Here is a 57,671-nt window from a genome sequence, read left to right as displayed (position 1 = left end):
GTCCAGAGGAATAGAGATGAGTACACAGGTAGATACAGTTCTGAACAGCGCGCCGGTGATGCCCGTGTTGGTGATCGAGCGGGTTGAGGATGCGGTCCCACTGGCCAAGGCGCTCAAGGCAGGCGGTCTCAATGTGCTGGAGGTGACCCTGCGCACCAGTGCCGCGCTGGAGGCTATCCACGCCATCGTCGCCGAAGTGCAGGGTGTCATTGTCGGTGCCGGTACCGTGACCAGGGCGTCCGAACTGGCCGAGGTCGCTGCGGCAGGCGCGACCTTTGCCATAAGCCCAGGTGCCACCGCGGAGCTGCTCAAAGCCGGGCTGGAGTCCAATATCACCTATATCCCGGCGATCAGCACCGTTTCCGAGCTGATGAATGGACTGGATGCCGGATACCGGGCATTCAAGTTCTTCCCGGCCGAGGCCAGCGGCGGCACCGCGATGCTGAAATCGATCGCCGGTCCTTTCCCCGATGTGCGCTTCTGTCCGACCGGGGGTATAGGGCCCGATAACTTCATGGATTACCTGAATCTGCCCAACGTGAGCTGTGTAGGCGGCTCATGGGTAGTACCTGCGGGCCTGATCCGCCAGCAGGACTGGGAGGGTATCACCGCCCTGGCGGCCGCCGCCGTTGAGCGGGCCGGTCAGCGTGGCTGATCTCTCCAATCGCCTGGTCCGGGTTTTTGGTTGCTACCCGGATCGGCACACCCTTGGAAAAGGACGGGTACATAAGGCGGTTTGCTTCGTAGTGTCAGCAGCTGCAATGGTCCGGTTTTATGTACTGCATGTCTCTTTCATGCCGCCTGCCTGAGGCGGCTTTTTTATTTCATAGCTACGGTTAGGTTAAGAACACCTATATCAACCTAAGGAGTCTGACAAGATGAGTGCCCAGCTGATCAATCACGCCTGCGATTTTGTGCTGTTTGGCGCACGGGGTGATCTGGCGATGCGCAAACTGTTCCCGGCACTGTATCAGCTGCATCGTGCGGACCTTTTGCATCCGAATACGCGGCTGGTCGGTGTGGCACGCAACGAGTCCACGCAGGAGGAGTTCGTCGATGCGGTGCTGGCAACACTCAAGCGCTATCTGAAGCCGAGCGAGTTCGAGGCCGAGGCCTGGGAGGGGTTCAGCAAGCGCCTGCACTACCTCAAGATCGAGATGACCAAGGCGGCCGACTACAAGCAGATCACCCGCTTAGTGGAAGGCTCGGCCAACACGCTGGTCAACTATCTCTCCACGCCGCCGGCTTTGTTCGCCGACATCTGCAAGAACCTGCATCTGTCCGGTGCCGTCACGCCGAGCACCCGGATCATCATCGAGAAGCCGATCGGTCATGACCTGGAGAGCTCCCGGCAGATCAACGACACCGTCGCCCAGTATTTCAACGAGAATCAGGTCTACCGCATCGACCACTACCTGGGCAAGGAGACGGTGCAGAACCTGATCGCGCTGCGCTTCGCCAATAACCTGTTCGGCTCGCAGTGGAACCAGAACCATATCGACCACGTGCAGATCACCGTCTCTGAAACGGTTGGTATCGAGGGGCGCTGGGGCTACTACGACAAGGTCGGTCAGATGCGTGACATGGTACAGAACCATGTGCTGCAACTGCTCTGCATGGTGGCGATGGATCCGCCGAGCCAGCTTACCGCCGACGGTATCCGTGACGAAAAGTTGAAAGTGCTGCGCGCCCTGCGCCCGATCACGGCCGAGAACGTGGCCCGGCGCGCGGTGCGGGGGCAATACACGGCCGGTGCCATCAACGGCGCCGCCTGTCCCGGTTATAAAGAGGAGGAGGGCAGCAGCGGACAGAGCAATACCGAAACCTTCGTTGCCCTGCGCGCCAACATCGACAACTGGCGCTGGGCCGGCGTGCCTTTCTATATCCGTACCGGCAAGCGGATGGCGACACGGATGGCGGAGATCGTCATCGTCTACAAGAACCAGCCGCACTACATCTTCGATCCGAAGCAGAAGAGCATGGTCACCAACAAGCTGATCATTCGCCTGCAACCGGACGAAGGGATACGCCTGCAGGTGGTGACCAAGGAGCAGAGCCTGGATAAGGGGATGGCGTTGCAGAGCCGCGGCCTGAATCTGAACTTCTCCGAGGGACAGGAGGGGGTGCGTACCCCGGAAGCTTACGAGCGCCTCATTCTGGAAGCGATGCGCGGCAACCAGTCGTTGTTTGTGCGCCGCGACGAGATTGAGGCGTCCTGGACCTGGTGTGATGAGCTGATCAAGGCCTGGGATGAGAGTGGCGACCAGGTCAAACCCTACCCGGCAGGTAGCTGGGGGCCGATCGGTTCCATCGCCTTGATCGAACGTGACGGGAGGTCCTGGCATGAATGAGCTTGAACTCTATCCGGGGTTGAATCAGGCGTTGGAACTGAAGCAGTTCGCCGCGCGTGAACAGCTCGAACAGGATCTCTGTGCGCGCATCTGCAACCTCCTGCAGGCGGGTATCGAGAGTCGCGGCGAAGCGGCGCTGGTGGTCTCCGGCGGACGCACGCCGGCGGGGCTGTTCCAGCGCCTGTCCGAGCAGCCGCTGGAGTGGTCCAAGGTGCTGGTGACGCTGGCGGACGAGCGCTGGGTCGACAATCAACACGAGGACTCCAACGAGCGTTCGGTGCGCACTCACCTGCTACAGAATCATGCGGTGGCCGCACGGTTTCTGCCGCTGGTGAACGCTGAGGCGACGCCGCATGAGGGGCGGTCCGAGGCTGAGTTGCTGCTGAGTATGCTGCCGGAGAGGGTGGATGTGGTGATTCTTGGCATGGGCGAGGATGGTCATACCGCCTCGTTCTTTCCCGATGCTCCGGAGTTGGCGCAGGCGCTGGATCCGCAGCCCGCTTGCGACTGCGCGGCGGTTACGCCGCCGGTAGCACCGTGGAAGCGGATCACCCTGACCCTGCCGCGATTGCTCGCCAGCCACCAGATCATCGTCCACCTCTGTGGCCAGTCAAAGCTGCCGGTGCTGCAGCAGGCGCTGGCGGAGGGAGCTGTGGAGCTGATGCCGATCCGCTCGGTACTGCGGCAGAAGGGCACACCGGTCGCAATCTACTGGGCGCCCTGAGATGATCGATCTACAAAAATATGCCGGTATCGTCTTCGACATGGATGGCACGTTGGTGGACACCATGGAGGGGCATCTGGAGTCCTGGCGGCTGACCTGCGAAGCCTACGGCTTTCCGTTCGACAAGGCGTACCTGCACGGCCTGGGCGGCGTGCCGTCGGTCCGCACCGTGGAGATGCTGAACGAGCTGCATGGCCTCAGTCACGATGCCGAAGAGGTCGCCGAACACAAGTACCGTACCTGGCGCAGCATGAAACCGGATCCGCAACTGATTCCCGAGACGCTGGGTGTTTTTCGGCACTATCGGGCGTCGAAAAAGATAGGTGTTGGTACCGGCGCCAAGCGGGAAAGCGCGGAGATCATCTTGAACGCCGTCGGCTTGATCGACCAGCTCGACGCCCTGGTGACCTCAAGCGATGTCGAGCAGGGCAAGCCTCACCCCGATACCTTTCTCAAGGTGGCGGAGTTGATGGGCGTGAATCCGAGCGACTGCGTGGTGTTCGAAGATACCGAGATCGGCCGCCAGGCCGCTGCTGCTGCGGGCATGGATTGCTTTCTGTTCAGTGACGGCGAGTTTCGGTTTTATCCGTCCGAGTGATTTCTGCTCACACTAAGTGCTGTCCGGACCTGAGGTACTGCGGTCCGTGCGGCACCCTCGCGTTATTTTACCATCCCTTACTCATCGAACAGTCCCCCCTATCTGGGTTGTGCTCAATGCCTGTGTTTGCCTGAGGCGTGCTCCCGTGTGAAGGGAGGCGGCTTTCTGGCGGCGTTTTAAATACACGGCGAGATAAGTGAAGTTGTTGTTGAATAGTTTAAATGTTACCGGTAAAGTTATCGTTGTTACCGGTAACATTTGATTGTTGCGGTTCATAATTAACACATTGACCTACTCTTGGTTCGACAATAAAAACAGGAACAGACAGATGAAACTCTCAACCAAGCTCCTGACTGCAGCCCTGTCCGGGCTGATCTCCGTTTCCACCTTTGCCGCCGACTTTACTTTCAAGGTGCAGTCCTCCGACCCCTCCGGCGACAAGAACTTTCAGATCCAGCAGCAGTGGGCCGAGCGTGTCGGGAAGATGTCCGGCGGTCGGCTGGAGATCAAGCTGCTGCCGGTGGGTAGTGTGGTCAAGCACACCGAAACGCTGGATGCGATCAAGATGGGCATCCTAGATGGTCATGTCACCGCCACCGGCTACTTCTCCGGCAAGGATCCCGCATTCGGCCTGATCGGCAATACGGTTGGCGCCTGGTCCGATACCTCGCAACTGCTGCAGTACATCAACTACGGTGGCGGTTATGAACTGATGACCGAGCTCTACGCCCCTTATGGCGTGAAGTTTGTCGGCGCTTCCACTACCGGTGTTGAGTCGTTCGTATCCAACGTGCCGATCGACGGCGTTGATGACCTCAAGGGGGTGAAGCTGCGCGCGCCGGAGGGGCTGGTGCAGAAGGTGTTTGCTGCCGCGGGGGCTGCGCCGGTTAACCTGCCGGGATCCGAGGTATTCACTGCGTTGAGCAAGGGTGTAATCGACGCCGCCGACTACACCGTGTTCTCGACCAACCAGAAGGCGGGCATGAACGATATCGCCCAGCATCCGGTGCAGCCCGGCTTCCACTCCCTGCCGCTGATCGATGTGTCGGTGAGCCAGAAAAAGTGGGACAAGCTGCCGGCCGATCTACAAGAGATTCTTACCGTGTCGGTGCGTGACTTCGCCCAGGATATCACCACCCAGCTGCGTATCGCCGACCAGCAGGCGGTGAAGGATGCGCGCAACAACCCGGAGATCACCATCCACGACTGGTCCGCGGAGGAGCGCAAGAAGTTCCGTGCCATCGCCCGCTCCCAGTGGGCGGAGTTTGCCCAGGAGTCGGACAATGCGATGAAGGTGTATAAGTCGATCACGGCTTATCTGGAAGCCAACGGTCTGCTCTAAGATACCCCTTACTTCTCTGATGCCTGAAGGTGGGGTGCACAACCCCACCTGACTCTCTGGACTCTGTCATGAAAGCTCAACAACGCATTCGCGAAGAGGAAGCGCATGAGGTGGAGCAGCACGGTCGCACCCGGCTGGATCGCTGCATACTGCAGGTCGGTAATCTGCTCAGCCTGCTGTTCGTATTCACCGTCGCGATCTCCTTCTTCGAAATCCTGATGCGCTACCTGTTCAACGCCCCGACCATCTGGGTGCATGAATCGGCGGCGTTTATCGGCGGCTCGCTGTTCGTGATCGGTGGCGCCTATGCACTGGCCAACGACAAGCATGTCCGCGTGGTGCTGATCTACGACCAGGTCTCGCCACGCGTGCGCTGTTACCTGGATATCTTCCACGCCCTGGCCGGACTGCTGTTTACCGGGATGCTGGCCTACGGTGCGTGGATGATGATGACCAGCGCCTGGCTCTCGCCTCTGGGCGAGCTGCACCTGGAAAGCTCCGGTTCCGCCTGGAATCCTCCGTTTCCGGCGCTGCTGAAGGCGCTGATCCTGCTGGTAGTGTGTGTCATGTTCGTTCAGTTTCTGCTTCACCTGATTGACGACTTTCGTCGTCTCGGGCGGTTGAAGCGCGGAGGTAAGTTGGATGTTTGATCTCTCCGCAATCGGAATCGCCTACGGCAGCCTGCTGATGCTGGGGCTGATGATTATGCTGCTGCTGACCGGCATGCAGCTGGCATTTGTCACCGGTCTGGTGGCACTGGTGTTTACAATCGGCTGGTTCGGCGTCGACGCGATGCCGCTGATTACCAGCCGCATGTACAGTTTCGTCAACGGCTACGTCTTTCTGGCGGTGCCGATGTTCGTATTGATGGCGGCGTTGCTGGACCGCTCCGGTATCGCGGTCGATCTGTTCGACGCGATGAAGCGGGTGGCGCGCAGACTGCGCGGCGGGGTGGCAGTGCAGACGCTGATCGTGGCCGTCATTCTGGCGTCCATGTCCGGCGTGATCGGCGGCGAAACGGTGCTGCTCGGGATTCTGGCACTGCCGCAGATGCTGCGCCTGGGCTACAACCGCAAGCTGGCGATCGGTACCACCTGTGCCGGCGGTGCGCTGGGTACCATGATGCCGCCGAGCATCGTGCTGATCATCTACGGCATGACCGCCAGCGTGTCGATCGGGGACCTGTTCAAGGCCGCCTTTCTGCCCGCCGCGATTCTGGCCGGCTTCTATGTCGTGTATGTGCTGGTGCGCTGCTACCTGAACCCGTCACTGGCGCCGCTGCCGACGGCGGAAGAGCTGGCCGCGGATGATGAGCGCGAGATCAACTACCTGAAGGCACTGTTCTTCCCGGGGCTGACCGTCGCCATCGTACTCGGCAGCATCTACACCGGCGTGGCTTCGGTGACAGAGGCCTCGGCTTTGGGTGTGGTCGGTATCATGCTGAGCGCGTTGATCCGCGGTGAGCTGAACCTCGGCATGATCCGCGACAGCGCCAAGGCGACGATGCAGACCTGCGGCATGATCATCTGGATCGGTATCGGTGCCAGTGCGCTGGTCGGGGTATACAACCTGATGGGAGGTATCGACTTTGTTGAATCGGTAATCCTGTCGCTCAGCGACGGTCATGCAATGACCACGGTGCTGATCATGATGCTGATCCTGCTGGTGTTGGGGATGTTCCTGGATTGGGTCGGCGTTGCGCTGCTGACCATGCCGATTTTCGTGCCGATCATCACCAGCCTTGGCCTGGATCCGATCTGGTTCGGTGTGGTGTTCTGCCTGAATATGCAGGTCTCCTTCCTGTCGCCGCCGTTCGGTCCCGCCGCCTTCTACCTGAAGTCGGTAGCACCCAAGGATATCAGCCTCGGCGAGATCTTCTCCGCCCTGGTGCCGTTCATCATGCTGCAGATCCTGGCATTGACGCTGGTGGTGCTGTTCCCGCAGCTGTCGCTCTGGTGGCAGTAGGAGGCCGACACATGCAGAAGAAGTTTATCGTGATGGGGGTCTCCGGCTGTGGCAAGTCGCTGATCGGATCCATGCTGGCGGAGCGTCTCGGATTGGCGTTCTTCGACGGTGACGACTTTCATCCACGGGCGAACGTGGAGAAGATGCGCCAGGGTACGCCGCTCAACGATGAGGATCGCTATGGCTGGCTGGAGTCCCTGAACGCGCTGCTCAACCGTGAGGAGAGTGCGGTGGTCGCCTGCTCCAGCCTCAAGCCTCGGTACCGCGAACAGCTGCGCCGGGGCAACGCTGCGCAACTGATCTATCTGAAGGGGAATATCGAGACGATCTGGGCTCGCCATAGCTGTCGCGAGGGGCATTACTTCAATGGCCGTAAGATGCTGGAGAGCCAGTTCAGAGAACTGATCGAACCGAAACCGGGGGAGGCGATAGAGGTCTCCATCGATCAGCCTGCCGAGCGGGTGCTTCAGACTATTCTGGATGCCTTGGTTGAAAAATAAAGGTCGCCTTCGCCTGCGCAGGTGTTCGGCTCCGTTGTCGGGCAGGGCGCTGGGTGCTTTGCCCGACACGCTTCCGGCGGTAAGATGTTACGCGTAACAGGACGTTTGGATGCCAGAATGACCGCAAAAAGAAGAAGACCCACCCTCCAGGATGTTGCAGATCGCGTCGGTGTCACCAAGATGACGGTGAGCCGGTATCTGAAACATCCAGAACAGGTATCGAGCGCGTTGCGGGAGACTATCCAGCAGGCGCTCGATGAGCTGGGTTACATCCCCAACAAGGTGCCTGACATCCTCTCCAGTGCCAAGAGTCATGCCATCGGCCTGCTGGTGCCCTCGCTGACCAACCAGGTGTTCGCCGAGATGATCCGCGGCTTCGAGTCGGTGGTGGAGCCGGCGGGTTACCAGACCATGCTGGCCCACTACGGTTATAGCCAGAGTGCCGAAGAGGCGCGCATCGCCACTCTGCTGGGTTACAGCGTGGATGGTTTGATCCTGTCGGAGAGTTTCCATACCGAGCGCGTACGGCGGATGATCAAGATCGCCGGCGTGCCGGTGATCGAACTGATGGATTCGGTATCACCGGCCATCGAACAGGCGATCGGGTTTGATAATACCGCCGCCGCCTATGCCATGACCGAGCTGATGATCGAACGCGGGCACCGTAATACCGTCTATTTCGCCGCCCGTATGGATGTACGTACCCGGCTCAAGATTCTGGGCTACGAGCGGGCGATGCGCAGGCATGGTCTGGAGCCGTTCAGTCTGCAGACGGAGGAGGCCTCCTCGTTTACCCGTGGCGCGCTGTTGCTGCGTCAGGCGCTGGTGCGGCGGCCGAACCTGGACGGCATCTTCTGTACCAACGACGACCTTGCCATCGGTGCCTTCTACGAGTGCCAGCGTCTGGGTATCCCGGTACCGCAGCAGATCGGCATAGCCGGCTTTCACGGTCACGACATTGCGGCTGCGATGGTGCCGAGACTGGCGACGGTGGTTACGCCACGCGAGGAGGTGGGGCGTCTGGCGGCAGAGAATCTGTTGGCGCGGTTGCGGGGCGAGCCGGTCGGTCGGCCGGTGATCGATCTGCCTTTCCGGCTGGAAGCGGGGGAGAGCCTGCGACCAGCGAGCTGACCGCAGGCTCAAGGGGGGCGTTTATAGGCTCAGATCTGTCTGCGCAGGCAGCGCATCGAACGCACCCTTGCGGGTGACGGCGAAGGCGCCGCACTGCATGCCGGTGTTCAGTACCGCTTCAAGCAACTCGCGGTCGCTCAGCGACTGCAACCGATCACGGCTGATATCCCTTTTGGACAGCGCATAGAGCACACCGCCGGTGAAGGCGTCGCCTGCTGCAGTGCTGTCGATCACCTTGGTCTTGGGCGGTTGCAGCTCGCCGTTCAGCTCGCGGCCGCTCTTCCCCCCACAATAGTAGCGCAGAGGGTTGCCGCCGTCGGTGACCAGGATCAGACTGACACCGGCGTCGCGAATGCGCTGGATCACCTCATCTTCGCTCTGGTTGCGGCACAGGAACGCCAGCTCCTCGGTGCAGAGCTTGAGCAGATCGGTCTGCTCGATCGCCTGCCAGATGAACGGAGTTGGGTCCAGGTCGGACGGCCAGAGGTTGTGGCGCAGGTTGATATCGAAGCTGACCAGATAACCCTTCTCATGGGCCTTGGCGACTCCGGCCATAGTGGTGTCGCGAATACCGGCCTCGGTCAGGGTGTTGGAGCAGAAGTGGAAGATGCCCGGTTCGTCGAACCAGTCGCTGCCGAACTCCTCCGGACGGAACAGCAGGTCCGCCGAGGGTGAGCGGTAGAACTCGAACGAGCGCTCGCCATGTTCGTCCAGCGAGACGAATGCCAGCGCCGTTTTTGCTTCCGTCGTCTGCAGCAGATAGTCGGTGTTGACGCCTGCGTTTGCCATGGCGTCGCGCAGGCAGTCGCCGAACATATCCTGTCCCACCTTGCCGGCGAAATGGGAACGGCCGCCGAGCTTGGCCACCGCCACTGCCACGTTGGCGGGCGCGCCGCCGGGGTAGCGGGTAAAGGTTTCCGGGCCGTCCAGATCGGCGCCGCCGACCCGGTTGGAGAGCATATCGATCAATGCCTCTCCGAAACTGATCACTTTGTTCATGGTTTTACGCTCTCGGCCGGTTTCGCGGCCTCGCTCTTGGCGGTTTTCTTTACCGATGCCCGGGCTGCGGCTTCGGTACTGCTTTTCTTGCCCTGCATATGCTGACGCACGATCTCCATCAGCCCCTGCGTCGACTGGTCATACTCCGAGCTCTTCAGTTCGATGTTGCGGCTGATCTCTGTGGCCAGGCGTTTGCCCAGCTGTACGCCCCACTGGTCGAAGGAGTTGATGTTCCAGATCGCGCCCTGCACGAACACCTTGTGCTCGTAGAGTGCGATCAATGCGCCCAAGTTGCGCGGGCTCAGGCTTTCCAGCAGCAGGATGTTGCTGGGGCGGTTACCCGGGCAGGTGGCGTAGTCCAGCATACCGTTTTTCTGGTCGCCGTTCATGAACGCGTTGGCCTGGGCCAGCATATTGGTGAGCAGGGCGAAGTGGTGCTCCTCGGTCTGTTCATCCGGCTGCAGTGAGGCGATAAAGTCGATCGGCACGAAGCGGGTGCCCTGGTGCAGCAGCTGGAAGAAGGCGTGCTGGCCGTTGGAGCCGGTCTGCCCCCAGACGATCGGCCCGGTGGCGTAATCGACCGGATGACCATCCATATCCACGGACTTGCCGTTGCTCTCCATATCCAGTTGCTGCAGGAATGAGGGCAGCTGATGCAGTGCCTGATCGTAGGGGATGATCGCCTGGGTTTCGGCACCGAGGAAGTTGATGTACCAGATGCCGATCAGTGCCAGCAGTACCGGCATGTTCTGCTCGAGCGGTGCTTCGAGGAAGTGGCGGTCCATCTCGTAGGCGCCTTCGAGCAGCTCGATAAAGCGGTCGTATCCGATGCTCAACGCGATCGGTAGGCCGATGCTGGACCAGAGCGAATAGCGCCCGCCGACCCAGGCCCAGAATTCGAAGATGTTCTCGCGCTTGATGCCGAACTCCATCGCCGCCGCCTGGTTGGTCGACACGGCGACAAAGTGCTGGCTCATATCGGTCTGCGCACCGGTATTGTCCAGGAACCAGCGTCGTGCCGTCTTGGCGTTGAGCAGCGTCTCCTGGGTGGAAAAGGTTTTGGTGGAAACGATGAACAGGGTGGTTTCCGGGTCGAGACCGCTCAGCACCTTCTTGATGTGCTGGCCATCCACGTTGGAGATGAAGTGGAAGTTCATCTCCGGGTGCTTGTAGTTGAGCAGGGCGCGGCAGACCATGTTCGGCCCCAGGTCGGAGCCGCCGATGCCGATATTGACCACGTTGCGGATCCGTTTGCCGCTGAACCCTTTCCACTCGCCGCTACGCACCTTCTGGCTGAACGCTTCCAGTTTCTTCAGGCCCGAGCGGATATCCGGCATCACGTCCTTGCCGTTGACCACTACCGGCTCGTCGCCGCAGTTGCGCAGTGCGGTGTGCAGTACCGGCCGGTTTTCGGTGGTATTGATGATGTCGCCGGAGAACATCTGCGCCCGACGTTGACGTAGCGGAGAGTGTTCCGCCAGCGCGAACAGGGCCTTCAGCACCTCGTCGTTGACCTTGTTCTTGGAGTAGTCGAGAAACAGCTCGCCCAGACGCAGGCTCATCTTGTCGAAGCGGCCCGGGTCGGTGCTGAAGTAGTCGGCGATACGGTCGTCTTGGGTCTTTTCCGCCAGGGCCTGGAGCTTCTTCCAGGTGACAGAGGAGCTTAGCTGATACATGGCGCGATCTCTTGTTCTGTTTTGGAGGCGAGTGCTCCGGTTCTCAGGGTTATAGCGTCAACAAGTAAACGGAGAATGTCGTGCCGACCCTTCCGTTGTAACAGTTGTAATAGATGGCGGCTGGGGCTTGGGGTTGGCTTGGGTTGCCCGGCGCCATCAATTACTGGGACCTGAGAATTAGGCTATCACGAATGTAGTAAAAGTACATATATGGCATGCCATTTTGGTGAGTTTTTTTACGATTAATATGTAATAAAAGCAAATTCGTATCGGTTTTAATCGGCTTTTGTACAGGTGGTGTTGCGTGGGGATGCTCTCTCTTTTGGGGCGGATTTCTATCAAGGGCCTTGCGGCGGCGCTGTTCGCTGTCGATTCCTGTGATTGAGCCGCATGCGCTTGAAATTGCTATAAATGTAAAAATACCTAAAATATCTTGCTATTAAGTCTGTTTAAGATTGTTTAAGTAAATTAAGTATGTAAGTTTAGCAACTTTTTGTTGAGTCTCACATCCAACGGCTTTTAACATCGATTCTCGACGCTGGCCGGTTTGGCATCATCCGATCCTGATCGGTATCTGCCTGCCGTAGGAGGTGTTCTCCTGCCGGCACGAATCCCGTAGTTATGGAGCGAGAGAGTCGTGAATAAAAATAAGAGCCGTTATGTAAAGCAGATTTTGGGCGCCGCTGTTCTGGCTGCAATGGCCAGTCAGGCGATGGCAGAAGTGAGCTTCGATGCCAACATCGAATTGAACACCGATGCGGTCGATGCTGAAAATGCGGATACCACCTATGACCAGAACGGTCGTGTTGAGGTCAACGCCTTCGGTCGCCACGAGAAGGGCGGCTACTTCGTTCAGGGGCGCGGTACTGTCCTGCTGAACACCGATGGCGAAACCGATGTTGATGATGCCTGGATTCAGTTCGGCAACTCGACTTGGGATCTGCAGGGCGGGCGCTTTGAAGCGGTCAACCTGTTCCCGCTGGGTAAGGACACCCTGATCGTTCATGCCGGCGGCGACGAAGTTTCCGTTTATGAAGCCAACAAGGCGCGCGGTCGTATCGGCGATGGCGGTGGCCAGCTGGCGCTGCATTTCAATGCCAGTGAGAGCATTAAGTTCGAACTGGGCACCGTGTTCGGTGACCCCGAAGTGGGCGGCGACGACACCACGGCGTTTGGCGGTGTGCGTCCGGCCGTGACCTTCATGGGCGACGGCTTTAGTGTGACCGCCGGTTACGAGCGTGTCAGCTATGATCTGGCTGCCGGAGGTGATGTCGATCAGGAGGGTTTTGCGCTGACCACCAGCTTTAATGTGGGTGCTGCCGCGATCAACCTGTCCGCCACGCATGGCGAGGACAACAATACCGACGAAGAGACCGATTCCTACGCCGCCAACATGACGTACGGCAACTTCGGTGCGGGCCTGATCTACTCTCAGCTCGATATGGCCGATACTGACGTGACCACCGCTTATGTGGCTTACACCGTGCCGCTGTTCGATATCGACAACGCGTCGGTAACCTTTGCCGGCTCCACCTCCACTGCGGACGGCGTAAGCGATGCGGTAAGCGATCAAACCAACGCCGTACGCGTACGCTTCAACTACACCTTCTAATCGCGTACCCAGGCGCAATAGAATCGGATCAGACCCCCTTCCTGCTCCGGTTCTATCGTTTGCCTCAAGTCGTATTTTCGACCCTTTCCTGTGCGGAGAGCCTGTCCAACAGCTCTCCGTTTTTTATGTACAGGATGTACGGTATGCCGCGGGCGCATGGATGCGCGGGAGCGGCGATGTACAGGATGTACGGTCAGGTAGACGGTCGTGGGCAACTGCCGCCGATCAGCAGTTCCGTCGGCAGCACGATATGCTTGTTCTCCTGAGCATCTAGAAACAGCCTGCCCGCCTGTCGGCCCTTCTCGATACTGTTCTGCTGCACGGTGGTCAGGGAGGGGTAGCAGTTCAGCGCTTCCGGAATACCGTCGAAACCGACGATCTTCAGCTCTTCGGGAACCCGGATGCCGAGCTTCTGCGCCTCCTGCAGCGCAGCGATCGCAATGGTATCGCTCATGCACAGCAGCAGTTCGGGCCTGGGGTTGCACAGCAGGGCTTCGCGTGCCGCTTGCTGGGCGCAGGCATGGTTGTTGACGGGGATATTCCAGATGCAGTCGTGCAGGAGTTGCCGGTTCCGCTCGGCAAAGGCCGCGCGATAGCCGCTCAGACGCTGGACCGAGATCGACTCGCTTTCGTCGAACAGCTCGCCCGGATCATAGACGCGACAGACATGCCGGGAGTCGATCAGCCTGAGCCCGAGCACGCCCACCCGCTGTGGCCGGTGCATCAGGGCATGGCGGGCGCCGACAAGGGCGCCGCCGAAATCGTCGCTCTGGATGCTGCTGTTCTCTTCAATGGTGCAGTCGACGCTGATCAGGGTCTTGCGTTGCCGGATCAGTTGATCATACGCCTGGCGGTTATTCATCTGGCCGTAGATGATGAAGCCGTCCACCATCGCTTCGTGCTGCCGGAACTGGCAGCCGCTGTCTATCTCCTTGGCGGAGAGCATCAGCAGGTTGAGCTGGGCCCTGTCGAGCTCTTCCGTCAGTCCGGTCAGGAACTGGTTGGCAACGGTGTCTTTCAGGTTGTAGGAGAGGCAGTCGGACAACACCACGCCGACGATCCCGACCCGCCCGGGGCGGGGGGAACGAGGGGGCAGGCCGGGACTGCGATAGCCGAGGATCTTGCACTCATGCAGTATTCTCTCCCGCAACTGAACCGACAGTTGATCCGGTCGGTTGAAGGCGTTGGAGATGGTGGCGGCTGAAACACCGAGATGGCGGGCGACATCTTTGATCGTCAGACGACGAAGTTCGGTTTCCTTCTCCGTCATGACAATCTCCTCCCGTCTGGCGCGACCCGGTCTGGCGTGACGCGAACTAAACTGATGTCAACGACGAACGGTTCTTGGAGGCATTGCTGGATCTGGAAAGGAGTATCACTGGACATGACAAACTCTACTTATTGTTATGTTGTGTAATGTTACTACATCGATATCCTGAACAACCAAGTAGTGATCCCGTCTTCCTGGCTGTCCGGTTACGATGGGTCGCGGATTCTTCGCCTGGCGAGGTTGATTGTCTCGCACCGATTGGGCCGCTTTTGGAAGCATACTACAGTAACGTGAAAATGAAGTCGTAAAAAATGACGTTATAAAATTACAGGTTTTGTAACAATTGAAATTTTGTCGACGCTGAGCTGTGCTATGTAAGGACGCCTGTACATGCGTACATCCTGTACATGGCCGCTCCTGCGCATCCATGCGCCCGCGGCATACCGTACATCCTGTACATAACTATAAAAGAGGAGTGGTAATGTCCAATCCCGCCCCGATGGACTCTGTTTCGCCGGATCGTACCGTTTCCGACCGGACAGCTACAGACCGTATCCGTTTTCGAATTCTGGTGGTCGACGATGAAGCCGATATGCGGGAACTGCTGCAGGACCTGCTGGAGGATAGCGGCTACGAGGTGCATACCGCCTCCGGCGGAAACGAGATGAGAGCTGCGCTGAGTGAGTCGGTATTTTCGCTGGTGATTCTGGATCTGCGCCTGAAAGGGGAGGATGGCATGCAACTGGCGAAGGAGCTGCGTCAACGTTCCAGCATTCCGATCATGATGCTGACCGGCAAGGGCGATGAAACCGACCGCATCCTCGGACTCGAGATCGCTGCTGACGATTTCCTGATGAAGCCGTTCAACAACCGTGAACTGGTGGCGCGGGTGCGTGCCATGCTGCGTCGTACCACGGAGTTGAGTGGCCCCGCCTCTCGCGACGATCAATACCGTCACGAGCGCCTGAGCTTCGATGGCTGGATTCTGGATCTCTCCGCCCGTGTGCTGACGCGTCCTGATGGCAAGCCGGAACCGCTGACCAGTGCCGAGTTCACCCTGCTGGAAGCGCTGGTCAAGGCCCATGGTCGTGTGCTTAGCCGGGAGCAACTGCTGGAAGCGACACGGGGAATGGATACCGAAGTGTTCGATCGCACCATCGATGTACTGATACTGCGCCTGCGCCGCAAGATCGAGCCCAACCCCCGCCAGCCGCGCTATATCCGTACCGAGCGTGGTATCGGATATCAGTTCAGTGAAGCGGTGATGCAGTGCTGAGGGCGCAGCGTTGAACGACGCCTCATCCTCTGCCAGGCAAAAAGCCGCGAGCCGGTTGTGGCGCGGCCTCCGGGTACGTACGCGGCTGCTGATCGCATTCAGCGTTCTGCTTGGCGCGACGCTGGCCATTGCCCTGGTCGGCTGGGCCGGACTCAGTAACACCGGCACTGCGCTCAGTCAGTTCGAAGAGCAGGCGCTGCCCGATATTTCGCGCTCCCTGGAGCTGGCCGAACGCACCGCCAACCTGGCGGCGGTTGCGCCCTATGTGGCCAATGCCAGCAGCCCCTTCCTGTTGCAGGGCGAAAGCCAGAACCTGCGTGATCGCATTGCAAAAGTATTGGCCTTGGCCGGTGCGATTCCGCAACTGGATGCGGCCGCGCCCAGGCTGCAGACCCTGCTCCTGCAACTGGAGCGCACGGTGAACGATCTGGTTGAGCTGACGCGGCAGCGACTGTTTCTGCGCGAGGATCTGAGACAGTCCGAATACCAGCTCGGTACCCTGGCGTCCCGCTATGGGGAGGATCCCCAGCACGCCCCGGTTGTGCAGCTGGCGGAGCGGCTGATGCTGGCGGCGCAGGTCAACAACCCGGCGGAACTTGATCTGCTGCAACAGCGTTACGGCAGTGCCTTGGCGCTACTCAAAACGGGCGCTTATGACCAGGTCGCGGTCGATCAGCTGGAGCGGATCGGATCCGGCGAGGGCAACCTGTTTCAGTTGCGTATGAATCAACTGGAGCTGGAACAGCGCAGTGCCTTTCTGCTGGCCTCAACGCGGGCGATCAGTGAACAGCTGAGTACCGAAGTCGGTCGTTTTGTCGACCATGTGGAGAGCCGGATCGAGCAGCAGAGCCGGCGTGTCGGCATCGCCGTGGCCTCCGGTAAGAGTGGCATCCTGATCATCACCCTGCTGGGGATCACGGTTGCATTGGGCGGTATCTGGGTGGTGCGCTTGCTGGCACGGGATCTCGGTGCCGTCACCGGCTTGATGACGCGGCTCGCGGCGGGAGACACCGATCAGCAGACCCCGGCGGTGGAGCGTATCGACGAGATCGGCGACCTGGCGCGTGCGTTTCAGGTGTTCCGCGAGAACGCGGTGGAGATTGCGCGTATCAGCCAATCGCTGCGTGAACAGAGCCGGCTGCTGGAGACAGTGTTCAACAATATCAATGACGGTTTGAGCGTGTTCGACGGCGAGGGGCGGCTGCTGGCCTGGAATCCGCGCTATGCGGAGATCCTGAGCCTGCCGGCCGACAAGCTGGAGCCCGGCGCCACCTTGGAGCAGGTACAGGAGCTGCTGGCGGAAGAGGCGCGGGACAGCTGGGCGCTCGACGGCGTTGCGCTCGATCGCGATGAGCTTAATTCGCTGCGTCGCGAACGGGTGCAGCGGTTCGAACGGCACTTCGCTGACGGCCGGATCGTCGAGTTTCGCAGTTCACCCCTTCCCGGCGGTGGCTTCGTGACCCTGTACAGCGACCTGACCGAGCGCAAGGCGATCGAGGAGCAGCTGCGGCAATCGCAGAAGATGGAGGTGCTGGGGCAACTGACCGGCGGTGTTGCGCATGACTTCAACAACCTGCTGGCGGCGATTATCGGCAACCTGCAACTGCTGGAAACCCGGTTGGAGCCGGACAGCAAGGCGGTCAACAACGCGCGGCGGGCGCTGGCGGCGGCCGAGCGCGGTGGCGGCCTGACCCAGCGTCTGCTGGCGTTTGCGCGCAAGCAGCGCCTGCAGCCGGAGACCATCGATGTGGACCGGCTGATTGGCGAGATGCTCGATCTGATCGAGTACAGTGTCGGGCCGGCCATTGAGATCGATCTGACCCTGAATGCTACCCCCTGGCTGGTCAATGTGGATCCGGGGCAACTGGAGAACGCGCTGCTCAATCTCGCGATCAACAGTGCGGCGGCGATGCCTGAGGGTGGAAAGCTGCGTTTCGAGACCTGTCATGTCGATAATGCCGGCCTGGAGTCGGGCGATGAGGCGGTGTTGGTGCGGGTGCAGGATACCGGTGCCGGGATCAGCGAAACTCACCTGGCGCGAGTGTTCGAGCCCTTCTTCACCACCAAGGAGGTGGGCGAGGGCAGCGGCCTCGGCCTTAGTATGGTGTATGGCTTCGTCAAGCAGTCCCAAGGCGATATTCGGATCCATAGCCAGTTGGGCGAAGGCACCCGGATCGACATCTTACTGCCGCGGGTGACCGATTTGAGGCCGCAGGAGCATGACCAAGATGACCAGGGAGCGCTGCCGAGCGGCCGGGGAGAGTGGGTGCTGCTGGTTGAGGATGACCAGCCGGTGCGTGACATGGCGGAGGATATGCTGGACTCGCTGGGCTATCGGGTCGAGTCGGTGGTGAGCATCGAGGCCGCCTACACCGCCCTGACCGAACGGACCGACTTCGCGCTGGTGTTTACCGATATCAATCTGGGCACGGCGGAGAATGGCCTGCACCTGGCCCGGGATGTGGCCGAGATGCTGCCGGGGTTACCGGTTTTGCTGACATCGGGCCTGCCTGCCGATCAGCTCAGCAGCCGTTACGGACTGCCGGTCGGGCAGTTCGTGCTGGCCAAACCCTACCATCGTGAGGCCCTGGCCAGGGCGGTTTCCGACGCCTTGGCTAACACTGAAAACAAGGAGTCTTGATGAGCGCGCGTGCAGTCCTGATCTGTCTCTGTTCATTGCTGGTACTGCCCCGGCTGGGTTGGGCTGAGCCACTATCGATCGGCGTCAGTGTATCGGATCTGGGCAACCCCTATTTCCAGCGTATCGCCCGGGCGGCGGAGCAGGAGGCAAGGCGGCAGATCGGCGATGAGGTCCGGGTACAGGTGATGTCCAGTGCCTATGACCTGGAGCGTCAGGCGGCGCAGATCGACCGCTTCATCGCCGCCGGCGTGGATCTTATCCTGCTCTCGGCGGCCAGCTACGATGGCCTGAACGACGCCATTGCAAGGGCACATGAAGCGGGTATCTATGTTATCGCCGTCGATGTGCAGGCTGCCGGTGCCGATGCCACGGTCACCACCGATAACGCGGCTGCCGGGCGCCTCGCCTGCGACTATCTGGTACGGCAGCTGAACGGCAGCGGCAGGGTGGTGATCATCAACGGTCCTCCGGTCTCCTCGGTGCTGGAGCGTGTCGAGGGATGCCGCAACCGGCTGGCGCAGGAGACCGGCATCGAGCTGATGTCGATGGATCAGAACGGCGGTGGCAGCTTCGAGGGCGGCTTTGAAAAGATGACACATCTGCTGACCGCCTTCCCGCAGATAGACGCCGTGTTCACCATCAACGATCCCACGGCGCTGGGCGCCGAGCAGGCGGCGAACGAGGCGCAGCGCCACGAGTTCATCATCGCCAGTGTCGACGGTGCTCCGCGTGCGCTGCAGCGCCTGCCGGACGCCGACACCTTGCTGCGTGCCACAGCCGCACAGTTCCCCAGCGAGATCGCGAAGAGAGCGATCGAGTTGGGTGTACGGCTGATTAGAGGCGATACCCTGGAGCGGGAGCTATGGTTGATACCGCCCGAACTGATCACGGCGGACAATGTGGACCAGTTTGGGCAGTGGTAGTGGCAAGTACCGCGAGCCTGGGCCTGTTCTTTTGTTCTGTTTAGCTATCAGCGGGTATGATAGCCGCATTGTTCCAGGATGATGCCAAGCGTTAAGGATTGAAAGTCATGCCGTCTTCCCGTCAACCGAGTGCTAAAGCGATGTCGTCTCAATCGACCGGCGCTGGTTCAGAGAAAAGTGCAACCATCCATGAGATTGCAGAGGCTGCCGGTGTGTCCATCGCCTCGGTCAGTCGTGCTTTGAATGGCAAGCCCGGCATCAGCGAAAAGCTCAGGCAGCACATCCTGAAGATCAGCGAAGAGATCAATTACCGGCCGAGCACGGCGGCGCGGCAACTGATCGGCGGCAAAAATGCCGTTGTCGCCATCTCGATGCGCGAGCATGGATTTGAACTGCGGCCCTATTTCACCCTGCTCTATATGAGCCTGGTGGTGGAGTTGAGCAAGCAGGGCAAAACGCCGGTCTATTTCAGCTACTCAGACAGTGAGCGTATCCATCAGCAGGCCGGCTCGGCGATTCTGCTCGGTGAAGAGGAGAACGAATATCGGCCGGAGATGCTGACCCGGCAGGGGATCCCCTATATCCGCATCGATCAGTGGGATCCGGGCTTTTCGATCTCGACCGACGGCGAGGACGGCATCTATCAGGCGACCCGTTACCTGATCGAAAAGGGGCGTAAGCGTATCGCGTTCATTGGCGAGGAGATCGAGAAAAACGCCGCGTTGCCGATCCATCCGCTGCCCGTGCCTGAACACCGTATATATGGGTTTCGCCGGGCGCTGGACGAGGAGGGAATGAAGCCCGCACACGTCATCAGTATCCCCTTTGCCTATAATGCGACCTTGACCGCCTATCGAACTATGCGCGAAATCCTAAAAACTCGGCCCCTCGAATTCGATGCACTGGTCTGTGAAGCGGACGAGCAGGCGATCGGTTGTATCACCGCGTTCGAAGATGAGGGGATCAAGGTTCCCGAACAGGTGGCGATTACCGGTTTCGACGATCTGCCGCTGCTGTCCAAGAACTTGACCACCGTGCATCAGGATATTCCGATGGTGGCCGCCGAGGCCGTTAATCTGCTTAACGACGCGATCGCCGGAGCCGCGCCGCGTCGAGTGGTACTTCCCGTCAAGCTGATCGTGCGCGATAGCGCCTGATATCAAATCGCACATTTCTGTTCCCAATAATCTAATGAGCTTAAAAAGTAGGTTTTAATACGTAAATTTCATAACGTAAACGTTTACTATCTTTACGTAAACGTTTACCTTTTGTCTTGTGCAGCAGCCGAATTCTGCTTGATAACAATAAAAGCCTTGATAGGAGAGAGTCATGACAGTGCGTGCCACGGTCTGGGGTGAGAACGTTCATGAACAGACCAATGAAATCGTTGCCCGTATCTATCCGGACGGGATGCATAACTGCATTGCCCAGGCGTTGAATGAAGATCCGGATATCGAGGCGATCTCGGTCACCCTGCAGGATCCGGATCACGGTCTGACCGAGGAGGTGCTGGAGAATACCGATGTCCTGCTCTGGTGGGGCCATGCCGCCCACGGTGCCGTATCCGATGAGATTGTCGACCGGGTACAGAAGCGGGTGCTCGAGGGGATGGGGCTGCTGGTGCTGCACTCCGGTCACTACGCCAAGATCTTCAAGCGCCTGCTCGGTACCACCTGTTCATTGAAATGGCGTGAGGCAGGTGAGCGCGAGCGGCTCTGGGTGGTCAATCCCGGTCACCCTATCGTGCAGGGTGTCGGCGACTATATCGAGCTGCCGCACACCGAGATGTACGGCGAGCCGTTTGCAGTGCCCAACCCCGACGAGGTGATCTTTATCAGCGCGTTCGAGGGTGGCGAGGTGTTCCGTTCCGGCCTCGTGTACCGCCGTGGCAACGGCAAGATCTTCTATTTCCGCCCCGGTCATGAGACCTACCCGATCTACTATGATGAGAAAGTGCGCCGGGTGCTGAAAAACGGCGTGAAGTGGGCACGTCCGGAGGGTTCGCGCTGGATCGATAGCTGTCCCAACGTGCCTGCCGATCAGGCTCCTAACCCGGTGGAGATCAAGGGCGAGAGCCTGCACAAACCCGGCGAAGAGGGGTTCAAGTGATGGTCAGGCTCGGTATTGTTGGCGCGGGTGCCATGGGCGGTCATCAGGCCGGCAAGTTTGCAGCCGTCCCCGGCTGTAAGCTGGTGGCGGTCTGTGATGTCGATCTCGCGCGTGCTCATGCATTTGCGCTGAAGCACGGTGTCGATCAGGTCTATGCCAGCGTTGATGAGATGTTGGCCAGCGCGAATCTGGACGCGGTTTCAGTTGTAACGCCGGATAAGTTCCACAAAGACGCTGTCATGAGGGTGATCGCCGCCGGCAAGCATGTTCTGTGCGAGAAGCCGCTGGCCACCAATGAGGCCGACGCTATCGAGATGGCGAAGGCGGCTTGTCAGGCTGGCGTCATCAATATGATCAACCTCAGCTATCGCGATTCCGCGGCCCTGCAGCGGGCGCGGGAGCTGATTGCCGACGGCATGCTCGGCCGCGTCATGCATGTGGAAGCCAGTTATCTGCAAAGCTGGCTCAGCAGCAGGGTATGGGGTGACTGGCGCCGCGATCCGCAGTGGCTGTGGCGACTTTCCAGTGAGCACGGCAGCAAGGGCGTGCTCGGCGATGTCGGTATCCATATCCTCGATTTTGCCAGCTTTCCGGTGGGTGACATCCTCAGTGTGAACTGCAAGCTCCAGTGCTATGACAAGGCGGAGGGTAACCGCATTGGTGAGTACCCGCTGGACGTCAACGACAGTGCGCTGATCCGGGTCGAGTTCGCCAACGGCGCGCTGGGCACGGTGCACACCACGCGCTGGGCCACTGGGCATCGGAACTCGCTGCGTCTGCGCATTTTCGGTGATCGCGGTGCGTTAACAATTGACATCGATATGGAAAGCGGTTGGGAGACAATGGCGCTCTGTGTCGGTGATAACGTCGATCTGGCGCAGTGGGAAAGGCTGGAGCTTGAGCCGACGCCCAGTATCTACCAGCGCTTTATCACGAGCATCGAAAACGGCGTCAATGACCAGCCTGACTTCGAGCGTGGCGCCCGCCTGCAGTCGATTCTGGATCGCTGTTTTGATGCCGATCTGCAGGATCGCACGCTGGCGGTTCGGCAAAATACGGCGCCTTTGGCGGCCTCTGCCTGATTTGAAGAGTCAGTCAAAAGTATTTGAATGACTTAATTGATGACAGCGGATGTCGCGATTCTAAAAACAATAAGAGACGAAAACATGACTAAAATTCTGAAAGCTTTTCTCACCGCCTCCCTGCTCGGGGCAGGTTTGACCTCCATGGCTGGCCAGGCTGCTACGCTGAACGTCCCCTGCACCACGGGAACAGGCTTCAAGCAGTGCGAAGCGTTGGCGCAGGCATGGGCCGAATCCAGCGGTAACAGTGTCAAGATCGTCACCGTACCCTTCTCATCATCCGATAAACTAGCTCTGTACCAGCAGATTCTCAGTAGCCAATCCGCCGACCTGGATGTGTTCGATGTGGACGTGGTCTGGCCGGGTATTCTCGGTGCTCATTTCGCCGATCTCGCGCCCTATACCCAGGGTGTCGAACAAGCGCATTTCCAGTCGATCATTGCCAACAACCACTACAAGGGCAAGCTGGTGGCAATGCCGGCGTATACCGATGCGCCGGTGCTCTACTATCGCAAGGACCTGCTGGAAAAGTATGGTGAGCCTGTACCGATTACCTGGCAGGAGATGACCGATTCGGCCAAACGGATCCAGGAGCAGGAGCGCGCGGCCGGCAACGACAAGATGTGGGGCTATGTGTTCCAGGGTAAAGCGTACGAAGGTTTGACCTGCGACGCACTGGAGTGGATCGACTCTTTTGGCGGTGGGACTCTGGTTGAGTTCGATGGCGAGATCAGCGTCAACAACCCCAAGAGTGCTGCGGCGCTCGATCTGGCGGCGAGCTGGGTCGGCAGTATTACGCCGCAGGGGGTGCTGAACTATGACGAGGAGGGCGCGCGACGGGTATTCCAGTCAGGAAACGCCGTATTTATGCGCAATTGGCCCTATGCCTGGGCTCTGGCCAATGGCGATGAGAGTGTCATCAAGAACAAGGTCGGTATCGTCCCCTTGCCGATGGGGCCGAACGGACAGCACAGCGCCACCCTGGGCGGCTGGCAGTATGCAGTCTCGAAGTACTCCGAAAACGTTGAAGCGGCTGCTGACTACGTCATGTACGTGACCAGTGCAGCGGCGCAGAAGCAGAACGCCCTACTCAACGGTTATCTGCCGACCATCGTCTCTCTCTATGAGGATGAAGAGGTGCTCGCTGCCAATCCGTTTTTTGCCTATATGCGTGCAACCCTTGAGGAGAGCGTTGCGCGCCCCTCCACAGTGACCGGCGAGAAGTACAACCAGGTCTCCAACGAGTTCTGGAATGCGGCTCACCGGGTACTCTCCGGGAAGTCCAGTGGCGCCGAATCGGTCGCCGAGTTGGAGCGCAAGCTCAAACGTATTCGCGGACGTCGCTGGTAAACCTTTCAGCCCGGCGGGCAGGCACGCCCTGTCCGCCCTCCCAGTCAAAGAATAACGAGATAGGGGAGTGTCATGGATATCTCAACCGTTAGTGGCCCTCAAGCGCGATCCCTGCCGGTGAATAGATCGCCGAGAGGCGCACTGCAGGGCAAGAAGAGAACGGGGCTCAGCGGTTTCTCGCGACAACGCATCCGCACCGCCTGGCTGTTCCTGTTGCCGATGATTCTGGGGCTTGCCTGTGTGGCCGGCTGGCCGCTACTGCGAACCTTCTACCTGGGGTTTACCGACTCCTCACTGTCCAATCTCGATGGTGCCAACTTCATCGGATTCGAGAACTACCTGGTGTACGACCAGGGCGAGTGGTACGGCATACTGGCTGACTCGCTCTGGTGGAGGGCGGTTGGCAATACCGTCTATATCACGCTGCTGTCGGTTTCGCTGGAGACGGTGCTGGGTGTGCTGGTCGCCTTGATCCTGCACGCCAAGTTTCCCGGTCGCGGGCTGGTACGGGCCGCGATCCTGATCCCCTGGGCGATACCCACAGTAGTGTCGGCCAAGATGTGGGGCTGGATGTTGCACGACCAGTACGGTGTTATCAACGACCTGCTGATGTCGCTGCACCTGATCTCCAGCCCTGTGGCCTGGACCGTGAACCCCGACACAGTGCTGGGCACCATCGTCGCGGTCGATGTCTGGAAAACCACGCCCTTTATGGCGTTGTTGACCCTGGCCGCACTGCAGATGCTGCCGAAGGATTGCTATGAAGCCGCTCGTGTCGATGGCATCCATCCGATCAAGGTGTTTTTCAAGGTCACCCTGCCGCTGATCAAGCCGGCGCTGGTGGTGGCGGTAGTGTTCCGCATGCTCGACGCGCTGCGCATTTTCGACCTGATCTACATCCTGACCTCGAACAGCGAGGACACCATGTCGATCTCGATCTACGCCCGTCAGCAGCTGATCGACTTCCAGCAGGTCGGTTACGGCTCGGCTGCCTCCACGCTGGTATTCCTGTTGGTGTTTGGTCTGACGCTGGGCTACATCTTCGCCACCCGTCTGAAATTCGATGGTTCAGGAGATCACTGATATGAAAGCGCTCAAACGACGTACAGGTCAGGTGCTGTTCGCCCTCGCGGTGCTGGCGCTGCTGATCTACACCATCTTCCCGTTCTATATCGCCATCCTGACCTCGTTGCAGGGCGGTGAAGGGTCGTTCTACCTGCTCCAGGATTTCGATTTCAGCAACTATGTCTCGGTGTTTCGCGAACAGCCGTTCTTCCTCAATATTCTGAACTCGGCGCTGGTCTCCTTCGGCACCGTGGCGATTTCGCTGCTGATCGCGGTGACCGCGTCCTACGCCCTGGCCCGAGTCCATTTTCGTGGCCGCACCACGTTGCTGCTGACCGTGCTTGGCGTATCGATGTTTCCGCAAGTAGCCGTGCTGTCCGGCATGTTCGAACTGGTGCGCCTGCTCGGGCTGTACAACAACCTGGGCAGCCTGGTGCTCTCCTACACGGTATTTTCGCTGCCGTTCTCGGTCTGGATCCTGACCACGTTCATGCGCGGCATTCCGAAGGACCTGGAGGAGGCCGCGATCGTCGACGGCGCCACGCCCTGGCAGATCATCACCCGGATCTTCATGCCGGTACTCTGGCCGGCACTGGTGACCACCGGACTGTTGGCGTTTATCGGCGCCTGGAACGAGTTCATGTTCGCGATCACCTTCATCCTCAGCAACGAGCAGCGCACGGTGCCGGTGGCGATCTCGATGATCTCCGGCGGCTCACAGTACGAGATGCCTTGGGGGCCGATCATGGCGGCGTCGGTGATCGTTACCGTACCGCTGATCCTGCTGGTGCTGGTGTTCCAGCGCAAGATCGTCGAGGGGCTGACCGCCGGTGCCGTTAAGGGCTGATCGCCTGACAACAATAAGAGAGTAATCACTATGTCCAGTATCGAATTCGTCAAACTAGAAAAAGTCTACAAGGGCCTGAGCGACTTCTGCGCCGTTAAGGGTGTGGACCTGCAGATCAACGAGGGGGAGTTCGTGGTGTTCGTCGGCCCCTCCGGCTGCGGCAAGTCGACACTGCTGAGGATGATCGCCGGTCTCGAGGATATCAGTGGCGGCGAGCTCTATTTCGGCGACCGCTGTGTCAACGACCTGTCGCCGAAGGAGCGCGGCATCGGCATGGTGTTCCAGTCCTATGCGCTCTATCCGCACATGAGCGTGTTCGACAACATGGCGTTCGGTCTGACCTTGGAAAAAGGCAGTCGCGAGACGATCAAGGAGAAGGTGGAGGAGGTTGCCCGCATCCTGCAGATCGACCATCTGCTCGATCGCAAGCCCAAGGCGCTTTCCGGTGGTCAGCGTCAGCGTGTTGCCATCGGCCGTGCCATCGTGCGTCAGCCCAACGTGTTCCTGTTCGACGAGCCGCTCTCCAACCTGGATGCGTCACTGCGCGTACAGATGCGGATCGAGATCACCAAGCTGCATCAGCGACTGAAGACCACCTCGATCTACGTCACCCATGACCAGGTCGAGGCGATGACCATGGCGGACAAGATCGTGGTGCTGAACCAGGGCCGGATCATGCAGGTGGGCAGCCCGCTGCAGATCTACAACGAGCCGGCCAACACCTTCGTCGCCGGATTCATGGGTTCGCCGACCATGAACTTTATCGACGTCGAGGCGATGGATGAGCAATTGAGTCTGCGTACCGGACAGGCCAACCGCCGCTTCCTGATGCCGTTCCGCCATAGCGGACCGGCGACGCTGGGCATCCGTCCGGAACATATCGAGCTGCAGCCACAAGCCGATGCAATCCCGGTGGAAACCCGCATCAGTGTGGTGGAGCACCTGGGCAACGAAACCCTGCTCTATCTCGCCACCGACCTGTGCGAGCAGCCGCTGGTGGTCGCGGTGTCGGGCGAGATGGCGCCGGAGATCGGCAGCGAGCTGACGATCTACCTGCCGCTCGAGCGTAGCCACCTGTTTGATGCGCAGGGTGATGCCGTTAAGCGCCAAGGCAGCGCGAGTGTCAACTGAGCCAGGTGAGAGTGGAGTAGAGACTATGGCAGAGACAATTCGCTGGGGCATGGTCGGCGGCGGCATCGGTGGCTTTATCGGTGAGGTACACCGGATGGCGGCCCGCCTCGACGGCGGCTTTGTGCTGCAGGCCGGCTGCTTCTCCTCCGATATGGAGCGCAACCGCCTGTCCGGTATTGAGCTGGGTATCGCTCCCGGGCGCACCTACGACAGTTTCGAGGAGATGGCGGTGCGCGAGGCCGCACGCAGCGACGGCATTCGGGCGGTGTCCATCGTGACCCCCAACCATCTGCACTTTGCCGCCGCCAAGGCGTTTCTTGAGGCCGGTATCGATGTGATCTGCGACAAGCCGCTGACCACCACGCTGGCCGAAGCGAAAGTTCTGGCGCAGATCGCGCAGGAGCGCGACCGGCTGCTGGCGGCGACCTACAACTACACCGGCAACGCCATGATCCGCTGGGCGCGGCAACTGGTGAGCGAGGGGGCATTGGGTTCACTGCGCCTGGTACAGGTGGAGTATGCACAGGACTGGCTGGCCCGCGATATCGAGCAGCAGGGGCAGAAGCAGGCGGCCTGGCGGACCAACCCCGAGCTGGCCGGGCGGGCGGGATGCCTCGGCGATATCGGTGTGCACGCCTACAACCTGGCGCGCTTCGTTACCGGGCGTAGCGCCGGTCGGGTACAGGCCGACCTGACCCGCTTCGTGCCCGGCCGACAGGTGGATGACAACGCCCAGGTGATGCTCGACTTCGGCGACGGGCTGCGCGGTGCGCTCTGGGCGTCGCAGGTGGCGGTGGGCAGCGAGAACACGCTGCGTCTACGTCTCTATGGCGAGAACGCAAGCCTGGCCTGGGAGCAGGAGCACCCGAACCAGCTGCAGTTCACCCGCTTCGGCGAACCTCCCCAGGTGTTCAGCCGCAACAGCGCCGGCTACCCCGCTGCCCTGCAGCACCTCTGCCGTGTACCGGCCGGGCACCCGGAAGGGTATCTGGAGGCGTTTGCCAACATCTACGGAGAAATTCGAGCCGCCCTGCAAACCGGCAGCGGCGACTATCCGGGAGTCGATGTCGCGGTGGCCGATCTGGCCTTTATCGAAGCCTGTCTGGAGTCGGACGAGGCGGAGAACCGCTGGCGCCCTGTGCCGCAGTAACCAAGCAGCAACAGCCAACAAAACAGATTCATTAACATCCCGTCTTCCTATGCAGGGGAGATGGCAGGGGAGTTATTTGCCCTCTGTCCGGAATTTTACCTTGAGGTTTGAACATGACAGCAATAGATAACGACTGGTGGAAAGGTTCGGTAACGTATCAGATCTACCCGCGCTCCTATCAGGACAGCAACGGCGACGGTATCGGCGATCTGCCGGGCATCACCGCGCGTCTGCCCTATATTGCCGATCTCGGCGTCGATGCGATCTGGCTGTCGCCGATCTTCACCTCGCCGATGGCGGACATGGGTTACGACGTCTCCGACTACACCGATATCGATCCGTTGTTCGGCACGCTGGAGGATTTCGATGCCATGGTCGCTCGCGCCCATGAGCTCGGCCTCAAGGTGATCATCGACCAGGTACTGTCGCACTCCAGCGACCGGCATCCGTTCTTCCAGGAGAGCCGGATGAGCCGCGACAATCCGAAGGCGGACTGGTATGTCTGGGCCGATCCGAACCTGGATGGCACGCCGCCCAACAACTGGCAGGCGCTGTTCGGCGGCGGTGCCTGGCAGTGGGAGCCGCGGCGGCAGCAGTACTACCTGCACAACTTCCTCAAGGAGCAGCCGGACTTCAACTTCCACAACCCGGCGGTGCAGGAGTGGCTGCTCGGTACCATGCGTTTCTGGCTTGAACGCGGCGTCGACGGCTTCCGTCTCGACACGGTGAACTTCTACTTCCACGATGCGCTGCTGCGTAGCGATCCGCCAGACTATCGCAAGAAGGAGAAGCGCGACTGGCATCCTTACCACATGCAGTACCACCTGTTCTCGAAGAACCAGCCGGAAAACCTGGAGTTCCTGCAGCGGATGCGTGCACTGCTGGACCAATACGACGCCCGTACCCTGGTCGGAGAGGTGGGCGAGAGCCACCATGCAGTCGAGATGATGGGGCAGTACACCTCGGGCAAGCGCCTGCACATGGCGTACTCGTTCGAGATGCTGGGGCCCAAATTCAGCGCGCGCCATTTCCGCGACCAGATCGAAACCTTCTTCAGCCAGGCGCCTGATGGCTGGCCCTGCTGGGCGTTCTCCAACCATGATGTGGTGCGCCATGTCAGCCGTTGGCGGGATCAAGCGGTCAGTGAACCCGCGCTGGCGAAACAGGCCTGCGCACTGCTGCTGTCGATGCAGGGCTCGATCTGCATCTACCAGGGTGAGGAGTTGGGCCAGACCGATATCGAGCTCGAGTATCACGAACTGACCGATGTTCAGGGCATTGCATTCTGGCCGGAAGACAAGGGGCGCGATGGTTGCCGTACACCGATGGTATGGCAGCACGATGCGCCCTACGCCGGGTTCAGCGACACCGCACCCTGGTTGCCGGTCAAGGCACCGCAGGCAGCCTATGCCGTGGATACCCAGCTCGATGTCGAGAACTCGGTGCTGGAGTTCTACCGCCAGATGCTGCATCTGCGTCGCGATCATGAAGTGCTGCGCACCGGGACGACGGCGTTTCAGGATACGGAGGAGCCGTTGCTATCGTTTGTTCGCGGCGGCGAGATCCGTTGTATCTTCAACCTGTCGTCCGAACCGCAGCAGATCGAGTGCGAGCAGGGGAGTGTGCTGATCAGTGAGGGCGCCGAACTGGTCCCGGGCCTGGTCAAGCTAGCGGGTAATGGCTTCGCGCTACTGAAACTCTGAATGGAGAGAGCCGGGTTCCCACCCGGAGTTTTGGGGCCGAGTTGTGCGGCCCCTTTTTTGTTCGCGGTGCCAAGATTCACTCAACATGAGAGGAGGTATCGTTACGTTGACGGAGGTAGACGCCTGGGGATCGATACAGTTTTTACATGACATTACGTAATTTTATTACATATAATGGCGCATCAGACGCGGTTGATGTTCCTGGTTCAGGTGGGTGACGCTCTCCACCGGCCGCTGTTTTGGCGAGGAGATTTCAATGAGTTCCGGGCAGAAGGGTCGCTACGCATTGGTAGCGGATATTGGTGGCACCAACGCACGTTTCGCACTGGTGGCGCCGGGACAGCTGCAGCCAGAGCAGCAGATCACCCTGGCGGTGGATGATTTCGGCACCATCGATTCGGCTATCCGTGCCTATCTCGAGCAGGTTGGCATCGGTGAGGGAGAGGCACCGTGTGAAGCCTGTCTGGCGATCGCCTGTCCGACCAGCCGTGACCGGATCAGCATGACCAACAACGGCTGGGTGTTCTCCCGTAGCGAGCTTCAGCATGCACTCGGCCTGGTGCAACTGCAGGTGATCAACGACTACGCCGCCCAGGCCTATGCCGCGCCACACCTCAAGCCCGATGAGCTGTTCCGGGTCGGCGGCGGCGAAGCACTGACTGGCCATCCGATCGCGCTTGTCGGGCCCGGGACCGGTTTGGGGGTGGGGGGACTGATCTTCGATCGTGATGGTCAGGTGGCGCTGGTAACCGAAGGCGGTCACGTGGATTTCGCGCCGACCACCGAACTCGAGATCGATATCCTGCGTTACCTGCTGCGCTACCACGAACATGTGTCGGTGGAGCGACTGCTTTCAGGCATGGGGCTGACCAACCTGCATAAGGCGTTGTGCGATATTCGCGGGGTTGCGGGCGGGCCGCTGACACCGGCGCAAATCAGTGCCAAGGCACTGGAGATGGGCGATAGCACCTGTCTGGAAACCCTACAGATCTTTTGCGCCATGCTGGGCAGCGTGGCCGGCAACACGGCCTTGACCCTGGGCGCCCAGGGCGGCGTGTTCATTACCGGCGGCATCGTCCCGCGGATGCTGGATCTGTTCGCCGCCAGCCAGTTCCGCGCCCGCTTCGAGGCCAAGGGGCGTTTCCGCGACTATATGGCGGCGATCCCGACCCAGGTGGTGATCGCCGAACAGCCGGGGCTGCTAGGTGCTTCGGCGGCGCTGTACCGTCACGCTTTTTAAGCCATGCCACTCACATTGAGGGGCGGCGGAGAGTTGATCGCTGGCTGGGCATTGCGCACCAGCCAGGCTTCGAGCGCCGGTCAGAGTCTGATTCGGCGCCCCTCCTCATTACTTTGCTGTGCCAGTTCGATCAGGCGGATCGTCTCCAGCGCCTGCTCCGCCGGCACCGGGTTCTGGCCACCACGCAACAGCGCATCGGCTATCCCCCGGTAATAGTGCTGGTAGCCACCGCACAGAGTTTCCACCACCTCAGAGCCCTGAGCATCGCTGAATTGGCCCCACTGCTCGGGCGTCTCTTTCGCCCACTCATCCCGGTCCGGGCGAACCCCGGCCAGCAAACGATCCTCCTGCGGATCCAGCCCCTGCTTGCGGTAGCTGCCGCCGCTGCCCTCGATATGGAATCTCAGGTTCGGCGAGGCGCAGTAGGGGCTGGAGTTGAGAACCACCTCGAGCTGCGGGTAGTGCAGCTGTACGTGAAAGTAGTCGGTGACTTCGCACTGTTCACGCAGGCAGGCAAGCCGAGCGGTGATCGCCTGCGGCGAACCGAACAGCTGCAGCGCCTGATCCAGCAGATGTGGGCCCAGATCATACCAGATGCCGCTGCCGCGCCCGGGCTGCTCCCGCCAGCGTTCACGCGGCAGGGGGCGGAAGCGGTCGAAACGGGATTCCAATAGACGGACCTGGCCCAATCGGCCGGAGGCGATCAGCGACTTGAGGGTCAGGAAATCGCCGTCCCAGCGTCGGTTCTGAAAGACCGACAGCAAGCGTCCACGCGCCTGGGCGAGGTCGATCAGGGTCTGCCCCTCCTTGCTGGAGCAGACGAACGGCTTGTCGATCACCACATCCTTGCCCAACTCCAACGCCTGGCGCGCCAGGGCGTAGTGGCTGTCGTTTGGTGTCGTGATGATAACCAGCTGCGCCTCGTCTTCGGCCAGCAGGCTCTGCGCATCGCGATACCGGCTTACGCTGTCGTCGATCAGATGCAGGTTATCGTTGCGGCTGGTACTGACCGCGCTCAGCCGAAAGTCGGGCAGAGCCTGCAGAAAGGGCAGGTGAAACACGCGGGCGGAAAAACCAAATCCGATCAGGGCTGTGGGAATGGGGGAGGGGCTGGCGGTAGTATGCATGGACAGGCTCCGGTACGGGCAAGGCGTTGAATGCTGAATGTTGTAAACTTACATTATTTTGTTACATTCTGCATGGGTTAACGGGAAGAAGAATAAAAACCGCTGATGAGCCAGAATAATAAAAACTCAGTACAGGCGTTCGCTTCACCCCTGGCGCGAAGGGGAGAGACGCGACGCGGAGAGAACATGCCCCAGAGCGAAAAGAGTAAACAGATACTGGTGGTCGACGACGATCAGCAGATACGCGAGTTGCTGGAGTCCTATCTGCAGCGAAACGGCTATTCCGTGCTGACGCTGGCGGATGGCAGTGAACTGATGGCGCTGTTGCATTCAGGTCAGGCTATCGACCTTATCGTGCTCGATCTGATGATGCCGGGTGAGGATGGCTTCTCGCTCTGCAGGCGTATCCGTGCCGAATCTGAGCTGCCGATCATCATGCTGACCGCCTCGGCTGAGGAGACCGACCGCATCGTCGGTCTGGAGATGGGCGCCGACGACTATGTGGCCAAGCCCTTCAGCCCCCGCGAGTTGCTGGCGCGGATCAAGGCGGTGCTAAGGCGGGCGCACGCAGCGCCGGAATCGGCCAACAGTCCGCGCTTTTTCTGCTTTGCCGGTTGGCGGTTGGACAGGGTCAATCGTGATCTGATCGATCCCGCCGGGGTGGTCAAGCCACTCAGCGGCGCCGATTTCAACCTGCTGCAGCTGTTCCTCGAACACCCCAACCAGGTGCTGAGCAGGGATGACCTGCTGAACCTGACCCGCGGGCGCGATGCCTCGCCCTACGATCGCAGTATCGATGTGCAGCTCAGCCGGCTGCGCCAGCGCCTTGGTGATGACGGTAAAGACCCGCATATCATCAAGACCGTGCGCGGGGCGGGCTACGTGCTGGCAGTCGAAGTGGAGCGCCTGACGTGAGCCCTGTCCGCGCGTTGATTCCCGGCTCGCTGCTCAAACGCATGCTGCTGGTGATGGTGCTCGGCGTGCTATTGGCCCAGGTGATCAGCAACCTGATCTGGGTGCAGCAGATCAGCCGCGACAAGCGCGAAGTGGCGGCGCGTATGGCGGAAGACCTGGCCGAAGGCGTCTCATCCACGGTGACCTTTTTCCGCGCCCTGCCCAGCGAATACCGCCATCTGGTGCTGTCCCAATTGCGCGATATGGGCGGCACCCGCTTTTTCGTATCGCTCAACCGCGAGGTGATCGAGATCACCGATATCGAGGACTCAGCGCTTAAACAGCTGGTGCTGGAACGCTTTACCCAAGGGCTGCGCAAAAAACTGGGCAGCGCTCCCGAGATCCTGGTCAGCTTCTCGCAGCCGGAAAACCTGCATGTATTCAATAACCACACGCTGCTGCTCGACCTGCCGCCGCGCTGGTCACAGCAGAGCCTGATCTACGACAGCCAGTCGCCGCCCATCCTCGTGGCGCAGGTCGGTATGGGCGATGGCGAGTGGATCTATCTGGCCGCGCTGCTGCCCAAGCCGGATCTGCTGGTGAAGAGCGATTACCTGCCGATGGACCGATTGCTGTTCCTGGCCCTGCTGCTCGCTATTCTGTTGCTGCTGGGCGGCGCGATCGTGCGCTGGCTGACCCGCCCGCTGGCGCAGCTGGCCGCTGCCGCCGAACAGTTGGGACTGGGGCTGGAGCGGGAGCCGATCCCGGAGCAGGGGCCGTTGGAGATCAAGGCCACCGCCCAGGCGTTCAACCGTATGCAGGAGCGGATCCAGCGCTTCATCGAGGATCGGGAGCGGCTGTTCTCGGCGATCTCCCACGACCTGAAAACACCGATCACCCGGCTCAGACTGCGGGCGGAGATGCTGGACGATCCAAGGGATCGCGATACCTTCGGTCGCGATCTCGAGGAGCTGGAGCAGATGGTCAAGGGCGCGCTGGAGTGCTCGCGCGGCACCGATATCCATGAACCGCTGCAACCGGTGGATATCCTCGCCCTGCTGGAATCGTTGCAGGGGGATGCGCAGGAACTGGGACGGGAGATGACGCTGCAGGGGGAGGCCGGACCAGCGCTGTCAGCTCGCCCATTGGCGCTGAAGCGGGCGCTGCGCAACCTGATCGACAACGCCCTGTTCTACGGCGGTGGCGCCGAGGTCTGGGTCGACAACAGTGATCAGCAGGTGAGTATCCGCATCTGCGACCGCGGTCCAGGTGTGCCGGAGGAGATGCTCGATCAGCTGTTCGAGCCCTATTTCCGCGTCGAGCAATCGCGCAGCCGCAATACCGGCGGCACCGGACTGGGGTTGGGCATTGCGCGCAATATCATCCATGCCCATGGCGGTGAACTGTCACTGGCCAACCGGGAAGGCGGCGGTCTGGAGGTGCAGGTAACGCTGCCGCGCCATTAATCCCTCGGCGTTCCGTCTTTATCGGGACGCGCGCCTTCGTAACACTTTGTTACACTTCCTTTCTGCCGGTAACCCTAAGCCTGAAAGCCGCGTGCTTTAATCAATCTGCTCCCCAATGGGAGATCAAACAAATGCCTGAATAAAAAATATAAGGGTTAGGCCAATGTTGACCACTTTCGCAAAGCGTACCATCCTCGCTACCGCTATCTCCGGCATGCTCAGCACAGCAGCTTTCGCCGGCAGCGTTGAAGTTCTCCACTACTGGACCTCCGGCGGCGAAGCCAAATCTGCTGCCGTGCTCAAGGATCTACTGGAGAAAGAGGGGCATGAATGGAAAGATTTTGCCGTTGCCGGTGGCGGCGGTGAGAGCGCCATGACCGTCCTCAAATCCCGTGCCGTATCCGGCAACCCGCCCAGCGCCGCCCAGATCAAGGGACCCGATATCCAGGAGTGGGCCGATCTCGGCTTCCTCACCGAACTCGACAATGTCGCCGGCAAGAACAACTGGGATCAGCAACTGCCGGCGGTGGTGGCCGATGTCATGAAGTACGACGGCCATTATGTTGCCGTACCGGTAAACGTGCACCGCGTGAACTGGCTCTGGGCCAACTCCGAAGTACTGAAAAAATCCGGCATCGCCGAGGTGCCGACCAGCTGGGAAGAGCTGATTCAGGTAGCGCCGAAGATCAAGGCGGCCGGATTCATTCCGCTGGCCCACGGTGGTCAGGCCTGGCAGGATGCAACCCTGTTTGAAGCCGTGGTGCTGGGAGTCGGTGGTGCCGATTTCTACCAGAAGTCTATGGTAGAGGCCGATGCCGATGCTCTGTCCGGCGATACCATGGTCAAAGTGCTGGATACCTTCAAGCGCCTGCGTCCGCTGATCGATGACGATGCCGCCGGTCGTGAGTGGAACATTGCCACTGCCATGGTTATCAACGGCAAGGCTGCCATGCAGGTGATGGGTGACTGGGCCAAGGGCGAGTTCACCGCCGCCGGCAAAACACCGGGCAAGGACTACATCTGCGCACCGGCGCCGGGTACCCAGAACGCCTTTACCTTCAACGTCGACAGCTTCGCCATGTTCGAGGTCAGCAACGATGAGGACAAGCAGGCCCAGGCCGACCTGGCCCGCCTGATTCTTGAGCCGACCTTCCAGGAGACCTTCAACCTGAACAAGGGCTCCATTCCGGTGCGCACCGACCTGCCGATGGACAACTTCGACAGCTGCGCGAAGATGTCGATGAACGACTTCATCAACACCTCCAAGCAGGGTGGCCTGGTGCCGAGCATGGCCCACGGCATGGCGGTTCCGTCAGCGGTGCAGGGTGCGATCTACGACACCGTAACCAACTTTTTCAACAGCGACGATATGACGCCGGAACAGGCGGCCGAAAGACTGGCCAAGGCTGTTCGCGCGGCGATCTGAATCCACCTCTCTCTAATCTGATCTGACAGGCACAGGGGTATCGTTTCGGCGATACCCCTCCCAAAACTCGCCTGAAGGCTGCTGATCATGACTGCTCACAATATGACACAACCCACTGCGAGTCCGGCACTGCCGGATGGCGCCACCAGCGCCGCAGCACCGGCCCGTCGAAAGTCGAGCTGCGGCGATCGGGTACAGCGTCTGCTGCCCAAGCTGGTGCTGGGCCCGACGATGGTGACCACGCTGCTGTTTATCTACGGTTACGTGATCTGGACCGGCGTGCTGTCGCTGACCAAATCCAGTTTCCTGCCGAATTACACATTCGTCGGTTTTCTGCAGTATGAAAAACTGTTCGACAACGACCGCTGGGATGTCGCATCCCTCAATATCCTGATCTTCGGCGGCCTGTTCATCCTGATCTGTCTCGCTATCGGCGTGCTGATGGCGATTCTGCTGGACCAGAAGATCCGCAGCGAAGGCGCGATCCGTACCATTTTTCTCTATCCGATGGCGCTCTCCTTCATCGTCACCGGTACCGCCTGGAAATGGATTCTTAACCCCGGCCTGGGGTTGGAAAAGTTAATGCACGATTGGGGCTTTGAGAGCTTCACCTTCGACTGGCTGGTGGACCCGGATATGGCGATCTACACCCTGGTGATCGCGGCCGTATGGCAATCCTCGGGCTTCGTCATGGCGCTGTTCCTGGCCGGTCTGCGCGGCGTCGACAACTCCATCGTCAAGGCGGCGCAGCTCGATGGCGCCAGCATGCCGACCATCTACCGGCGCATCATCCTGCCCCATCTGCGTCCGGTGTTCTTCAGCGCCTTCATCATCCTGTCGCATATCGCCATCAAGAGCTTCGACCTGGTCATGGCGCTGACCGGCGGCGGCCCCGGCTACTCTACCGATCTGCCCGCCACCTTCATGTACACCACCGCCTTCAGCCGTGGCCAGCTGGCGCTGGGTTCGGCCAGTGCGATGCTGATGCTGGGTGTGGTGCTGGCGATCCTGATCCCCTATCTCTACTCCGAGCTGCGAGGTAAGAACCATGGCTGAGCTGACTCTGAATAAGCCGCGCTTCACTCTGGGGCGAGTGTTCGTCTACGCCACGCTGCTGGTCGGTGTGCTGTTCTACCTGATGCCGCTGCTGGTGATGCTGCTGACCTCGTTCAAGAGCATGGACGATATCCGCAGCGGCAACCTGCTGGCGCTGCCGGACGTGTTCCTGTTCGATGCCTGGATCAAGGCCTGGAGCTCCGCCTGCACCGGCGTCGCCTGTGAAGGCGTGAAGGGCTACTTCTGGAACTCGATCCTGATCACAGTGCCGGCGGTACTGATCTCCACCTTCCTCGGTGCGCTGAACGGCTATGTGCTGACCAAGTGGAAATTCCGCGGTTCGGATCTGTTCTTCGGCCTGATGCTGTTCGGCTGCTTCATCCCGTTTCAGGTGGTGATCCTGCCGATGGCGCAGACCCTGGGCTGGATGGGCTTGGCCAATACCATTCCGGGACTGGTGTTCGTACACATTGTCTACGGCATGTCATTTACCACGCTGTTTTTCCGTAACTTCTATGTCGCGGTACCGACCGAACTGATCAATGCCGCGCGCATCGATGGCGCCGGGTTCTTCACCATCTTCTGGCGCATCATCCTGCCACTGTCCGGGCCGATCTTCGTGGTCTGCATCATCTGGCAGTTCACCCAGGTGTGGAACGACTTCCTGTTCGGCGTGGTGTATTCCGGTGGCGATACCAAGCCGATCACGGTGGCGCTGAACAACCTGGTCAACACCTCCACCGGGGTCAAGGAGTACAACGTGGATATGGCGGCGGCGATGATCGCGGCACTACCGACGCTGGTCGTCTACGTCCTGGCCGGCAAGTATTTCGTACGCGGGTTGACCGCTGGTGCCGTTAAAGGCTGAGCCAATAAAAGAATTAAAGGTAAAGATTATGGCAGCTCTGGATATTCAAAACGTCAAGAAAACCTTCGGTAATGTGGATGTGCTCAAGGGGATCAACCTGAGCATCAAGGATGGCGAGTTCCTGATTCTGGTCGGTCCCTCCGGCTGCGGCAAATCCACGCTGATGAACTCCATCGCGGGGCTGGAGGAGGTCACCTCCGGCGATATCTGCATCGGCGGCGGTGCGGTAACCCATCTGCCGCCGAAGGATCGCGATATCGCTATGGTGTTCCAGTCCTACGCCCTGTACCCGAGCATGAGCGTGCGCGACAACATCGCCTTCGCGCTGGAGATCCGTAAGGTACCCAAGGCGGAGCGGATGGCGGAGGTAGAGCGCGTCGCCGACCTGCTGCAGATCAGTCACTTGCTGGACCGCAAGCCATCGCAGCTCTCCGGTGGTCAGCGTCAGCGCGTAGCAATGGGGCGTGCGCTGGCGCGGCAGCCGAAGATCTACCTGTTCGACGAGCCGCTCAGTAACCTGGATGCCAAGCTGCGTGTGGAGATGCGTACCGAGATCAAGAAGCTGCACCAGCGGCTGAAGACCACCATCGTCTACGTCACCCACGACCAGATCGAAGCGATGACTCTGGCCGATCGCATCGCGGTGATGAAGGATGGCATCGTGCAGCAGTTCGGTACGCCGCAGGAGATCTACGACAACCCGGCCAACATGTTTGTGGCCGGCTTTATGGGCTCACCGGCGATGAACTTCCTGCGCTGCGAGCTGACCTGTGGCGACGGCCGTTACGCGGTGAGGGCGACCACCAGAGATGGAAGGGAATATGCGCTGCCGCTGGTACATGCCGATTCGCGCCTGCAATCCTGGGTCGGCAGGGAAGTGGTGCTCGGTATCCGCCCGGAGCTGATCACCCACGTGATTCCGCACAAGGCCGATGCCGACAGCGTTGCGCGTTTCAGTGCGCGGGTCGAAGTGGCCGAGCCCACCGGGCCGGACACCCTGGTACTGGTGGAGCTGAACGGCCAGGAGGTGGACTGCCGCGTCGACCCACGCGAGCAGGCGCCGGTGGGCACCGATATGGAGTTCATGGTCGATATGTCCAAGGCGGTGCTGTTCGATCCGGAGACGGAGCAGAGGTTGCTCTGAACCATCACATCTCTATTTATGTGAAACGCCGTCTCATAACCGTGAAACGGCGTTTCATGCAGGATGAAATAGCTGGAAACAAGAAGTCTGCATAGTTAACGGGTGGCACGGTCACTTGTTAAGTTCATGTGCTTACCAGTAAGCCGGGTTATTGAATTCCTTAACACAAGTTGGCCGTTCATTGATTGTTGGAATCGACGCCCCCGTTAAGGAGCAGCCCAACCAACCTTCTGGCATTGACAGTTTTAATGGAGCCTTGATGAGACTTTCCGAGATGGGTTCAAACCCGACCTTGGAATAGAAGAAGGGATCGCCATATGTTATAGCTATTGCCACTGAACGTTTTTTCAGCTCACCCAATCCGTATTTGATTAGTTCCTGCCCAACACCTTTGCCTTGGTGTCCAGTGCTCACTGCAACGGGAGCGATCATGTAAACTTGGATGGGGTCAGGAAAACGAAGCCGAGTCAAGAAAATAGAACCAATGAGAGATTCTTCTTCATATGCCCCTATGCAGATTATTTCTTGGTCGTCGATGTTTGAGGATAACTCAGAGGCAAGGTTACCAATTAGCTTACCTTCTTGCTCTCCCTCAGACGAGGAGAATACAGATGTAAAAAGGGTTGCAACCTCTTCTTTGCTGTTTCTTTCCAGAATTCTGTAATTCATATTTTGCCCTGCTATTCTGGCTCAGTCAGCGGGAATTCAGATAATAAGTGCGACACAAAGGACCGAAAAAAGAAAGGATCATTCCTAATAGTCGCGCTCCTATATAACGTTGCGACCATTGCTCTTGATTTTCATAGTGATCATTGTTTGCTCGGCGGCCCTGATCCGTCAACGCCGGTTTTTTTGCGTAATCGCGATATAGTGTCGGCAAGAATCGGATGGATCCCCGCGGCGGTCCGGTCGATACTGGTCTCCAGTAGATCGCGATTGCGGGTAAAGGGTATGTCGAAGCAAGATACGAATCAGAGCACCGGCCGCTTGCAGAGCATGTCGGAGGTTGCCCGTCATATTGAGCGGCATGCCGATACGCGCCTGACGCTGGCCAGCTTGGCCGCCGTTGCCGGGATGTCGCCGACCGGGTTGCAGAAGACGTTCAAGGCGGTGTTCGGGATATCGCCCAAAGCCTATCAGGACGCCGTTCGTCTGCGTCAGTTAAAGCGCTCATTAAAGGAGGAGGGCAGTGTTACCGAGGCGATCTATGCCGCCGGATTCGGCTCGATCAGCCGCGTCTATGGCGAAGCGGAACGCAACATGGGGATGACGCCGAAAGCTTACCGTGCCGGAGGCGAGGGCGAGCGCATCGCGTATGCCTGCCGTAATACGGCCCTGGGACCGATGCTGATGGCGGCAACGGATAGGGGAGTCTGCTGCGTGCAGTTTGGCGACGATGAAGCTCTGCTGTTGGATAAGCTCAGGCAGGAGTTCCCCAACGCCAAGCTGGTGCTGTCAGATGCGCAGCACGCGCCGGAACTGGATGCCTGGATCGACGCGCTGAACCGGCATATCAGTGACAGTGCGCCACGGCCGGATCTGCCGCTTGATATGCTCGGCACCGCATTCCAGATGAAGGTGTGGCGGTTCCTGCTGCGCATTCCACGGGGTCAGGTGCTCAGTTACACCCAATTGGCCGAAACAATAGGTCAGCCCAAGGCGGTCAGGGCGGTGGCCTCGGCCTGCGCACGCAACCGCATCGGTGTGCTGATCCCCTGTCACCGGGTGTTGCGAGGGGATGGCGGCCTGGGTGGTTATCGCTGGGGGCTGGAACGTAAGCGGGCACTGCTGGCCACAGAAAACGCGAGTGACACGGCTACCTCGCTGGAGGCTGGTTTGACCTAGTCGAGACTGCCTGTCTATAACACCTATAAGCCGTAAAAGGCATAGAAGCAGGCAGGCGATCCAAACTATGTTCAGCACCAGCCTGGTGATCGTAATCATTTCGCTGTACATGGCCTTCCTGTTTGCCGTGGCGCAGCTAGTGGAGAAGCGGCCGGGCGGCAGGTCCGCGCTTACCCCCTATATCTACGCGTTGTCACTGACGGTCTATTTCACCTCCTGGAGTTTTTACGGCAACGTCGGCTTTGCCACCGAATCCGGCTTGATCTATCTGGGTACAGAGTTCGGTTCGGTCGCGGCGGTTCTGTTCTGGTGGTACACCGTTCGGCGCATGGTTCGCATCAAGGAAACCTACCACATCACCGACGTCGCCGACTTTATCTCGGTGCGCTACAGCCGCTCCCAGGCGGTGGCGGCGTTGGTTACGCTGACGGCTCTGTTCGGTATCCCGCCCTATATCGCGCTACAGCTCAAATCGATCGTCAGTACCATCAGCATTATCCTGCCGGTTAGCCAGGAGGATTGGGACGGTTCAGGTCTGATGGTGATGCTGGCGATGGCGGTGTTCACGGTACTCTTCGGTGCACGCCGCCTGGACCCGACCGAGCGGCATCCAGGGGTGACGGTGGTGCTGGCGTTGCAGGGGCTGGTCAAGATCGCGGCGACCCTGGCGATCGGGATCTTCGTCGTCTATGGCCAGTATGGAGGCTTCGGCGATATTTTTGACCGCATCGACGCGGCAGGTCTTGAGCGGTTGAAGAGTGCCAGTATCCCGCAGGGCTCCGTTGCGGCCGAGTGGATAACGCTGTTTGTGATGGGGATGGTGACGGTTCAGTGTTTACCTCGACAGTTCCATCTACTGGTGGTGGAGAACTCACACGAACGGGACATCTTCAAAGCGATGCTGTTGTTTGTGGTGTTCACCGTGCTGTTCGATCTATTCGTGATCCCGATTGCCGGTGCCGGTCTGCTTCAGGGGCTGCCGCCGGAGCAGGCGGACGAATTCGTGTTGAGGCTGCCTTATGTCGCCGGGGCGGACTGGCTGACCCTGCTGGTCTTTGTCGGTGGCTTCTCGGCGGCTTCCGGTATGATCATTATCAGCACCATGACCCTGTCGACCATGGCTACCAATCACCTGCTGTTGCCGGTGATCGAAGGGGTCAATGCGCTCAGCTTTCTCCGTCACTACCTGCTGCCACTGCGCTGGCTGATGATTGTATTGATCATCATCTTCAGTTACGGCGTTGCCTGGGCTTTCAGCGGCAGTTATATGCTGGTGGCGATGGGGACCTTCTCGTTTGTGGCGGTGGTGCAGTTTGCGCCGGCGATGCTGGGCGGCATGGTGTGGCGCAGAGCAAACCGCGTCGGTGCGGTAGCCGGTCTGGGTGCCGGTCTGCTGCTCTGGTTCTACACTCTGGTAGTGCCGGCATTCATCCGTCAGGGCTGGATCGAAACGCCGATACTGGAGCAGGGACCCTGGCAGATCACCTGGCTGCATCCTGAGGCGCTATTCGGCGTCAACTCGCTGTCCCCGCTCAGTCACAGCATGTTCTGGTCGTTAGTGTTCAATATCCTGTTTTTGATCGTCGGTTCGTGGATCTACTCCCCGAGCAAGGAGGAGCGCACCAACCTGGTCGAGTTTCTGCGGACCCTGTCATCGGGTTCCCGCATGCACAAGGGGCGCCCGACAGGACTTGAGGCGTACATACCTTTCCAGCCCAAATATAAGGAGGCGGTTCGCCTGCTGTCGCGCTATCTGCCCGAGCAGCATGCGGTGCGGGAGGTCGTGCAGATCGCGGAGCTGCTGCGCACGAGCGACAAGGACAGCATCACCATCATCGAGCTGGTTGAGTTTCACCGCATGCTGGAGATGACGCTCTCCGGATCCATCGGGGCGGCCAGTGCCCACCGGGTCATCGAAACCGGTATCGGCTACAGCGAGCGGGAAAAGCGGGATCTGCAGGCGATCTACAGTCATATCGCGATGGAGTTGGGCGGGCCGAGCCTGATTGCAGAGTCGCAAGATCATCCGGCGCAGGCGGATACGCGCTACAACTTCGTCAACGAGCTGCAGCAGACGATCGAGGCTCAACAACAGCAGATCGAAGATCAGAATATCCAGCTGGAGCGGTTAAAGCAGCGGCTTGAACGCAGCGATGCGGAGCTGTTCGAGCAGCGTATCCTGGTCCAGAAGCTGACCCAGGAGATCAAGGCATCGCATGGCCAGAATGGTAGAGAAAAATAGTAACCCCGCACGAGCGGGGTTACTTCACCCTGGGTCGGTAGTCAGATCTTGAAGCGCGCCAATATGCCGCTCAGTGATTCCGACATCGCCTCCAGTTCCTTCGCGGAACCGGCCACCTGGCGGATCGAATCGTTGTTGATATCGGTCATCGAGGCGATGCGCTCCACGTTGCGGGCGACTTCGTTGCTGGCCTGGGCCTGTTGATTGAGCATGGTCGATATCTCCAGGAATACCTCGTTGACCCGTTCACCGCTCTGTTGGATCGCACGGATCGACTCGCCCGCTTCGGCGGACAGTGCTGCGCCCTGCGTGACCTGCTCAACTCCGGCGGCCATTACCTCGACTACCTCCTGAGTGCACTTCTGCATGCTCTCGATGGTGGCAGTGATCTCGCGTGCCGACTCGGTGGTGCGGCCGGCCAGTGTTCTGACCTCGTCAGCCACCACGGCAAATCCGCGACCCTGCTCGCCGGCACGGGCGGCTTCTATCGCCGCGTTCAGCGCCAGCAGGTTGGTCTGCTCTGCGATACCCTCGATCACCTCGAGGATACCGGAGATCTGGCTCGACAACGTACCCAGCTGGCCGATTCGGTCGGAAGCCGAACGCACGGTATCGGAGATATTGAGCATCTCTTCACTGGTTCTGTTGATCACCCTTGCGCCTGCGGCTGAGGTGTCGCTGGAGGAGTCGAACAACCCCTTTGCTTCCTGTGAGTGGTTGGCAAGACTATCGACACTGACGGTCAGTTCCTCGATCGTTGATGCGATCTGACTTGACGCGGTGCTCTGCTCGGCCGATCCGATGGCAACCTGCTCACTGGCGTTGGCCATGCCGACAGCCGCTTGGCTCAGATCCCGCGCCATCGAGGATATCTCGCGCAGCACCTCGCTCACGTTATGCTGCATCTTGTTGACGGCGCCCTGCAGCTGAGCCAGTTCGTCATCACCCTTGACCTCAAGTGGCTGTGAATAGTCGCCCTGGGCGATGCGATCGAGTGAATGGACGGTCTGCTCCAATGGCCGCGCGATCATCTGTTTTACGGCCAGCGCGATCAGCAGCGCTGCGATCAGAATCACGACAACAGTCGACAGCAGAATCTGCCACGCCAGCCAATCCTTGACCTCATGCAGCTCCGAGTTGGGCAGAGCGACAGCGACCACCCAGTCCAGCTCCGGTACCGTTGCGAACCAAGCCTGCCAGGTTTCTGTTTCCTGCATGCCCGGTCTTGCCCACTGGTAGCTCATCGAGCCGCTGCCCTGGGATAGCATCTGATCGATAAACGCGCCCCGGTCGTTGTGGCTGATGTTCTGGCCTTTCAGTGTCGGATGGATCAGGAACTGGCCTTGGCTGTCACCGGGTTTGGCATCGATGATGAACAACTGTCCTTGATTTCCTACACGCACCGATTCCAGTTCGCTCTTCAGTCCCTCAAGCGACTCTTCGAAACTGATACCGATATAGCGGATGCCGATCACCTTGCCGGCGTTATCTTTGATCGGCGTGTAGTTAGTGATGAACTGGCGCCCGAACAGGGTCACCTTGCCGGTGAACGCCTCGCCCTTCAGGTTGGGGGCGTAGGCCGGAGAATTATGATCGAGCAGGGTGCCCACGGCGCGGGAACCATCCTGCTTCTTGACCGAGGTGACCACACGCACGAAGTCGTCACCTCGACGAACGAAGATGGTGGCGTTACCGCCTGTCGCCTTGGCAAAGCGATCGACCTGCGTGTAGTCGCCTGCAATGGCCTGACCTTCGCTCAGGATCGACGGTACCTGCTGACCTGCTACGTCGACCTTTTGAGCTGTGTCGAGCGAGAAATCGCCGGGAAACAGCTCTCCGAATACCGCTGAGAGCGCATTTGCCGACAGATGCAGCTGATTGTCGTAGGCGTGGATGGTGCTGCCGATTGTATCGATGCGGTTTTCCATATCCGCCAGTGCCACATCGACCGAGCGGCTGCCAATCTGTTGAGTGACAAACCATCCACTGATGGAAAATACCAGTGCTATGGCCGCGGAGACGACGAGCACCAGGCGAGTGGCTACCGATTTTCTAAGCATAAACCTGTCCTTGTTTTTACTACTGTTTTTCTACTTGTGCAGTCGCGCGTCCAGGCGGATGCCCATTGCGAACATCGGAATCTATTTACGACGTATTCGTATTCCAAGCAAGTAAATTAAAGAAAATCCGATCTTTTGCTTGAAAATATCCTCTTCTCAACGGGTTTTTGTAAGAAAAGTCCTACGACGGGGTTGGGATGTCGGGTTGAGCGGCTAGGTACTTCGCTTCAACTCCTCCGCCACTAGCGATCTGAGCCGGGCGGCCACCGGCGACAGTTGTCGCCCCTTCATCTGCAGCAGGTAGTAGGGCGACATCTGGATTGGCTCGCGCAGCGGCAGCACCTTCAGCCGCGCGCCGACCTGACGGCCGATCAGCAGATCGGTAACTTCGCTGGCCAGCGGGGCGATGGCCGACGAGGAGACCAGGATCGAGATCATCACCAGCAGCGAGGTGGAGTTGATGATGTTGTCGGGCGGCTGGATGCCGGCGACCAGGCAGGCGTTGTTGATCGCATCGCGCATCGGCACCCGGTGGCTCTGGATCACCCACTCATAGGCGGTCAGCTCCTTGAGCGACACCTCCTGGGCGTTGGCCAGCGGGTGGTCTTCCCGCACCACCAGGCGTACATCCTCCGACTTGGCCGGGTGAACCTCAAACTCGTTGGCATCGACACCCGGGATGATGCGGGCGAGAACGAAGTCGTTCTTGCCTGCAGCCAGATCGCGCAGCAACAGGTCGCTGGTATCCACGTTGACGTGGATATCGGCCTTGGGTGACACCGCTTTGAGCTGACGCACGGCCGGAATTACGTAACCCACGGCCGCGCCGGTGACGGCGCCGACCGTGGCGGCACCGCCTTCGCCTCGTTGCAGCTCATCCACATCGCGGGCCAGGTCGCGCAGCTCCACCAGCATGTTGTGTGCGCGCTGGGCTACCGAGCGGCCGATCAGCGTCGCTTCCATCCCCTTGGCGTGGCGTTCGAACAGCTTGGCGCCGATGGTCTGCTCGATATCGGCGAGCATGCGCGAGGCGGCGGGCTGAGTGACCGCCAGTTCATCGGCGGCGATGCTCAGCTGGCCATACTCCGCGATGGCGGAGATCAGGCGCAGCTGATTGATTTTCAGGTGTTTGGAAAGGTCGATTTTCATGACTGCAGGATTATACCGATAATGGTATGTAGTCAATCATTTTTTCTATTTGCTTGTTATAAAGCAGGCGCCTAGTTTGTTGGTGGGCCATCCGGCTCTCTGGGTTGAAACACAAAAATAAAAACGGAGCTGATATCCGGCGGTAACAGGCTGGTGTCGAATCCGTGACCAAGGAGATGTGTATGAGTTACTCAATGAAGCACCTTAAAACACGGGTCTGTTCCACTCTGGCAATGGCCGTCGCTCTGGGGCTGTCGGCTTCGGCACAGGCGGAGTTGTTGATCGGGTTTTCCCAGATCGGCTCCGAGAGCGGCTGGCGCACCTCCGAAACCGCATCGATCAAGGCGGAAGCGGAACGCCGTGGCATCGATCTGAAGTTCTCCGATGCACAGCAGAAGCAGGAGAACCAGATCAAGGCGGTACGTTCGTTCATCGCTCAAGGAGTGGATGGCATCCTGCTGGCGCCGGTAGTGGAAACCGGCTGGGACCAGGTACTCAAGGAAGCGCAAAAAGCGGGGATCCCGGTCGTGCTGATCGACCGCGGGGTCGATGCCGATGAATCCCTCTATCTGACCAAGGTGGCGTCCGACTTCGTGCAGGAGGGCGCACTGGCCGCGGCCTGGCTGGCGGCGGAAACCAACGGTGTCTGCGATGTGGTGGAGCTGCAGGGTACAGTCGGCTCCTCCGCCGCCAACGACCGCAAGGAGGGGTTCGAGAGTGTCATCGGCAACTTCCCCGGCCTGAAGATCACCCGTTCACAGTCGGGCAACTTCACCCGCTCCGGCGGCAAGGAGGTGATGGAGAGTTTCCTGAAGGCCGAGAACGGCGGCAAGGGTATCTGTGCGGTCTACGCGCATAACGATGACATGGCGCTCGGCGCGGTGCAGGCGATCAAGGAGGCGGGTCTGAATCCGGGCGAGGATATTCTGGTGGTATCGATCGATGCCGTGCCCGATATCTTCAAGGCGATGGCCGAGGGCGACACCAACGCCACCATCGAACTGAATCCGCATCTGGGCGGACCGGCGTTCGATGCCATCAATACCGCCAAGAGTGGGGGCGAGGTGCCGAAGTGGATCAAGGCCAACGGTCCGCTCTATCTGCCGGATACCGCTGCCGAGGAGTACAAGAAGCGCAGCAGCTGATCTGTCGGGGCCCGTTCAGGCGGGTCTCCGATTCCGCGCGGCGGGCGTTTTGAAGGGGGTGTCCGCCGCACTCCGGTCATGGCGGCAGATAGAGGTAACAGATGGCGGATATGACGCAGCCCGTGCTGTCGGTGCGTGGCGTGGGGAAGACCTTCCCCGGCGTGAAGGCGCTGCAGGGTGTCGATTTCGATCTCGCCCCCGGTGAGATCCATGCGCTGCTGGGCGAGAACGGTGCCGGCAAGTCCACACTGATCAAGGTGATCACCGGCGTTCACCCTCGTGATGAGGGAGAGGTGCTGCTCGAGGGCAGGGTGATAGCGCCTGAGCACCCCGGAGAGGCCCAGTCGCTCGGCATCTCCACCGTGTTTCAGGAGGTGAACCTGATTCCGACCCTGTCGGTGGCGGAAAACCTGATGCTGGAGCGACAGGTTCGCCGCGGCGGGCTGATCGCCTGGAAACAAACAGCCGTGCAGGCGAGGGAGGCGCTGAAGACGTTGGGGCTCGATATCGATGTCAATCGGGCGTTGGGCGCCTACTCGGTTGCGGTGCAACAACTGGTTGCCATCGCCCGCGCCGTGTCGCTGGACGCGCGAGTGCTGATTCTCGACGAACCCACCGCCAGTCTGGACAGCGACGAGATCCAGACGCTGTTCCGCATCATGCGAGAGCTGAAGGCGAAGGGATTGGGCATCATCTTCGTTACCCATTTTCTTGACCAGGTCTATGCCGTGACTGACCGCATCACCGTGCTGCGTAACGGCCGACGGGTCGGCACCTTCGTTACCGCCGAGCTGGATCGGGTCGATCTGATCAACCAGATGCTGGGGCGGGAGCTGGCCGAGGTCAGCGCCCACCGTCATCGCGATGGCGAGCAATATAGAGGTCTGACGCACCGGATTCAGGTCGAGGGATTGGGCAGGAAGCGGATGCTGAACCCGGTCTCGCTTGACCTCTCCGGCGGTGAGATCCTGGGGCTGGCCGGGCTGTTGGGGTCGGGTCGGACCGAGCTGTCGGAGTTGATCTTCGGCGTGCACAAGGCCGATAGCGGGCGGGTGCTGCTCGATGGCGAGCCGGTCTCGCTGCGTTCGCCCCGGCATGCGATTCGGGCCGGGGTCGGGCTCTGTCCGGAGGACCGCAAGCAGGATGGCATCGTCGCCGAACTAAGCGTGCGCGAGAACATCATGCTGGCGCTGCAGGGGCGTCGCGGCTGGCTGCGACCGATTCCGCGCGGCGAGCAGCAGGCGCTGGCCGAGGATATGATCGCCGCGCTGGGGATCGCCACGCCGGACAGCGAAAAGCCGGTTGGCCAACTGAGCGGCGGTAACCAGCAGAAGGTGGTGCTGGCGCGTTGGCTGGTGTCGAAGCCGGTATTCCTGCTGCTCGACGAGCCCACCCGCGGCATCGATGTGGGTGCCCACGCCGACATTATTCAACTGATCAAGACGTTGTGCAGCGAGGGGCTGGCGCTGCTGGTCGCCTCGTCGGAGCTGGAGGAGATCGTGGCGTTCGCCGACCGGGTGGCGGTGATGCGCGATCGGGAGAAGGTGTCCGAGCTGAGCGGCGACGAGATCACCCAGAACAACATCATTGAGGCGATAGCGCAATGACCAGCCTACATACGCAATCCGGGGCGTCGGCTCAGCGCCGTATCGGCCTGCCCAGGGCGCTGATGCAGCGGCAGTGGTTCGCGCCGCTCGGCGCACTGCTGCTGATTATTATCTGCATGGGCCTGGTGTCGCCCGGTTTTCTCTCCATTCGTGTCGTCGACGGCCATCTCTACGGATCGCTGATCGACGTGATCCATCGCGGTTCGTCCGCGGCGCTGGTGGCGGTCGGTATGGCGATCGTGATCGGCACGCGCGGTATCGACCTGTCGGTAGGCTCGGTGATCGCGATCTCCGGCGCCGTCATGGCGGTACTGATCAGCGAGACCGATCTGCCGCCCTGGCTGATCATCCTGGCCGCGGTCGGCAGCGGTGTGCTGTGCGGGCTGTGGAACGGCGTGCTGGTGGCCTATCTGGAGATTCAGCCGATCATCTCCACGCTGATCCTGATGGTGGCCGGTCGCGGCATCGCACAGATGATCACCGGCGGCCAGATCGTCACCTTCCACGGCGAGTTCTTCGAGGCGATCGGCAGCGGCTATCTGCTCGGCATCCCCTGGCGGGTGTTGATCGCTGCGGCGGTGATACTGCTGCTCTGGCTGACGATGCGCAAGACCGCGCTGGGGTTGTTCGTCGAAGCGGTCGGCGGCAACGCCCGTGCCAGTCGTCTGGCCGGGATCGACTCCCGCGGCATCACTCTGCTGGCCTATGTCATCTCCGGCGTATGTTCGGCCGTGGCGGGCATCATCATCGCCGCCGATATCCGCGGCGCGGATGCCAACAACGCCGGGCTATGGCTCGAACTCGACGCGATCCTGGCGGTGGTGCTCGGCGGCGCGGCGCTGATGGGCGGGCGCTTCTATCTCGGGGCGACGGTGATCGGCGTACTGATCATCCAGTCGCTGACCACGGGGATCCTGCTATCCGGCCTGCCGAGCCAGTACACACTGGTGGTCAAGGCAGGCGTGGTGCTGCTGGTGCTGCTGATGCAGGCGCCCGGGTTCCGGCGGTCAATGGCAGCGGTACTGCGCAGGAGGCAGCATGAAGATTAACGAGCGTTTCTATCCCATTCTCGCCACCGTATCGGTCCTGGCGCTGCTGTATGGCTACGGCATTTACGAGCACCGCGCCTTCAGCGATAGCTATGTGCTCGGCAACCTGCTGACGGATAACGCCTTTCTGATCATCACCGCGGTGGGGATGACCTTCGTCATCCTCTCCGGCGGTATCGACCTGTCGGTGGGCTCGATGATCGCCTTTGTCGGCGTACTGATCGCGGAGCTGGTCACCGGCTTCGGCTTTCATCCGCTGGCGGCGGTTGCAGTCGCGCTGGCGATCGGCACCGCCTTCGGCGCCTTCATGGGGCTGATCGTGGCGAAGTTCGATATCCAGCCCTTTATCGTCACCCTGGCTGGCATGTTCTTCCTGCGCGGCATCTGCTTCGTCATCAACCTGGACTCGGTGCCGATCGATCATCCGTTCGTCAGTGCCGTCGGTGACTTCAAGCTGCCGCTGCCGGGACGCGGCTGGCTGAGCGCCTCGGCGCTGCTGATGCTGGCGACGGTAATGGTCGGCATCCTGATTGCTCACTACACCCGCTTCGGTCGCAACGTCTACGCCATCGGCGGCGACCGTCACTCGGCACAGCTGCTCGGCATCCCGGTGGAATATACGCTGATCCGTGTTTATGCGCTGTCCGGCTTCTTCAGTGCGCTGGCCGGCGTGGTGTTTGCCTTCTACACCGCCTCGGCCTATCCGCTGGCGGCCACCGGCGTGGAGTTGGATGCGATAGCGGCGGTGGTGATCGGCGGCACGCTGCTGACCGGCGGCATGGGCTTTATCGCCGGCACCTTCTTCGGCGGCATGATCATGGGCGTGATCCAGATCCTGATCGCGTTCGACGGCTCGCTGAACAGCTGGTGGACCAAGATCATGATCGGGGCGCTGCTGTTCGGTTTCATTGTGCTGCAGCGGGTGATCACGCGGTCGTTTTCGGGGATGCGTGCTGAGGTTCAGACTGCTTGAGCTGATGCAATCTGCTTCATGCCGGCCCGGATGTTTGATGAAGTATCCAGGCCGGCATGAGGTCGGAGACGAAGCGAGTCACCCGCCGTATGCTATTAGACATAGGGGAGGCGGAAAAGATATCGAAGAGCTGAGTCTGGTTTAAGCGAATTCTTGGGCTCGGCGTTATGCCCTAAAGCAGGTGCCCCTCAGGCAGCATGCGTTTATGCAGGATACGGATGATTTCAACGACGCCCTCGTCGGATTGCCGATAAAAAATGATGTGGCTTCCCTGAGGGTACAGTCGGTAGTCCGGGCTAATCTCATCGCAGCATTGCCCAATGCTCGGATTTTCACCCAGAAGGTGAAAGCAGTGGTCGAACTGAAAAATGTAGTGGTTTCGTTTATTTCGACCCCATTCACGCTCCGTGTATCGTGCAGTGGATTTGAGGTCAGCTTTGGCCTTCCTGGAAAGCTTGAAATTTGGCATCAGCGCCCTTCGTTATCCAGTTCACGAATGAACGAGTCATAGGAGTAGTCTTCGAAACCACTTTCCTCGCCTTCCTTGAGCTGTTTGCGAAGTGTTGTCAGGCGGGTTTCAGACTCTTCAAGCAGACGTAATGCTGCACGAACGACCTCACTGGTTGAGCTGTATCGGCCACTTTTGAGCTGTTCTGCAATGAATGCATCAAAGTGTTGGCCCAGAGTGATGCTGGTGTTCTTCTGCATGATGCCACCTCACTAGTACCAATAATTGGTATATTTTGGTCCGGTCGGCATAACAATGCAATTCACGCGACAATGTACTTCCCTCCAATGAGACGCCATGTCACCGCTCTGCGACGGCGCTTCACACAACGAGAGGCGCGCCACTCCCATTGGTATACCATTTTTGATATGTCGAATATCTCAGTTTTCATTTGATCGCTATGCTCTTCGGGCGCATTCTGGTTTCGATCCTTGAGACCCTGCACTCAAGGCCGGTTCAGTTTCTGAATAAAAATAACAGCGGAATCCGCACGCCGGCTCGGATGGCCCGGTCGGTGGCGATACCGCGACAGGGAGAAACCGATGAAGAGCATCAAAAAGATTGTCGCCACACTGGCGTTGGGCTCCACCTTTCTGACCGCGAGCGCAGCCGTTTCTGCCGCGAGCGGTTATGTCGGTATCGCGATGCCGACCAACTCCTCCTCACGTTGGATCTCGGACGGCCACTCCATGGTCGAGCAGTTCGAGAAGGCCGGATACAAGACCGATCTGCAGTACGCTGAGGATGATATCCCGACCCAGCTGGCGCAGGTCGAGAACATGATCGTGAAGGGAGTCGATGTGCTGGTGATCGCCGCGATCGACGGCACAACGCTGTCCAACGCGCTGGAGAACGCCAACGCCGCCGGCATCAAGGTGATCGCCTATGACCGCCTGATCCGCGACAGCAAGTATGTCGACTACTACGCCACCTTTGATAACTTCAAGGTTGGCGTGCAGCAGGCGACCTCTCTGGTCAACGGTCTGAAGTCCCGCTTCCAGCCGCCCTACAATGTCGAACTGTTCGGCGGCTCGCCGGACGATAACAACGCCTATTTCTTCTACAACGGTGCCATGTCGGTGCTGCAGCCGCTGATCGATTCCGGCGATATCAATATCGTCTCCGGTCAGATGGGCATGGACAAGGTCGGTACTCTGCGCTGGGACGGTGCACTCGCCCAGGCGCGCATGGATAACCTGCTCTCTGCGCACTACACCGACAAGCGTATTCAGGGCGTGCTCTCTCCGTATGACGGGCTCTCCATCGGTATCCTCTCGTCGCTGAAAGGGGTCGGTTACGGCTCTTCCGATATGCCGATGCCGATCGTCACCGGTCAGGACGCCGAACTGCCCTCCGTGAAATCGATCCTCGCCGGTGAGCAGTACTCCACCGTATTCAAGGATACCCGTGAACTGGCCGGTGTTGCGGTCGGCATGGTCGAAGCGCTGCTGAAGGGCTCCGAGCCGGAGATCAACGACACCTCCACCTACGACAACGGCGTCAAGGTGGTGCCCTCCTACCTGCTTGAGCCGGTCCCGGTGGATTCCTCCAACTGGCAGTCGGTGGTGGTCGACAGCGGCTACTACACGCTGAAACAGGTCAAGAACACTCAGTAACCGATCCAGTAGCGGGCCCGCCTGGGCGGGCCATCCATGTACAGGATGTACGGTATGCCGCGAGCGCATGGAGGCGCTGGAGCGGCCAAGCGGACGAATTCCATGCACGATACCATTCTGGAGATGCGCGGCATCACCAAGACCTTCCCAGGCGTGAAGGCGTTGGACAATGTGAGCCTCAAGGTGAGGCGAGGCGAGATTCACGCCCTGTGCGGCGAAAACGGTGCCGGCAAGTCGACGCTGATGAAGGTGCTCAGCGGAGTTTATCCCCACGGCAGTTACGACGGCGAGATCCGCTTCGAGGATCGGCCGATGGCGTTCGGCGGCATCGTCGACAGCGAGCGGGAGGGGATCATCATCATCCATCAGGAGCTGGCGCTGGTGCCGCTGCTGTCGATCGCCGAGAACATCTTTCTTGGCAACGAAATGGCGGAGAAGGGGGTGGTCGACTGGCCCGCCACCTACTCGCGCACCGGCGAGTTGCTGAAGAGGGTAGGGTTGAGCGAACACCCCTCAACGTTGATCGAGAAGCTCGGCGTTGGCAAACAGCAACTGGTCGAGATCGCCAAGGCGCTGTCGAAGGAGGTGAAGTTGCTGATCCTCGACGAGCCGACCGCGGCGCTGCAGGAGAACGACAGTGCCAAGCTGCTTGATCTGCTGCTGGAGTTCAAGGCGCAGGGGATCTCGTCGATCCTGATCTCGCACAAACTGAATGAGGTCAGCCGGGTTGCCGACAGTATCACGGTGATCCGTGACGGCACCTCGGTCTCCACGCTGGATTGCCATACTCAGGCGATCAGCGAGGCCGACATCATACGCGACATGGTGGGCCGTGACATGGCGCACCGATATCCGCAACGCACGCCGAACATAGGGGAAACCCTGCTCGAGGTGTCGGACTGGAACGTCTGGCATCCGGAGTCGTCCGAGCGCCAGGTGATACGCAATATCAGCCTGAAAGTGGCCGCCGGCGAGGTGGTGGGGATCGCCGGGCTGATGGGCTCGGGCCGCACCGAACTGGCGATGAGCCTGTTCGGGCGCAGCTACGGCCGCAATATATCCGGCACCGTGCGGCTGCGGGGGCGGGAGGTCGATCTGTCGACGGTGAAAAAGTCAGTCGACAGCGGCATCGCCTACGTCACCGAGGATCGCAAGGAGCTGGGCCTGATCCTGGACGAGACGATTCTCAGAAACACCACCCTGGCTAATCTTGGCGGCATATCGGAGCACGGCGTCATCGACGATACCCAGGAGCGGCGGGTGGCCGAGGAGTATCGCCAGGCACTCAACATACGCACGCCAAGCGTGTTCCAGAAGGTGGTGAACCTCTCGGGCGGCAACCAGCAGAAGGTGGTACTGAGCAAGTGGCTCTACGCCCAACCCGAAGTGCTGATTCTGGACGAGCCGACGCGGGGGATCGATGTCGGCGCCAAGTTCGAGATCTACAGCATCATCAATCGACTCGCCGACGAGGGCAAGGGGGTGATCATGATCTCCTCCGAGATGCCCGAACTGCTCGGCATGTGCGACCGTATCTATGTGATGAACGAAGGCACCTTTGCCGGGGAGTTGGCTGGCCACGAAGCCAGCCAGGAGAAGATCATGGCGATGATCGTCAACGCCTGAATTATGTACAGGATGTACGGTATGCCGCGGGCGCATGGATGCGCAGGAGCGGCGATTAGTTATGCGCGGAGACAATAACAATGCAACAAGCGAAAACCTCCATCGAAGCCCAGACCGACGAGCAGCCGACCGGGCCGTCGATCAAATCCTACCTGTCCGGCCATCTGCGCGAGTACGGCATGCTGGCGGCTCTGGTCGTGATCATGCTGCTGTTCCAGGTGCTGACCGACGGCACGCTGATGCGGCCGGTCAACCTGACCAACCTGTTCCTGCAGAACAGCTACATCATCATCATGGCGATCGGCATGCTGCTGGTGATCGTTGCCGGGCATATCGATCTGTCGGTGGGCTCGGTGGTGGGCTTTATCGGCGCGCTGGCGGCGGTGATGATGGTGAACTGGCATATGTCGCCGTGGCTGGTGGTGCCGCTGTGCCTGATCTGCGGCCTGTTGATCGGCGCCGCTCAAGGCTACTGGGTGGCCTACTGGAAGATACCCTCGTTCATCGTCACTCTGGCCGGGATGCTGGTGTTCCGCGGCCTGACCCTGGCGCTGCTGGAGGGACAGTCGGTCGGACCCTTCCCGGACGGTTTCCAGTTGCTGAGCACCGGCTTCGTGCCCGACTTGTTCAGCGACGAGCGCCCCAACATCACCGCCACCCTGCTCGGCGTGCTCGCGGCCAGTGCCATCGTGCTGCTGGCGGCTCGCTCCCGCGCCCGCTCGCTACGCTTCGGTATCGACGACGAACCCTTTGCCTTCTTTGTCGTCAAGAACGCTCTGGTGGCGGGCGCGATCATCTATATCGCCTACCTGCTGTCGACCTACCGCGGCCTGCCCAATGTGTTGATCACCATGGCGGTGCTGATCGCGGTCTACACCTTCCTGACCAACAAGAGCACCATCGGCCGCCGTATCTATGCGCTCGGCGGCAACGAGAAGGCGGCCAAGCTCTCCGGCATCAACACCGAACGACTGACCTTCCTGACCTTCGCCAACATGGGGATGCTGGCGGCACTGGCCGGGTTGATCTTCGCCGCGCGCCTGAACACGGCGACGCCGAAGGCGGGTTTCGCGTTCGAGCTCGACGTGATCGCAGCGGTGTTCATCGGCGGTGCGTCCATGTCCGGCGGTGTCGGCAAGGTGATAGGTGCCGTGGTCGGCGCCCTGATCATGGGGGTGATGAACAACGGCATGTCGATCCTCGGTATCGGCATCGACTGGCAGCAGGTGATCAAGGGCCTGGTGCTGCTCGCCGCCGTGATCTTCGATGTCTACAACAAGACCAAGCAACGCTGAAGGGGGCGTAGTCATGTATCTTTCCCAGCTCAAGAGCGGTGGTGTCATCTGGCGCGAAGGCGAGCAGGCACGGATGGTTCGTGGTGTGAGCAGCAGCTATGAACTGGCGCTGCGGGCGATAGGTCAAGGCCTGAGTCTGGCCGATACCGTGGCGCGGCTGGGCTTCGGCGAGACGGTGGATCTGCCGGCGCTGGCCGCTGACGCACGGCTGGACTGCCCGGTGCGTCATCCGGACCCCGCGCATATGTTTCTGACCGGTACCGGCCTGACCCACCTCGGCTCCGCCTCCGCCCGCGATGCGATGCACAGCGCCGGCGACATGGAGGGGCTGACCGACTCGATGAAGATGTTCCGCATGGGGCTCGAGGGCGGCAAGCCCGGCCCCGGCGAGCGCGGCGTACAGCCGGAGTGGTTCTACAAGGGCACCGGCGTTGCCGCCGTGCCGCCGGGTGATGCGCTGGTGTCGCCCGAGTTTGCGCTGGATGGCAGCGAGGAGCCGGAGATCGCCGGTGTCTACCTGATTGGCGCCGAGGGCACGCCGTTCCGTCTCGGCTTTGCGCTTGCCAACGAGTTCTCCGATCACGTCACCGAGCGGATCAACTACCTCTATCTGGCCCACTCCAAGCTGCGCCCGGCGTCGTTCGGGCCGGAGCTGCTGGTCGGCGAACTGCCGTGCGATATCAGGGGTAGCTCGCGCATTCTGCGCAGCGGCGAGGTGATCTGGCAGAAGCCGTTCCTCTCCGGCGAGGAGAACATGTCCCACACCATCACCAACCTGGAGTATCACCACTTCAAATACGCGCTGTTCCGCGAGCCCGGCGATCTGCACGTGCATATGTTCGGCACCGCCACGCTGTCGTTCGCTGACGGGGTGCGGGTCGAACAGGGCGACATCCTCGAGATCGACGCCCCGCAACTGGGTCTTGCGCTGCGCAACCCGGTGGCGCGGGACAACGCATACAACCTGGAGGTAACGCCGTTATGAGCAACAGAGCTGCCGAACTCAAGGCGATCTATCCCGATCTGGAGGGGCGCTCGGTGCTGATCTCCGGCGGTGCCACCGGTATCGGCCAGTCGCTGGTCGAGAGCTTTGCCCGTCAGGGCGCGCGTACCGCCTTCGTCGATATCGATAGCGAGGCGGGTCGGGCGCTCGAGGCCAGGCTCAATGCCGATGGATATCAAACACTGTTCCGTCCCTGCGATATCACCGAACTGAGCGGCTATCAGAGCACCATTCACGAGATCGCCGATCGCCAGGGGCCTATTACCGTGCTGATCAACAACGCTGCCAACGATGTACGTCACGCGCTGGAGGAGATCAGCTACGAGCGTTTCGATGAACTGATCGGCGTCAACCTAAAGCACCAGATGTTCGCCGCCCAGGCGGTGGTGCCGATGATGCGCAAGGCCGGGCGGGGCTCGATCGTCAACTTCGGTTCGGTGGGCTGGATGATGGCGGCGCCCGGCTACCCGGTCTATGCCGCGAGCAAGGCCGCGGTGCACGGCATGACCCGCGGTCTGGCGCGGGATCTCGGCGGTGACGCCATCCGCGTCAATACCCTGGTGCCGGGCTGGGTGATGACCGATAAGCAACTCAAGCTCTGGGTCGACGACAAGGCCCGCGAACTGATCAAGCGCAGCCAGTGCCTGCAGGGACCGCTGTTGCCGGAGCATATCGCGCAGATGGCACTGTTCCTGGCATCCGACGCTTCGGCCATGTGCACGGCGCAGAATTTCATTGTCGATGGAGGCTGGGTATGAGCGAGTTCACACCCGCGAAATGGCCGCGCAAACTGCGGTCGCAGGAGTGGTTCGGCGGCACCAGCCGCGACCATATCTACCACCGCAGCTGGATGAAGAACCAGGGGCTGCCGGCGGACCTGTTCGACG

50 protein-coding genes (1 of these 50 running past the window's edge) are annotated in these 57,671 nt (G+C 60.1%); 41 read left to right on the top strand and 9 right to left on the bottom strand.

Annotated features, from left to right (window positions below; genetic code table 11):
* Nucleotides 1–16: 16 nt before the first annotated feature.
* From KQ940_RS06465 to gntR, 9 genes are all read left to right on the top strand, one after another.
* Entirely contained in the window at nt 17–655 is a 639-nt protein-coding gene (locus KQ940_RS06465; protein WP_217412612.1) for a bifunctional 4-hydroxy-2-oxoglutarate aldolase/2-dehydro-3-deoxy-phosphogluconate aldolase, read from the top strand.
* A gap of 223 nt (nt 656–878) precedes the next feature.
* Nucleotides 879–2,351 (top strand): glucose-6-phosphate dehydrogenase, encoded by a 1,473-nt coding sequence (zwf, locus tag KQ940_RS06460; RefSeq protein ID WP_217412611.1) that lies wholly within the window; start codon nt 879–881, stop codon nt 2,349–2,351.
* Nucleotides 2,344–3,075, top strand: coding sequence for a 6-phosphogluconolactonase (gene pgl / locus KQ940_RS06455; RefSeq protein WP_217412610.1), 732 nt, complete (start codon nt 2,344–2,346; stop codon nt 3,073–3,075). Before zwf ends, pgl begins: the two co-directional genes overlap by 8 nt.
* Nucleotide 3,076: 1 nt before the next feature.
* The gene (locus KQ940_RS06450; RefSeq protein ID WP_217412609.1) at nt 3,077–3,673 is read left to right on the top strand and encodes an HAD family hydrolase; all 597 of its coding nucleotides are present in this window, start codon (nt 3,077–3,079) and stop codon (nt 3,671–3,673) included.
* A gap of 328 nt (nt 3,674–4,001) precedes the next feature.
* Nucleotides 4,002–5,015 (top strand): TRAP transporter substrate-binding protein, encoded by a 1,014-nt coding sequence (locus KQ940_RS06445; protein ID WP_217412608.1) that lies wholly within the window; start codon nt 4,002–4,004, stop codon nt 5,013–5,015.
* A 68-nt stretch (nt 5,016–5,083) separates the two neighbouring features.
* Nucleotides 5,084–5,665, top strand: coding sequence for a TRAP transporter small permease subunit (locus tag KQ940_RS06440; RefSeq protein ID WP_217412607.1), 582 nt, complete (start codon nt 5,084–5,086; stop codon nt 5,663–5,665).
* Nucleotides 5,658–6,980, top strand: a complete 1,323-nt coding sequence (locus tag KQ940_RS06435) for a TRAP transporter large permease (RefSeq protein WP_217412606.1) — start codon at nt 5,658–5,660, stop codon at nt 6,978–6,980. Before KQ940_RS06440 ends, KQ940_RS06435 begins: the two co-directional genes overlap by 8 nt.
* A gap of 11 nt (nt 6,981–6,991) precedes the next feature.
* Nucleotides 6,992–7,480, top strand: a complete 489-nt coding sequence (locus KQ940_RS06430) for a gluconokinase (protein WP_217412605.1) — start codon at nt 6,992–6,994, stop codon at nt 7,478–7,480.
* A 117-nt stretch (nt 7,481–7,597) separates the two neighbouring features.
* Nucleotides 7,598–8,611, top strand: coding sequence for a gluconate operon transcriptional repressor GntR (gene gntR, locus KQ940_RS06425; RefSeq protein WP_217412604.1), 1,014 nt, complete (start codon nt 7,598–7,600; stop codon nt 8,609–8,611).
* A gap of 21 nt (nt 8,612–8,632) precedes the next feature.
* Here gntR and KQ940_RS06420 read toward each other — a convergent pair whose 3' ends face one another.
* Nucleotides 8,633–9,610, bottom strand: a complete 978-nt coding sequence (locus tag KQ940_RS06420) for a carbohydrate kinase family protein (RefSeq protein WP_217412603.1) — start codon at nt 9,608–9,610, stop codon at nt 8,633–8,635.
* A complete protein-coding gene (gene pgi, locus KQ940_RS06415) occupies nt 9,607–11,286 on the bottom strand; it encodes a glucose-6-phosphate isomerase (RefSeq protein WP_217412602.1) in 1,680 nt (559 codons plus the stop codon). The genes KQ940_RS06420 and pgi overlap by 4 nt, the downstream gene beginning before the upstream one ends.
* Before the next feature lie 637 nt (nt 11,287–11,923).
* Between pgi and KQ940_RS06410 the strand changes: the two genes are divergently transcribed.
* Nucleotides 11,924–12,898, top strand: coding sequence for a carbohydrate porin (locus tag KQ940_RS06410; protein WP_343222624.1), 975 nt, complete (start codon nt 11,924–11,926; stop codon nt 12,896–12,898).
* Between the two features lie 193 nt (nt 12,899–13,091).
* On the opposite strand, the gene KQ940_RS06405 is transcribed toward KQ940_RS06410, so the two are convergent.
* A complete protein-coding gene (locus tag KQ940_RS06405; protein WP_217412601.1) occupies nt 13,092–14,168 on the bottom strand; it encodes a LacI family DNA-binding transcriptional regulator in 1,077 nt (358 codons plus the stop codon).
* Between the two features lie 481 nt (nt 14,169–14,649).
* On the opposite strand from KQ940_RS06405, the gene KQ940_RS06400 reads away from it, so the two are divergent.
* The 13 genes from KQ940_RS06400 (at nt 14,650) to KQ940_RS06340 (ending at nt 30,685) form a co-directional block, all read left to right on the top strand.
* Nucleotides 14,650–15,444 (top strand): response regulator, encoded by a 795-nt coding sequence (locus tag KQ940_RS06400; protein WP_246589789.1) that lies wholly within the window; start codon nt 14,650–14,652, stop codon nt 15,442–15,444.
* Between the two features lie 10 nt (nt 15,445–15,454).
* Nucleotides 15,455–18,085, top strand: a complete 2,631-nt coding sequence (locus KQ940_RS06395; RefSeq protein ID WP_217412600.1) for a PAS-domain containing protein — start codon at nt 15,455–15,457, stop codon at nt 18,083–18,085.
* Nucleotides 18,085–19,008 carry a substrate-binding domain-containing protein gene (locus KQ940_RS06390; RefSeq protein WP_217412599.1) on the top strand — a complete coding sequence of 308 codons (924 nt, stop codon included), beginning with the start codon at nt 18,085–18,087 and terminating at the stop codon, nt 19,006–19,008. The genes KQ940_RS06395 and KQ940_RS06390 overlap by 1 nt, the downstream gene beginning before the upstream one ends.
* Before the next feature lie 140 nt (nt 19,009–19,148).
* Nucleotides 19,149–20,165 carry a LacI family DNA-binding transcriptional regulator gene (locus tag KQ940_RS06385; RefSeq protein ID WP_217412598.1) on the top strand — a complete coding sequence of 339 codons (1,017 nt, stop codon included), beginning with the start codon at nt 19,149–19,151 and terminating at the stop codon, nt 20,163–20,165.
* 172 nt (nt 20,166–20,337) lie between these two features.
* Entirely contained in the window at nt 20,338–21,117 is a 780-nt protein-coding gene (locus tag KQ940_RS06380) for a ThuA domain-containing protein (protein WP_217412597.1), read from the top strand.
* Nucleotides 21,117–22,199: a Gfo/Idh/MocA family protein gene (locus tag KQ940_RS06375; protein WP_217412596.1), complete on the top strand. Its 1,083-nt coding sequence runs from the start codon at nt 21,117–21,119 to the stop codon at nt 22,197–22,199. The genes KQ940_RS06380 and KQ940_RS06375 overlap by 1 nt, the downstream gene beginning before the upstream one ends.
* 84 nt (nt 22,200–22,283) lie before the next feature.
* A complete protein-coding gene (locus KQ940_RS06370) occupies nt 22,284–23,549 on the top strand; it encodes an ABC transporter substrate-binding protein (protein ID WP_217412595.1) in 1,266 nt (421 codons plus the stop codon).
* A gap of 72 nt (nt 23,550–23,621) precedes the next feature.
* On the top strand, nt 23,622–24,632 hold the full coding sequence (locus KQ940_RS06365) for a carbohydrate ABC transporter permease (RefSeq protein WP_217412594.1): 1,011 nt from the start codon (nt 23,622–23,624) through the stop codon (nt 24,630–24,632).
* Between the two features lies 1 nt (nt 24,633).
* Nucleotides 24,634–25,461: a carbohydrate ABC transporter permease gene (locus tag KQ940_RS06360; protein WP_217412593.1), complete on the top strand. Its 828-nt coding sequence runs from the start codon at nt 24,634–24,636 to the stop codon at nt 25,459–25,461.
* A 30-nt stretch (nt 25,462–25,491) separates the two neighbouring features.
* Complete coding sequence (locus tag KQ940_RS06355) at nt 25,492–26,592, top strand: ABC transporter ATP-binding protein (RefSeq protein WP_217412592.1); 1,101 nt, start codon at nt 25,492–25,494, stop codon at nt 26,590–26,592.
* A 25-nt stretch (nt 26,593–26,617) separates the two neighbouring features.
* On the top strand, nt 26,618–27,742 hold the full coding sequence (locus tag KQ940_RS06350; protein ID WP_217412591.1) for a Gfo/Idh/MocA family protein: 1,125 nt from the start codon (nt 26,618–26,620) through the stop codon (nt 27,740–27,742).
* A 113-nt stretch (nt 27,743–27,855) separates the two neighbouring features.
* Nucleotides 27,856–29,445 carry an alpha-amylase family glycosyl hydrolase gene (locus KQ940_RS06345; RefSeq protein WP_217412590.1) on the top strand — a complete coding sequence of 530 codons (1,590 nt, stop codon included), beginning with the start codon at nt 27,856–27,858 and terminating at the stop codon, nt 29,443–29,445.
* A 256-nt stretch (nt 29,446–29,701) separates the two neighbouring features.
* A complete protein-coding gene (locus KQ940_RS06340) occupies nt 29,702–30,685 on the top strand; it encodes a glucokinase (protein WP_217412589.1) in 984 nt (327 codons plus the stop codon).
* Nucleotides 30,686–30,765: 80 nt separating this feature from the next.
* On the opposite strand, the gene KQ940_RS06335 is transcribed toward KQ940_RS06340, so the two are convergent.
* On the bottom strand, nt 30,766–31,812 hold the full coding sequence (locus tag KQ940_RS06335) for an oxidoreductase (RefSeq protein ID WP_217412588.1): 1,047 nt from the start codon (nt 31,810–31,812) through the stop codon (nt 30,766–30,768).
* A gap of 186 nt (nt 31,813–31,998) precedes the next feature.
* Here KQ940_RS06335 and KQ940_RS06330 point away from each other — a divergent pair, with 186 nt between their 5' ends.
* The 6 genes from KQ940_RS06330 to KQ940_RS06305 all read left to right on the top strand — a co-directional run bounded on the left by KQ940_RS06330 (nt 31,999) and on the right by KQ940_RS06305 (nt 38,666).
* Nucleotides 31,999–32,727 carry a response regulator gene (locus tag KQ940_RS06330; protein ID WP_217412587.1) on the top strand — a complete coding sequence of 243 codons (729 nt, stop codon included), beginning with the start codon at nt 31,999–32,001 and terminating at the stop codon, nt 32,725–32,727.
* Nucleotides 32,724–34,172: an ATP-binding protein gene (locus KQ940_RS06325; protein WP_343222623.1), complete on the top strand. Its 1,449-nt coding sequence runs from the start codon at nt 32,724–32,726 to the stop codon at nt 34,170–34,172. The genes KQ940_RS06330 and KQ940_RS06325 overlap by 4 nt, the downstream gene beginning before the upstream one ends.
* 163 nt (nt 34,173–34,335) lie before the next feature.
* Nucleotides 34,336–35,598 carry an ABC transporter substrate-binding protein gene (locus tag KQ940_RS06320; protein ID WP_217412586.1) on the top strand — a complete coding sequence of 421 codons (1,263 nt, stop codon included), beginning with the start codon at nt 34,336–34,338 and terminating at the stop codon, nt 35,596–35,598.
* An 87-nt stretch (nt 35,599–35,685) separates the two neighbouring features.
* The gene (locus KQ940_RS06315) at nt 35,686–36,654 is read left to right on the top strand and encodes a carbohydrate ABC transporter permease (protein ID WP_425515627.1); all 969 of its coding nucleotides are present in this window, start codon (nt 35,686–35,688) and stop codon (nt 36,652–36,654) included.
* Entirely contained in the window at nt 36,647–37,522 is an 876-nt protein-coding gene (locus KQ940_RS06310; RefSeq protein WP_217412585.1) for a carbohydrate ABC transporter permease, read from the top strand. The genes KQ940_RS06315 and KQ940_RS06310 overlap by 8 nt, the downstream gene beginning before the upstream one ends.
* Nucleotides 37,523–37,550: 28 nt before the next feature.
* Entirely contained in the window at nt 37,551–38,666 is a 1,116-nt protein-coding gene (locus KQ940_RS06305; RefSeq protein WP_217412584.1) for an ABC transporter ATP-binding protein, read from the top strand.
* Nucleotides 38,667–38,798: 132 nt separating this feature from the next.
* On the opposite strand, the gene KQ940_RS06300 is transcribed toward KQ940_RS06305, so the two are convergent.
* Complete coding sequence (locus KQ940_RS06300) at nt 38,799–39,335, bottom strand: GNAT family N-acetyltransferase (protein ID WP_217412583.1); 537 nt, start codon at nt 39,333–39,335, stop codon at nt 38,799–38,801.
* Nucleotides 39,336–39,617: 282 nt separating this feature from the next.
* Here KQ940_RS06300 and KQ940_RS06295 point away from each other — a divergent pair, with 282 nt between their 5' ends.
* Together KQ940_RS06295 and KQ940_RS06290 are read left to right on the top strand one after the other, a co-directional pair.
* Nucleotides 39,618–40,511 carry a bifunctional transcriptional activator/DNA repair enzyme AdaA gene (locus tag KQ940_RS06295; RefSeq protein ID WP_217412582.1) on the top strand — a complete coding sequence of 298 codons (894 nt, stop codon included), beginning with the start codon at nt 39,618–39,620 and terminating at the stop codon, nt 40,509–40,511.
* Between the two features lie 67 nt (nt 40,512–40,578).
* Nucleotides 40,579–42,753: a sodium:solute symporter family protein gene (locus KQ940_RS06290; protein ID WP_217412581.1), complete on the top strand. Its 2,175-nt coding sequence runs from the start codon at nt 40,579–40,581 to the stop codon at nt 42,751–42,753.
* 41 nt (nt 42,754–42,794) lie between these two features.
* On the opposite strand, the gene KQ940_RS06285 is transcribed toward KQ940_RS06290, so the two are convergent.
* Complete coding sequence (locus KQ940_RS06285; RefSeq protein ID WP_217412580.1) at nt 42,795–44,813, bottom strand: methyl-accepting chemotaxis protein; 2,019 nt, start codon at nt 44,811–44,813, stop codon at nt 42,795–42,797.
* A gap of 213 nt (nt 44,814–45,026) precedes the next feature.
* Nucleotides 45,027–45,962 carry a LysR family transcriptional regulator gene (locus KQ940_RS06280; protein ID WP_217412579.1) on the bottom strand — a complete coding sequence of 312 codons (936 nt, stop codon included), beginning with the start codon at nt 45,960–45,962 and terminating at the stop codon, nt 45,027–45,029.
* A gap of 182 nt (nt 45,963–46,144) precedes the next feature.
* On the opposite strand from KQ940_RS06280, the gene KQ940_RS06275 reads away from it, so the two are divergent.
* The 4 genes from KQ940_RS06275 (at nt 46,145) to yjfF (ending at nt 50,736) form a co-directional block, all read left to right on the top strand.
* Nucleotides 46,145–47,107: an ABC transporter substrate-binding protein gene (locus KQ940_RS06275; RefSeq protein WP_246589788.1), complete on the top strand. Its 963-nt coding sequence runs from the start codon at nt 46,145–46,147 to the stop codon at nt 47,105–47,107.
* 101 nt (nt 47,108–47,208) lie between these two features.
* Complete coding sequence (locus tag KQ940_RS06270; RefSeq protein ID WP_246589787.1) at nt 47,209–48,714, top strand: sugar ABC transporter ATP-binding protein; 1,506 nt, start codon at nt 47,209–47,211, stop codon at nt 48,712–48,714.
* The gene (locus KQ940_RS06265) at nt 48,711–49,763 is read left to right on the top strand and encodes an ABC transporter permease (protein ID WP_246589786.1); all 1,053 of its coding nucleotides are present in this window, start codon (nt 48,711–48,713) and stop codon (nt 49,761–49,763) included. Before KQ940_RS06270 ends, KQ940_RS06265 begins: the two co-directional genes overlap by 4 nt.
* The gene (gene yjfF, locus KQ940_RS06260) at nt 49,753–50,736 is read left to right on the top strand and encodes a galactofuranose ABC transporter, permease protein YjfF (RefSeq protein WP_217412578.1); all 984 of its coding nucleotides are present in this window, start codon (nt 49,753–49,755) and stop codon (nt 50,734–50,736) included. Before KQ940_RS06265 ends, yjfF begins: the two co-directional genes overlap by 11 nt.
* A gap of 172 nt (nt 50,737–50,908) precedes the next feature.
* Here the strand turns inward: yjfF and KQ940_RS23190 are convergent, their stop codons facing one another.
* Together KQ940_RS23190 and KQ940_RS06250 are read right to left on the bottom strand one after the other, a co-directional pair.
* Nucleotides 50,909–51,205: a type II toxin-antitoxin system RelE/ParE family toxin gene (locus tag KQ940_RS23190; RefSeq protein ID WP_217412577.1), complete on the bottom strand. Its 297-nt coding sequence runs from the start codon at nt 51,203–51,205 to the stop codon at nt 50,909–50,911.
* On the bottom strand, nt 51,205–51,444 hold the full coding sequence (locus KQ940_RS06250; RefSeq protein WP_217412576.1) for a type II toxin-antitoxin system ParD family antitoxin: 240 nt from the start codon (nt 51,442–51,444) through the stop codon (nt 51,205–51,207). Before KQ940_RS06250 ends, KQ940_RS23190 begins: the two co-directional genes overlap by 1 nt.
* A 342-nt stretch (nt 51,445–51,786) precedes the next feature.
* Here KQ940_RS06250 and chvE point away from each other — a divergent pair, with 342 nt between their 5' ends.
* The 6 genes from chvE to araD form a co-directional block, all read left to right on the top strand.
* Nucleotides 51,787–52,860: a multiple monosaccharide ABC transporter substrate-binding protein gene (gene chvE, locus KQ940_RS06245; RefSeq protein WP_217412575.1), complete on the top strand. Its 1,074-nt coding sequence runs from the start codon at nt 51,787–51,789 to the stop codon at nt 52,858–52,860.
* Between the two features lie 102 nt (nt 52,861–52,962).
* Nucleotides 52,963–54,486 carry a multiple monosaccharide ABC transporter ATP-binding protein gene (gene mmsA / locus KQ940_RS06240; RefSeq protein ID WP_217412574.1) on the top strand — a complete coding sequence of 508 codons (1,524 nt, stop codon included), beginning with the start codon at nt 52,963–52,965 and terminating at the stop codon, nt 54,484–54,486.
* An 80-nt stretch (nt 54,487–54,566) separates the two neighbouring features.
* Entirely contained in the window at nt 54,567–55,781 is a 1,215-nt protein-coding gene (gene mmsB, locus KQ940_RS06235; RefSeq protein ID WP_217412573.1) for a multiple monosaccharide ABC transporter permease, read from the top strand.
* A gap of 13 nt (nt 55,782–55,794) precedes the next feature.
* Complete coding sequence (gene araD1 / locus KQ940_RS06230) at nt 55,795–56,766, top strand: AraD1 family protein (RefSeq protein WP_217412572.1); 972 nt, start codon at nt 55,795–55,797, stop codon at nt 56,764–56,766.
* On the top strand, nt 56,763–57,542 hold the full coding sequence (locus tag KQ940_RS06225) for an SDR family NAD(P)-dependent oxidoreductase (protein ID WP_217412571.1): 780 nt from the start codon (nt 56,763–56,765) through the stop codon (nt 57,540–57,542). The genes araD1 and KQ940_RS06225 overlap by 4 nt, the downstream gene beginning before the upstream one ends.
* Nucleotides 57,539–57,671: the start of an L-arabinonate dehydratase gene (araD, locus tag KQ940_RS06220; RefSeq protein ID WP_217412570.1), read on the top strand. 1,613 nt of this gene lie beyond the right edge of the window; the window shows 133 of its 1,746 coding nt (coding positions 1–133); it begins with the start codon at nt 57,539–57,541; the stop codon falls past the right edge of the window. The genes KQ940_RS06225 and araD overlap by 4 nt, the downstream gene beginning before the upstream one ends.

Source organism: Marinobacterium ramblicola (assembly GCF_019084545.1).
In the GTDB taxonomy this organism is placed as follows: Bacteria; Pseudomonadota; Gammaproteobacteria; order Pseudomonadales; family Balneatricaceae; genus Marinobacterium_D; species Marinobacterium_D ramblicola.
The sequence above is the reverse complement of the archived record's forward strand: the minus strand, read 5'-3'. Positions and strand labels throughout refer to the sequence as shown.

Excerpts from the sequence above, each read along its gene's own strand:
- gntR (WP_217412604.1), top strand. The coding sequence starts at position 7,598 with ATGACCGCAAAAAGAAGAAGACCCACCCTCCAGGATGTTGCAGATCGC.
- zwf (WP_217412611.1), top strand. The coding sequence starts at position 879 with ATGAGTGCCCAGCTGATCAATCACGCCTGCGATTTTGTGCTGTTTGGC.
- KQ940_RS06330 (WP_217412587.1), top strand. The coding sequence starts at position 31,999 with ATGCCCCAGAGCGAAAAGAGTAAACAGATACTGGTGGTCGACGACGAT.
- KQ940_RS06290 (WP_217412581.1), top strand. The coding sequence starts at position 40,579 with ATGTTCAGCACCAGCCTGGTGATCGTAATCATTTCGCTGTACATGGCC.
- KQ940_RS06285 (WP_217412580.1), bottom strand. The coding sequence starts at position 44,813 with ATGCTTAGAAAATCGGTAGCCACTCGCCTGGTGCTCGTCGTCTCCGCG.
- KQ940_RS06310 (WP_217412585.1), top strand. The coding sequence starts at position 36,647 with ATGGCTGAGCTGACTCTGAATAAGCCGCGCTTCACTCTGGGGCGAGTG.
- KQ940_RS06405 (WP_217412601.1), bottom strand. The coding sequence starts at position 14,168 with ATGACGGAGAAGGAAACCGAACTTCGTCGTCTGACGATCAAAGATGTC.
- KQ940_RS06350 (WP_217412591.1), top strand. The coding sequence starts at position 26,618 with ATGGCAGAGACAATTCGCTGGGGCATGGTCGGCGGCGGCATCGGTGGC.
- KQ940_RS06435 (WP_217412606.1), top strand. The coding sequence starts at position 5,658 with ATGTTTGATCTCTCCGCAATCGGAATCGCCTACGGCAGCCTGCTGATG.
- KQ940_RS06295 (WP_217412582.1), top strand. The coding sequence starts at position 39,618 with ATGTCGAAGCAAGATACGAATCAGAGCACCGGCCGCTTGCAGAGCATG.
- KQ940_RS06380 (WP_217412597.1), top strand. The coding sequence starts at position 20,338 with ATGACAGTGCGTGCCACGGTCTGGGGTGAGAACGTTCATGAACAGACC.
- KQ940_RS06440 (WP_217412607.1), top strand. The coding sequence starts at position 5,084 with ATGAAAGCTCAACAACGCATTCGCGAAGAGGAAGCGCATGAGGTGGAG.
- KQ940_RS06265 (WP_246589786.1), top strand. The coding sequence starts at position 48,711 with ATGACCAGCCTACATACGCAATCCGGGGCGTCGGCTCAGCGCCGTATC.
- KQ940_RS06320 (WP_217412586.1), top strand. The coding sequence starts at position 34,336 with ATGTTGACCACTTTCGCAAAGCGTACCATCCTCGCTACCGCTATCTCC.
- KQ940_RS06335 (WP_217412588.1), bottom strand. The coding sequence starts at position 31,812 with ATGCATACTACCGCCAGCCCCTCCCCCATTCCCACAGCCCTGATCGGA.
- KQ940_RS06465 (WP_217412612.1), top strand. The coding sequence starts at position 17 with ATGAGTACACAGGTAGATACAGTTCTGAACAGCGCGCCGGTGATGCCC.
- KQ940_RS06390 (WP_217412599.1), top strand. The coding sequence starts at position 18,085 with ATGAGCGCGCGTGCAGTCCTGATCTGTCTCTGTTCATTGCTGGTACTG.
- KQ940_RS06355 (WP_217412592.1), top strand. The coding sequence starts at position 25,492 with ATGTCCAGTATCGAATTCGTCAAACTAGAAAAAGTCTACAAGGGCCTG.
- pgi (WP_217412602.1), bottom strand. The coding sequence starts at position 11,286 with ATGTATCAGCTAAGCTCCTCTGTCACCTGGAAGAAGCTCCAGGCCCTG.
- yjfF (WP_217412578.1), top strand. The coding sequence starts at position 49,753 with ATGAAGATTAACGAGCGTTTCTATCCCATTCTCGCCACCGTATCGGTC.
- KQ940_RS06370 (WP_217412595.1), top strand. The coding sequence starts at position 22,284 with ATGACTAAAATTCTGAAAGCTTTTCTCACCGCCTCCCTGCTCGGGGCA.
- KQ940_RS06385 (WP_217412598.1), top strand. The coding sequence starts at position 19,149 with ATGTCGTCTCAATCGACCGGCGCTGGTTCAGAGAAAAGTGCAACCATC.
- KQ940_RS06305 (WP_217412584.1), top strand. The coding sequence starts at position 37,551 with ATGGCAGCTCTGGATATTCAAAACGTCAAGAAAACCTTCGGTAATGTG.
- mmsA (WP_217412574.1), top strand. The coding sequence starts at position 52,963 with ATGCACGATACCATTCTGGAGATGCGCGGCATCACCAAGACCTTCCCA.
- KQ940_RS06365 (WP_217412594.1), top strand. The coding sequence starts at position 23,622 with ATGGATATCTCAACCGTTAGTGGCCCTCAAGCGCGATCCCTGCCGGTG.
- pgl (WP_217412610.1), top strand. The coding sequence starts at position 2,344 with ATGAATGAGCTTGAACTCTATCCGGGGTTGAATCAGGCGTTGGAACTG.
- KQ940_RS06250 (WP_217412576.1), bottom strand. The coding sequence starts at position 51,444 with ATGCAGAAGAACACCAGCATCACTCTGGGCCAACACTTTGATGCATTC.
- KQ940_RS06430 (WP_217412605.1), top strand. The coding sequence starts at position 6,992 with ATGCAGAAGAAGTTTATCGTGATGGGGGTCTCCGGCTGTGGCAAGTCG.
- mmsB (WP_217412573.1), top strand. The coding sequence starts at position 54,567 with ATGCAACAAGCGAAAACCTCCATCGAAGCCCAGACCGACGAGCAGCCG.
- KQ940_RS06375 (WP_217412596.1), top strand. The coding sequence starts at position 21,117 with ATGGTCAGGCTCGGTATTGTTGGCGCGGGTGCCATGGGCGGTCATCAG.
- KQ940_RS06450 (WP_217412609.1), top strand. The coding sequence starts at position 3,077 with ATGATCGATCTACAAAAATATGCCGGTATCGTCTTCGACATGGATGGC.
- KQ940_RS06445 (WP_217412608.1), top strand. The coding sequence starts at position 4,002 with ATGAAACTCTCAACCAAGCTCCTGACTGCAGCCCTGTCCGGGCTGATC.
- KQ940_RS06420 (WP_217412603.1), bottom strand. The coding sequence starts at position 9,610 with ATGAACAAAGTGATCAGTTTCGGAGAGGCATTGATCGATATGCTCTCC.
- KQ940_RS06270 (WP_246589787.1), top strand. The coding sequence starts at position 47,209 with ATGGCGGATATGACGCAGCCCGTGCTGTCGGTGCGTGGCGTGGGGAAG.
- KQ940_RS06300 (WP_217412583.1), bottom strand. The coding sequence starts at position 39,335 with ATGAATTACAGAATTCTGGAAAGAAACAGCAAAGAAGAGGTTGCAACC.
- KQ940_RS06315 (WP_425515627.1), top strand. The coding sequence starts at position 35,686 with ATGACTGCTCACAATATGACACAACCCACTGCGAGTCCGGCACTGCCG.
- KQ940_RS06275 (WP_246589788.1), top strand. The coding sequence starts at position 46,145 with ATGAGTTACTCAATGAAGCACCTTAAAACACGGGTCTGTTCCACTCTG.
- KQ940_RS06345 (WP_217412590.1), top strand. The coding sequence starts at position 27,856 with ATGACAGCAATAGATAACGACTGGTGGAAAGGTTCGGTAACGTATCAG.
- KQ940_RS23190 (WP_217412577.1), bottom strand. The coding sequence starts at position 51,205 with ATGCCAAATTTCAAGCTTTCCAGGAAGGCCAAAGCTGACCTCAAATCC.
- KQ940_RS06340 (WP_217412589.1), top strand. The coding sequence starts at position 29,702 with ATGAGTTCCGGGCAGAAGGGTCGCTACGCATTGGTAGCGGATATTGGT.
- KQ940_RS06400 (WP_246589789.1), top strand. The coding sequence starts at position 14,650 with ATGTCCAATCCCGCCCCGATGGACTCTGTTTCGCCGGATCGTACCGTT.
- araD1 (WP_217412572.1), top strand. The coding sequence starts at position 55,795 with ATGTATCTTTCCCAGCTCAAGAGCGGTGGTGTCATCTGGCGCGAAGGC.
- chvE (WP_217412575.1), top strand. The coding sequence starts at position 51,787 with ATGAAGAGCATCAAAAAGATTGTCGCCACACTGGCGTTGGGCTCCACC.
- KQ940_RS06360 (WP_217412593.1), top strand. The coding sequence starts at position 24,634 with ATGAAAGCGCTCAAACGACGTACAGGTCAGGTGCTGTTCGCCCTCGCG.
- KQ940_RS06280 (WP_217412579.1), bottom strand. The coding sequence starts at position 45,962 with ATGAAAATCGACCTTTCCAAACACCTGAAAATCAATCAGCTGCGCCTG.
- KQ940_RS06225 (WP_217412571.1), top strand. The coding sequence starts at position 56,763 with ATGAGCAACAGAGCTGCCGAACTCAAGGCGATCTATCCCGATCTGGAG.